This window comes from Lutibacter sp. (genome assembly GCF_021647475.1).
In the GTDB taxonomy this organism is placed as follows: Bacteria; Bacteroidota; Bacteroidia; order Flavobacteriales; family Flavobacteriaceae; genus Lutibacter.
In genome coordinates, this window is sequence record NZ_JAKIUR010000017.1 from 1 (window position 1) to 51678 (window position 51678).

Here is a 51678-nt window from a genome sequence, read left to right on the forward strand (position 1 = left end):
GAACGCATTTGACAAGGTTTTATTCACCAAGATACTAAAAACTGGTCTTTTTTGAGCCCTATTTTGGTAATAAAAACAACTGAAAACACTATTAAAACTATCTTCTTGTAATAAAATAGGTTCGACTAAATAAATTAGAAGGTCCAACTGCAACTACTATATTTTTAGTTTTATAAGAATTTTTATTGGTTATCACAGTAAAATTAGGATAAGCACCTTCAATTTTAAGTACTTTTTCTTTTTCAATTTGAATTATTTCAGGATAGTTTTCAGAAAGTTGCCCTAAACCAAATTTTAGAAGGTCTTCACCTTTAGTCCCTTTTTTAAATCCTAACACATTATTTAATTCAGCATTTTGTAAAGCTGCACTTTTTTGGTGAGTAATAATTCCAACTTTTTTCCCAATACCAAAAGGCTTGTCTAATGCAGAGCCTAAAATTAAAGCACTTGATAATCCAGCTGCGCTTCCTCCAATAATTAAAGTGTTGAATTCATTCATAATGATTTAATAATTAGTGAAATAATCCTTGTATGTTAGAGGTAAATAATTTTACGGCAATGGCTAATAATACTACCCCAAATATTTTTTGAATAATCTTAATTCCATTTTGTCCAATAAATTTTTCAATTTTTGAAGAGGTTTTCATCACAATATACATAAATATCACATTAATAATAATAGCAATAACTATGTTAATAGGTTGATATTCAGCACGTAATGCTAAAATAGAAGTCAAACTTCCTGGTCCGGCAATTAGTGGAAAAGCTAAAGGAAATACTGAGGCCGTAATGGCATTGGTATCTTCTTCTTTATATAAAGTAATCCCTAAAATCATTTCTAAAGCTAAAAAAAACAAAATAAAAGAACCTGCCACTGCAAATGATTGAACATCAATACCTATTACGGTTAAAATACTTTTTCCTAAAAATAAAAATGTAATTAATATTAATCCTGCAATAATGGATGCTTTTCCAGATTCTATGTTTCCCACTTTTTTACGCAATTCAATAATAATAGGAATATTACCCATTATATCAATCACCGCAAATAAAATCATGGTTGTACTAAAAATCTCTTTAAAATCTATTTTCATGATATATCAATTAAAAATAATAATTGGCGAAATTATACAATTCAAAGTTATATTAATACAAATGTAATGTAAAAAAATAGTTTATTTTTGCAACATGTTTCAATTAGGAAAAACCATAGTTTCAGAAGATATTATAGAAAAGGATTTTGTCTGTAATTTAAATGCTTGTAAAGGAAAATGTTGTATTGACGGTGAAGCAGGAGCACCACTAGAAGAGGACGAACTTCAAATATTATTAGATATTTATCCAAAAATTAAACCGTTTTTACGAAAAGAAGGCATTGAGGCGATCGAAAATCAAGGGCTTTTTATAACTAATGAAGGAGAATATGAAACTACTTTAATTGATGACAAAGATTGTGCTTATGTAATTTTTGACAAAAATAACATTGCAAAATGTGGTATTGAAGAAGCGTATAATGCTGGAAAAATTAAATGGAAAAAACCTGTTTCTTGTCATTTATACCCTATTCGAATTATGGATTACAGCGAGTTTTCTGCTGTAAATTATCACCATTGGCCAATTTGTGACGATGCTTGTGTTTTAGGAGCAGCATTACAAGTGCCAGTTTATAAATTTGTAAAGGAAGCACTGATTAGAAAATTTGGCAAAGATTGGTATGCTGAACTTGAAAAAGTGGCAGGAAATTATAAATAGGTTAATAAAACAGTATATGTATCAATTGTTACAATTATTATAATGAAAGCTATTTTTTGTTTTTTAACTTTAGCGAAGATTATTTATTAAGCTATGAATAAAAAAAACATTCTTATTTCAATATTATTTTTAGTGGTAACCATTGGCAGTTTTAGTCAAAATACCACATCAATAAACAAAGAAAACGAAAGTTTATTTGAAGCTTTAAAAGCACAGCCAAACAGCATTAAAAAAGTTGACAATTTAATTAGTTTATACAAAAAAACACTTAAAGAAAAACACGTTAATAATGCTATTATTAATGAAGCTTTAAAAATTTCTGAAAAAATATATTATTTAGATGGTTTAGCAGAATGTTATAATAGAAAAGGATTATATGCTAGAAGACATTTTGATTATAGTAACTCTTTAACTTTTCATAAAAGAGCATTAAACTATTTAAATAAGACTACAGATACTTTATTGAAAATCAAGTGTTTAAATAATTTAGGAGTTACTTTTCATAAACTTAATTTAGAAAAAGAGTCCTTTGAATATTATTTTAAGGCATTAAAATTAGCTGAAAAAATTAATCATAATAGAAGCATAACTATTGCACTTAGTGGAATAGGAAATGTATTTATTGACACTAAAGAATATGATAAAGCCTTGTATTATTTTAAGCGAGTTTACGCTTTAGATAAAAAAGGAAAAAGAATAAAAGGACAAGAATATAGTTTATCAAATTTAGGTGAAGTGTTTTTGTATAAAAAGGAATATGACTCAGCATATTATTACCTTAATAAAGCATTAATTTTAACAAAGGCCAATAATCATAAAAAAAGTGAAGCTATTAGAGATAATTTACTAGGATTACTTTTTCAAAAAAAAGGAGATTACAAACAATCTACAGTTTATTACAAAAAGGCAATACCGCTATTTACAGCATCTAATAATATTAGATATTTAAGTAATACATTAATAAATATTGGTAAAAATCAATTATATACAGGTAAACACAAGGAGTCTTTTGACAATATAATTTTAGGGTTAGAAAATGCAAAAGCAATAAAATCTAAAGAAAACATTGCCTTAGGTTACAACGCATTAGTAGATTATTATACTAAAGTAAATAATTATAAAAAAGCTTTAAATGCATATAAAAAAACTACTTTATTTCAAGATAGTATTGTAAATGAAGCCTCTCAAAAAAGTATTATAAGTACCCAAATTGAATACGATACCGCTAAAAAAGATAAGAAAATAGAAGAATTAGCAAAAAATATTGAAGTAAATCAAAAAAAGGCAAAAACCAATTTTAAAAGAATTATTTATATTTCTGCAGTTAGTATTTTGGTAATTTTAACCCTGTCAATTTTACTGTTTTTATACCGAAAAAATTCTGATTTAGAATTAGAAAATAAAAACTCAGAAATACAAAACTATATTCATCAAATTAAAAAATTAAAAGATACTGCAAATAATAATACAATTATTAAAAAAGAAAATTTAACTGAAAAGTTTGATGAATTTGGACTTTCCAAACGAGAAACAGAAGTCTTTAACTTTATTTCAAAAGGTTTTTCTAACGATGAAATTGCTGAGAAAATGTTTGTTTCTAAAAACACAGTAAAAACACATATCAAAAATATCTACGCCAAATTAGATGTTAAAAATAGAATTCAAGCTATTAAAAAAATAACCGACATTTAATAAATAAATACGCGTTATTCTACTTAAAGCCTAATTATCAACATTCTTTATCCTATAAATCACCCTTTTGGGTGAATAGAATCATACTTTTTTATGAAGTAATTTTTTGTTTTTGAACATAATTTAGCATAAAAATTAAACCACAATAAAAGCTAAAATTTTAAAAATAAAAATTATGAAAAAACATCAGTTTAAAACTACCATCCTTTTTAAATTATTGCTTGTCTTTAGCGTATTATTTATGCTGCCTCAACAAACAGAAGCACAATTTTTTAAAAAATTAGTAAAACATGCTAAAGAAAAAATTAATAAAGAAGCTGAACGAAGATCAGAAAATAGAGTAGATAAAACCATTGATAAAAAATTCGATAAAGCAGAAGACAAATTAGATGGGAAAAAAACACAAAAAGACAATAAAGGGGGAAATAGCAATACAAATGAAAAAGCTAACGGAAATTCTTCTTCAAGTGAGGAGAATAATTCAAAAGAAACCAAAGCAAAATCAAACAAGCCTACCGTAGTGTGGAGCAAGTTTGATTTTGTTCCCGGCGATACCGTTATTTTTGAAGATGGCCCAAGTGCCGATGAAGAGAATGGTGAATTCCCAAGCCGATGGGATTTATATGCTGGTTCTGCTGAAATAGCCAATGTTAACGGAAAAAATATTATTATGTTTATTGATAGAGGTGGCGAAATAGTGCCCTATTTAAAAAATTCAAACGAAGATTACTTGCCTGAAATATTTACCATAGAATTTGATGTATGGTTTGAAAAAGGACAAACCACTGCCAATAGGTTTTTTATAGCTTTCCGAGATAAAAAAAATCAAAGAGGCAAAGGTTTAGGAGGAAATTTCACGGTTTATCCAAATGGAATTGAATTTAAAGAAACAGACAAAAGGTATCCTGGAACTGAAAATCTAGGATGGAGTAATGAACCTGTTGGAAAATGGCGACATATTTCTATTGCTTATACTAAGGGTAAGTTTAAAGCTTATATGGATGACACTCGATTAATCAACATTCCCCATCTAGAAGGGAATCCTTGGGGATTTACTATAAAATCACAGAAAGGGAATCAATACTTAAGAAATTTTCGCATAGCCAAAGGTGGTGTAAAATACTACGATCGAGTTCTTACTGACGGTAAAATTATTGTGAATGGAATTAAATTCGATGTAAATAAAGCAACATTAAAACCTGAAAGTATGGGACCAATCAATAAAATTTATCAATTGATGGTCAAAAATCCTGAACTTAATTTTAGTGTAGAAGGGCATACCGATAGTGATGGTGGAGACGAAACTAATATGACTTTATCTAAAGCAAGAGGTAAAACAGTTATGGATAAATTAATAAATATGGGTATTGCTAGTAATAGATTAAAATCTAATGGTTTTGGAGAAAGCAAGCCTATAGATAACAATAGTACCCCAGAAGGAAAAGCGAATAACCGTAGAGTTGAATTTGTAAAATTTGAAGGAAGTTCTTCAACAAATAGTAATAATAGCGGTAACAATACAGGATTAACCTTTAATCAACTTGATAAAAAAACCATTGGAGCTAAGTTAGAATCGCTTCCTGAAAGTATAAATATTCCTATTTCAAATAATTCGGGTATTGTAAATGGAAAAGGAACCATTATTTTGTATGCAACTTCCGATGGAAATTTAGGAAAAATGAAAATTTTAGATGTTGATAAAAATGATAATCATAAACTAACTATTAAGTATGTAACCTACAATTATAACGGTTCTGTGCATAGTCAATCCAATCATTTAGAAATTCAAGGAACTTATACGTGCGATTTGGATAAAGGTAAATCTGAAAATGTAATTTATTCTGAAAGAGATTTTAATTTAGGAATTCAGGACAGTAAAACAGCAACCCTATATCCAGGGGAAACAGCAATTTTAAAAATTTTAAAATAAAAAAATATTATGAAAAAAATAATTTTTATGCTAATAACTATTTTTAGTGTTAGCCAAATTACGGGTCAAGAAGAAATTACAAGGAATTTAGATAAATTAAGGCAAAAGGTACATTATGCGAACCTTGAAGACAATCTTTTGGAGGTTTTGGATCTTAATATTAATGATTTTGAGGAAGATAATGATGTTACTTATGAGGAGGGGTTTGAACTAACGAATGAAGAAGACATATTAGACATGTTTAGTGACATTATTGAAGCTAGAGAAGAAAGAGAAATATCAAGTGACATTTGGGACAATTTAAATGTTGGTGTTCTTTTTAGAGGAAGTGTGAACGTTGATGGTAGTATTAATATTGAAGGATATATAGGTAATATTAATATGCCAGGTGGTGGTAGTGACTATGATTTGGATATTGGTTCAGGTTACGGGAGAAGGGGAAATAGTTCATATGCAGGAAGTGGTTATGGTCAAAATAAAGGAAGTGGTGTCGGTGATGTTGACCGTGATAACCCATTGGGTAATAATGGAAACGATGGTTTTAGAGGGGTGCCTGGGCAAGGGCATAGTTCTGCTGGTGGTAATTCATGGGATGTAGAATCTTCTCATTTTTCTCAGAAACATTCTGATAGTAATGGTACTACTTCATTTTATCATAATACATCATCTGTGAGTAGTGATAGTGGATACCATTCTGAAACTGATACACAACATGTCGGTAACTCAGATGGGAGTTCTGTAACTAGAACACATGTTTCTCAAACACAGCCAGATGGTAGTAACGCAACTTGTGATAAAACAACTACTAAAGATGCAGATGGTAATACAAAGACAACAATTACAGTGACTAAAACAGATGCTGATGGGAATGTAACTAGTGAAAAAACTATTGAAAAAGACAGCTATGAAAATCCTATGGATGAAGAAAATGGAGGGAATGCACCTCCAGGTCCAATAGAAATACAAATGGCTGTATATAGAGCTGTTACTTTAAATTCTTTGGCTGGAGGAAACATTGGAGATGCAAATGACCCAAGAAGTGAATTAAACCAAAATTCAGATGGTAATGTTAATATTAATGATGGGTCTAAACTAGGTAATTTTAAAGCAAAAACAACAGGTGGTAAATTGAAAACTACCAACCGAAAAACGAATCTGATCAATCCAGGTCTAATAAATAAGAAGGAAGTAAATAAAACTATAAAAAATTAGCTATTAAAAACAATAAAGAAACAAAAACAATGTCTCTTTAAGTGAACGTAATTAGTCAAGTGTTTTATGATACAATGTAGGGAGAGTACATAGACCATTAGTTGTAGCTTCAATTGTACTCTCTCTAGCCTTTTTAAAAAATTAAAAGTTAGAATCAATAATAATCTATTTAATTCTTTACAATGAAAAAAAAATATCTATTACTTATCGCACTTATCACCTGTGTTGGGTTTCTAAACGCCCAAAAAGCGGATTTAAATGGAGTTTGGAAATTGACTGAATCAATTCAGTATGGCGACCAAACAAGAACTTATGTTTCCTACTTAACTTTTAAAGATAGCGGAGTAATTGAATTTGCGGGACGGGATGTAGGAACCTGGTTAAAAAATGAATCGGAAAATACGCTCACTATTAAATGTGACCAATTTCAGGCAATTGATGGTGTCAATAAAATAGAAACTTTGGATGAAAAGGAATTAAAACTACTGAATTCTAAAGATGAAACTACTATTCTCCAAAGAATAGGCCTTCCTAAAGGCAAAGAACTCAACAACAAATTTACTGGAGAATGGTTGTTAGAAAAACAGGAAAAGGATGGGAAAACTGATTTTGTAGGTGTGATAATGGATTTAAATAGCAATGGAATTTTCTATACTCAGGGATTTATATTTGGAACATGGGACTATAATAATACCACCAAAGCAATATTTTTTGATACTAAAAAACTTAATGGGGAATATTCCATTCTAGAATCTAATAAAACAAGCTTCATTCTAGATGTTAAAAGCGCTAAAACGTATTTTTCAAAAATTGACCACGAAAAAATTGCAAAAGAAAATGGTGCATCTGGCCTCATTGGAACTTGGAGACTTAGCGATGAAGAAAATCCGGATGCAGTACATATATTAAAATTTAATGCTCCTGACAAGTTTGTTTATGTTGAAAAGACTGAATATTCTACAAGTACATCTAACGGAATGTGGCTATTCAATAAAAGTGAAAAAACAGTAATACTATTAGGTCGCTTAGAGAAATTAAGTGGTTTAAATAAAGTAATAGCGATTACCAACAATCAAATTTCATTAGAAAACAACGGTACTATTTATTCATTTAAAAAAGAAGCACAACAAGTAGTTAAAATTGAGCATCTCACTTTTACACAAGATGACTTCTATACCAAAGCTAAAGATGGAGAAGAAAGTGAATTTAAATACTCCGATGATGAACAAAAATTACCGTGGAAAGACCCAATGAAAATGATGATGACTTTAGTAAATGTAAAACATTTGGTTTATAACTATGCAACTTTAATTCAAGCAGTTGATGTTTTTGAAAACGAAACACTTACTGCCGATGTAAACTCAAATCCTCAGGAACAACAGCTTAGTATCGATTTTATTTTCAATGGATACGACCGTTACAACCTACCTGAAGATGCAGGGCTACCTCCAAATGAATTTGATGCATACAACAAGTTATATCCTGAAGAAGATAACTCTTTTAGAGTTGTTGGTTCAGAAAAAATCACCACTCCAGCTGGTACTTTTAATTGTACCGTTATTGAAGCGGTGGATGGTTTTGATCGTAGTAAAAAACTTTGGATGATAAATGACAAACCCGGGATTTACGCAAAAATTATTGACGAAAATAGAGCCAAAAATTACGGTTATTACCACATCTATGAACTACAAGAAATTAAAGAGTAAAAAACAATAAAAACATAAAAATAAATATCATGAAAAAAATAAACATATTACTTGTAGTGCTTGTAGTACTTGCAAGTTGCAGCGGAAACAGTCAAAATAAATTAAAACGATACAATGTAAAATCGGCCATAATACAATATAACATAACTACTTCAGGAAAAACTTTTGGAAGTACCATTAAAGGATCAGGTACAGAAAATTTATATTTTAAAGATTGGGGAGCTGTAGAACTGACTGAAGAAAAATCAACTCAAACAACTATCACAAAAATATTTGGTAGAGGCAAAACTAAAACAACAAATACACATACTGTTAAAAAGCTAGATAATGGAGAAAGTTACCTTGCTGATTTTGATAAAAAAACAATCTATCTAACTAGAGATTTAGCAATGGATATGATGAAACAAAGTAATACAGATGCAGGTGAAGCAGGCAAAAGTATGTTAGAGTCTATAGGTGGTAAAAAAGTTGGAAATGAAAATTTTATGGGGTACAAATGTGAGGTGTGGAGCGTACCAGGAGGGAAACAATGGATGCACAAAGGAGTTGTATTAAAATTACAAATGAAAATACTTGGTATTACAACTGTAAAAGAAGCAACAAGTGTAAAAATAAATGTTTCTGTACCAGACTCAAACTTTAAACTTCCTAATTTCCCTATCCAAAAAATGGAAGGATATAGAAGTAATGATGAGTACAATGATGATATGGAAGAAATGGATGCAAACATGGGTAAAATTCAAAATTTATCCTTTGAAGAATGGAAAAAAATGGCAACTAAAAATGATTCTGAAATGAAAAACATGAGCGATGAAGAATTGCATCAAACGTATGATATGATTCAGAAAATGATAAAAATGAGAAGAGGAAATTAAGAAGTTGCTATGAAAAAGATACTTCAATTATTTTTTTTAAGTATAGCTATTTCATCCTTTTCACAAGATTTTAAACCATACAAAGTAAAATCGGGTAAAATAGTGTATGAAAAAGTGCGATATTCAACGCATTCTGGGTTTTCATCTGTAAATGGTATTACAACAAGTTACAGTAAACAAGTGCCCTATGTTGTCGAACAAGTAATTTATTATTGGGATGAATTTGGAGATATTGCTTTTGAAGAGATTTACCAAGTTTCCAAATTTGGAGGGAAACCACTTCCTGAAAAAGTAATAATAGCAGAACGATTATGGGTTGATGAACATCGTTATTATTTCGATTTCAAAAAAAATAAAATAAGTGATGATCCATATCATTTACGTATAAAATGTAGAGAAAAATTTCAATATTATCAAATAATTGATTCTTGGATTGAAACACTTTATATGGGCACTGAAAAATCAGGAACCAAAGAAATACTTGGTAAAAATGCAGATTATTATAAAATTGATAAGTTTCAAGATTTATATGCTTGGAAAGGTTTAATACTAAAAGATGAAAGTTTTTCAACCACAATAAAAGGAAAACGATTATACCCAAATAGAACAAAAATAGCCATAGAAATAGATACACTTTTTAAAATTAATAAAAAACTATTCAAACCAATTTGGTTAAAAAGAGAAAAACTATACAATTCGTTAAATGGAAATAAAATTGGCGAATTACTAGATGCTCGCCAAGATTTACTCTATCAAGCAGATAATTTAAAAGGGTTTCAAATTCAAAAAAATGATATTTTAGTATTTGTAACCACAAAACTAAACTTAGGAAAATTACAAATTTTAAATATTGATAAAAATAACAAACTACAAATAAAATATCAGTTATATACTAACAATGGATTTGAGTCTGACACTAGAGATTCTTTCAAAATTAAAGATAGTTCTTTCGTAAATATGGATAATATTACTGATAAAAAAGCAGCAGCAACAGAACTCGATTTTAAATATGAAAACACACAATTAATTCCGCAAAATAATATTGGATTATACCTTTTAAAAGCGAGTAGAACAAAAACATTAGAAATCAAAAAATACCGTAGAAAACATTAAATAAAATAATCTAAAAGTTTAGTTGTCCCTTACTAACTTTTAATAAAAGTAAACTTATGAAAAAAATAATTTTCATTTTAATAGCATTGTTTATATTTAAGCTTAATGCTCAAAATATGGAACCTGAATTTGAATATACTCCACCAGAAATTTTTTTTAAACAAATGTTTAAAGATCCAAGCGATCAATATTTAGTTGCTTGGAGTGGAGCAGTTAAAATAGTTACTAAAAATAAATTAGGGGAAGAGGTTCAAATTAATGGAGCAATTGAACCTTTAGAAGACTATTTAAATTCCGAACTAACCAATTTAGCTCGCAGACAATTTAAGTATAACTTAAATACGCCTCCAAAAAGGATTTCAACACCAGATAAAATAACTTGGGTTGGACATTGCGGATATAACCCTTATACAGGGGTAACTTTTAACGATATAATGAATGGAGTTATAGCAGGTTGGCCACCTGAAATAACTTCAGAAGTTTGGGGATTGCACGTGTCAAAAAAAATCTCTGTAAAAGTAACCTATAAAAACGCTGAAACTGATAAAACTGAATTAATTTCAGTTTACTTTCACGCCAATTCTATTTTTTATTACCATAAAATTAAACCACAAAACTTAAAAGGAAAAATTACACGTGATGATAATTACAAAGCTTGTGGTAAAGTTAAAATGCATCGTTATGGACCTGGAAATAAAAAATTTAATGCTGATACAGAAGTTAAAGGTGGAGATTTTGAATTTAACAAAAAGTTGTTTTTGGGTGATTATCAAGTACAATACTTATGGGAAGATGGAACATTTCAAGTTTTAGAACAACATATTGTTTATGATCCTTTTGGTGTTATTCCTGACGAATTAGAATACGAACTTGAAACTTTTGAAGGCGAAATAAGTGGTACGCTTGTAGATAAAGAAACACACAAACCTATAAAAAATCAAAAAGTAAAGCTAAAACCTTTTTGTAGCGAATCTGAATTACCTGAAAAAGAAAAAAAAACTGATGGAGAAGGAAAATTTAAATTTACAGAAGTTCCTAATGGAGTTTATTATGTTGTAACAAAAGGAGCTCCAGATACAATGGCAGGTTTAACAAAAGATCCAACATTAAGATTAAGGGAAATTGAGGTTAAACAGAATTCTAAATACGATATCTACGCAACATACACCGCTTCAGGATTTGCCAAAGCAAAGCTTGTTTGGAGAGCAGCAACTATAAAGTTTCCTGAAGAAGATGAGACTCCTCAATTTTTTGATATGGTAGCTTTTAGAAATAGCGGAAATTACGATAATCCAACCGGAACCGATGGGGAACCTTTAGAAATACCCTACACAACAATTATTCCTGGCATTGGAAAACAAACGTTGTATGGTTGGCCTGAAAATGAAAGTGCAATTCCTGAAGTTATTTCAGTAAGCTCGTTAGGAGGTAAAGGTGTTTTTGCGGCGTTTAAAGTGTCTTTAGATGAAGATGCTCTAAACACTTGTAATATTTCACAAAATAACAACGGCCCTATTTATTTAGATTTAAATTTTGATTTAACAGGAAGATATGTTAGAAGTGATGTTTGGCAACAAGTAGATGTTGGATGTAAAGAAGATAAAGAATGGAATATTACAAAAGGCAACTCTTTAAATGGCTATCCATTAGCTTTTAAACAACTTAAATTTACGGAAGCAGAGATTGAAAAATTTAAAAGCTCCGAAGAGTTTGAAAGAATACTGTCAAACGGAAAAGCGACTTTAAAAATCGAATTTAAATTATCAGAGAAAGAATAACATTTAATAAAAACACATAATAACCATGAAAAACTTAACAAAACGAATTTTAGTGATCACACTAATTACTAGCTTATTTATTGCTTGCTCAGGCGAGAAAAAAAGAAACGACAACTTTTTACCACCTTTAAAAATTTCAATTGCTGATGAAATTAAAGGCGATACTGAACTAGTTGAAGTCATAAAATCTTCAGAAAAAGCACTGAATGAATTTTCAGATAATATTGAACAATTAGCGATTGAAGGAAAGGATGTTTTAAATAAAAAAGACGAAGATCAAACCTTAATGGATGGTTTAAAAGCAGGTAAATTAATGGTGCAATTTGTATCTAATAGTGCGAAAATGGCAAAATTAATGGAAGAATTTGATACTTATATGAATACAAGAAAAACACAAGGTTTAATAAATGATACCCAATTAAAAGCTTTAGAACAAGTAGGGACAGCTTTTCAAAAAAGAATAAATCAAATTAACGAAAAGTATAAAAATTACTTTAACTAATAATTTGAATTTAAAATTTTAATGCTAATGGCAAATCCAAATACTAAAGAAGTTTAAATAAAACAGTAATTTAAAAAAATGTAAAAAGCAAGTAGAAAAAATTTTTGAAAAAGGATAAAGTTTCCCCACAAATCAATTTTACTAACTAAATTAATAATAAGGAACTACAAAACCATTATTTATAATTTAATTTCACTTCAAATAGTTCCTTATTAAAAAAGAGCACAAAAATTGTGCTCTTTTGCTTTTAAAACTAACCTCAATAAAACCAATAGTTAAGCAATAATTGTTATTTTTAGTATGCTGATAATCAATATGATGCAATTATAGATAATTAAACCTAACTTGTTAAAATGTTAAAAACTTAGGTGTAAATGTGAATAAGTGCTCTTTTTTTTTGAGTATTTTTTTGCAATATTTGTTGCTCTCGATTTTTCCAAAATAATCGCAATTTATCAACTAAAAAAACCAAAAATAAATGTCATTTATTGAACCTATTTTACAACCAAATAAAAATCGCTTCGTAATTTTTCCAATTCAACACCAAGATATTTGGGAATGGTATAAAAAACAAGAAGCGAGTATTTGGACTGCTGAAGAAATAGATTTACATCAAGATGTTATTGATTGGGAAACAAAATTAAATGATGATGAACGTTACTTTATCAAACATATTTTAGCTTTTTTTGCGGCTTCTGACGGAATTGTAAATGAAAATTTAGCTGAAAATTTTGTAAGTGAAGTACAATATACTGAAGCAAAATTCTTTTACGGATTTCAGTTAATGATGGAAAATATTCATTCTGAAGTCTATTCTTTATTAATTGACACCTACATTAAAAATGAAATTGAAAAAGACGAATTATTTACTGCTATAGACCATTTTCCAGCTATTAAAGAAAAAGCCGATTGGGCTTTAAAATGGATTGAAAGTGATAGTTTTGCAGAACGTTTAATTGCTTTTTCAGCTGTTGAAGGTATCTTTTTTTCAGGAAGTTTTTGTTCTATTTTTTGGATGAAAAAAAGAGGACTTTTACCTGGTTTAACCTTTTCAAATGAATTGATAAACAGAGATGAAGGTTTACACGCAGATTTTGCCGTGCATTTACACCAAAACCATATTGTAAAAAAAGTTCCAAAAGAGCGTATTACAGAAATTTTGATTGATGCACTAGACATAGAACGTGTATTTATTACAGAATCTTTACCAGTTAGTTTAATAGGAATGAACGCTAAATTAATGACCCAATATTTAGAGTTTGTAACGGATAGATTGTTAGTGGAATACGGTTGTGAAAAAGTGTATAACGTTTCAAATCCGTTTGATTTTATGGAAATGATTTCCTTAGAAGGGAAAACAAATTTCTTTGAAAAACGAGTTTCTGAATATCAAAAAGCAGGTGTAAAAAGCGGAGGAACAGGAAGCATTAGTTTTGATGCCGACTTCTAGATAATTAGAAAGTTAAAATTACGAATTATACAATTACCCTAATATATATAAATATTCGAAACTAATTATAGTTTAATTTGAGTTATTTAACGCTGCCATTCCTGCGTACCAGCCTGTCGGCAGACAGAGGTAGGAATGACAAGATTCATAAAAAATTAATAAGAATTTACAATGCGAAATTATTCGTAATTCTAAATTCATAAATCATAAATCAAAATATGTTTGTACAAAAAAGAGACGGAAGAAAAGAACCTGTAATGTTTGATAAAATAACATCTAGAATACGAAAAATGTGTTATGGTTTGAATAAATTGGTAGATCCCGTAAAGGTTGCTATGCGGGTTATTGAAGGTTTGTATGATGGTGTAACTACTTCAGAATTAGATAATTTAGCTGCTGAAATAGCAGCAACTATGACTGTTCAACACCCTGATTACGCAAAACTTGCTGCTCGTATTTCTGTTTCAAACTTACACAGAAATACCAAAAAATCATTCTCAGAAGTAATGACAGATTTATATAAATATGTAAATCCACGTACTGGGAAAAAAGCACCACTATTATCTGATGAAACATATAAAGTTATCATGGATAATGCAGAAAAATTAGATTCTACTATTATCTACAATCGTGATTTTAGTTATGATTATTTTGGTTTTAAAACCTTAGAACGCTCTTACTTATTAAAACTAAATGGAGAAATAGCTGAACGTCCTCAACATATGTTAATGCGTGTTGCTATTGGTATTCATCAAGAAGATATTGATGAAGCAATTGAGACTTATGAGTTAATGTCTAAAAAAATATTTACACATGCTACACCAACATTATTTAATTCAGGAACACCAAAACCTCAAATGTCATCGTGTTTCTTATTGCAAATTCAAGATGATAGTATTGATGGAATTTACGACACGTTAAAACAGACTGCAAAAATATCCCAATCGGCTGGTGGTGTTGGCTTATCAATTCATAATGTTCGTGCAACAGGATCCTATATTAGAGGAACCAATGGTACTTCAAACGGAATAGTTCCGATGTTAAAAGTGTATAATGATACTGCGCGTTATGTAGATCAAGGTGGAGGTAAACGTAAAGGTTCTTTTGCAATTTATATGGAACCTTGGCATGCAGATGTTTTCGATTTTTTAGATTTAAGAAAAAATACTGGAAAAGAAGAAATGCGTGCACGCGATTTGTTTTATGCGATGTGGATTCCAGATTTATTTATGAAACGTGTGGAAGAAAATGGAGATTGGACGTTGATGTGCCCAAATGAATGTCCACATTTATTTGATACCTATGGAGATGAGTTTGAAAAATTATATACAGGGTACGAAAAAGTTGGAAAAGGAAGAAAAACAATTAAAGCACGTGATCTTTGGGAAAAAATATTAGAAGCGCAAATTGAAACTGGAAATCCGTATATGTTGTATAAAGATGCGGCAAACAGAAAATCAAACCAAAAGAATTTAGGCACCATTCGTTCTTCAAATTTATGTACTGAAATTATGGAATATACAGCAAAAGATGAAATTGCTGTTTGTAACTTAGCATCCATATCAATTCCTGTATTTGTTGAAGAAAATAAAGAAGGTGTAAAATTTTTCAACCATAAGAAACTCTTCAAAATAACTAAGAAAGTCACCAAAAATCTAGATACAGTTATTGATCGTAATTATTACCCAGTTAAAGAAGCAGAGAATTCAAATATTAGGCATAGACCAATTGGACTTGGGATTCAAGGTTTGGCAGATGTTTTTATTATGTTGCGATTTCCTTTTACAAGTGATGAAGCTAAAAAATTAAATCAAGAAATTTTCGAAACTATTTACTTTGCGGCTGTCACAGCTTCTATGGAAATGGCAAAAGTGAAAGAGCCCTATTCAAGTTTTAAAGGTTCTCCAATGTCTAAAGGAGAATTTCAGTTTAATATGTGGGGAGTATCAGAAGATGATTTAAGCGGACGATGGAATTGGAGTGCTTTGCGAAAAAAAGTAATGACACATGGAGTACGAAATTCATTATTAGTTGCACCAATGCCAACAGCTTCAACTTCACAAATATTAGGAAATAATGAAGCCTTTGAACCATATACTTCAAATATTTACACGCGTAGAGTTTTAAGTGGAGAATTTATTGTTGTAAATAAACATTTATTAGAAGATTTAGTTGAACTAGATTTATGGGATAACAAAATGAAAGAAGAGATTATGCGTGCAAATGGTTCTATCCAACATATTGATATAATACCACAAGAATTAAAGGAGTTGTATAAAACGGTTTGGGAAATGAGTATGAAAGATATTATTGATATGTCTCGTCAAAGAGGGTATTTTGTAGATCAATCACAATCACTAAACCTATTTATGCAAGACGCAAATTATGCCAAGTTAACCTCTATGCATTTTTATGCATGGAAAAGTGGTTTAAAAACAGGTATGTACTATCTACGTACTAAAAGTGCTGTAAATGCCATTCAGTTTACAGTATCAAAAGAAAAAAAGCAAAAAGAAAAACCGTTAACTCCTGAAGAATTAAAACAGCTTATTTTACAATCAAAAGAAAACCCAGATGATTGTTTAATGTGTGGATCATAATGGTAATTATACAAAAACTAAAAAGCCCTATTTGAAGATTCAAATAGGGCTTTTTAAATGATATTAAATCAATCATTTTATAGGTGTATATTGTTCAATTAAATTTGCAGTAGCTTTAATTAAATCTTCCATTTCTAATAAAATACTAAAATATAAAGTTGTATTTTTTGGACTTGATTCGGTAGTTCTGGTTCGTTCAACTTGTTTTTGAGCCGAAACAGCAACTTCATCTAATAGAACTTGTTTTTCTTGTGTTAAAGAAGGTATTTTATTAAAAGTTCTATTATCAAAAATCACTCTAACTTTTGATAATAAATCACTTAATTTATGATCAATATCTAATAATTCATTAGCTTGATTTTTCTTCAACTTTTTATGATTGTTATGAATATGCTTATGACTAGCTTTTGAAATAAACCCAACAGATTGTGCTATATCCTGTAAGTCGCCAATAATATTTATATAAAAAGTACTAGCACTTACAGAAGAATCATCTAAATTTTTAATAAAATAGAAAATATTATTTTGTAAAGCTTCAATTTCAGCTTCTAATTTAGCTACAGAGGTTTTTGTTTTTTTCAATAATGCTAAATCTTGATTTATAAGTCCTTCAATTGTGTTTGTGTTAATTCTACTTACTCTCTTTAATACCTTAGAAATATTATCAGCACTTTCTTCAATAACACCTTTTAACGATTTACTTTCTGTTTTATTTAAGAAATCTTCATCTTTAGCTAATTTAGATTTTTTTAGGTGAGTGATAGAATTTCGAAGTAGAATAAGAAATGCTACAAAGAGTAAAACGGCAATCATGGTTGGTCCTCCTAAGTTAATTAAATATGCAATAGTTCCAGCAGCTATAAAAGCAGCGATAGCAGTAAAAAACCATCCGCCAATTACATTTAATACACCAGCAACTCTATAAACTGCACTTTCACTTCCCCAGGCTCTATCGGTTAGTGAGCTACCCATAGCAACCATAAACGTAACGTATGTGGTTGAAAGTGGTAATTGGTATGAGGTAGCAATAGAAATTAAAATACTGGCTACTACTAAGTTTACAGCGGCACGTACAGAATCAAATGCAGGTAATTCATGAGTTTTGTTTGAAGCTAATTTAATTACGGGTTTTTCAAATTGTTTATCAATTTTATTTTGAATAAATTTTGGAACAATAGTACTGGTATATCTTCCAGTTAAAATAGCTCCTCTTACTAATACTCTTGATAAAAAGTTTGGTTGAAATTTTTCTGTAGTATCTCCTTGGTGTGCTAAATTAACGGAAGTAGCAACTACAGTTTTGGCTTTTTTAGAGAACCATAATGTACCAACCATAATTAAACCAGCAATTAATAGTAAAATGTTTGGAGTAGCAACTTTAGCACTTAAAATACTCATAGAAAACTCATTAGCAGGTACATGTACAGCGGCGTTAGACCAAGCTTCAAAAGATTGCCAAGCAGCAATAGGTACACCTATAAAGTTCACTAAATCATTTCCTGCAAAAGCTAAAGCTAACCCAAAAGTACCTATTACAATAATTATTTTATAAATATTTATTTTAAAGTATTTTATAAATGAGAAAGATAAAAAAGACCAAAAAATGAAGTTGAAAAATAGTATTATAAAAGCATGATTTTCTAGATAATCTTTTAGGTTTTCACCATTTAAAAAGCTTAATTTCTCATGAGCAAAGTTACTTCCTTTAATTCCTTTAAATAATATGAAATAGATAATAAAACTTAAAGCGATGCCTCCAAATATAGCACCTACCCAAGCTGGTTTTTTTTCATAATTAAAAGATAATAATAGTCTTGATATAAATTGAACAATTGCCCCAACGGTAAAAGCAACTATTACCGAAAGTAAAATACCAAAAATAATTTGTGTAGCCTTTTCGGTATTAATATAATTAACTAAAACAGAATAATCTTCACCTTTTGAGGCTATTTTAATTAATGAAATTGCAACGGCAGCACCCAACAATTCAAATACAATTGAAACTGTTGTTGAGGTTGGCATTCCTAAGGTATTAAAAAAGTCAAGTAGTAAAATATCAGTAATCATTACTGCCATAAAAATAATCATAATATCACTAAACATAAACATGCCTGGATTAAAAATACCTTTTCTGGCAACTTCCATCATTCCGCTTGAAAATAGAGCTCCAAATATAATACCAATACTTGCTACAATAACAATAGCTTTAAAGGAAACTACTTTTGAACCAATAGCAGAATTTAAGAAATTCACCGCGTCATTACTAACCCCAATAATTAAATCGGCAACCGCCAAAACAGCTAAAGCAATAACCATTAATAAATATGTATTATCCATAATTTTAATTTAAAATAATGTGCAAATGTATTAAGTTAAGTTTAAACCAATATTAAGAAATTGTTATGATTTAAAGGTTATTTTATTCAATTATTTTAATGTATTTGCTTATAATTTTAAGTATTAAATAAAAATGTCATTTTTTAAGTATATTTATAAAATTAAAAAACTACTTCTAATATGGAAAAAATATTTTTAATTTTATTGGCTTTTACATTTATACAATGTAATTCTCAAAATGTTGTTCCTAATAAAGAGGAGCAAATAAATGCAGCTTTACAAGCTGCTCCTAAAAATAAAAGAGCAGAGGCTACTGTTTTAGGATACGCTAAAAATGGAGAAGTAATCACCTTAAAAAAAGGCACTAATGAACTTATTTGCCTTGCAAATAACCCAAATAATAAAAGTTATAGTGTAGCTTGTTATCATAAAGATTTAGAGCCTTTTATGGCAAGAGGAAGAGCATTAAAAGCTATTGGGAAAAATAGAACGGAGATATTTAATATTAGAGAACAAGAAGCAAAAAACGGAAAATTAAAAATGCCAAACCACCCAAGTACATTATATATTTTATATGGAGGAAAAGCACATTATGATAAGCAATTAAAAAAAATTGTAGATGCAAATTATAGATATGTAGTGTACATACCTTGGGCAACATCTAAAAGTACAGGATTGCCAACACAGCCACAAGTTGAAGGAGGACCTTGGATTATGGATCCAGGAACGCATAAAGCACATATAATGGTTTCTCCACCACCTAAATATTAATAAAAAGCCTACTGAATAGACTTTTTTATTTAGTTTTTTTGTGCATTATTATTTCAGCATCTAAATAGAAGATTATTTTTTCGGAAATATTTTTAATAAGATCACCTACTCTTTCTAATTTATGAATTACTGAAAATAACACAAGTGAGTCCGCAATTAGTTTAGGATTTTTAGTAACTTCATTTGTAATTATAGAGTAAGAATTAGTATTTATTTCATCTACTATTTTATCTTTTTTAAATACTTTTCGTGCTGTTTTAGATTTTTTATCAATAAATCCTTCAGAAATATGTTGCATCATTTCCATGACTACTGAAAACATTTTTTCAACTTGTAAAAGCTCCATTAATTTGGAATCTACAGGATTTTCTCTAAGGGTTATATTTCTTGCAAGGGCATAGGCATGATCTCCAATTCGTTCTAAATCTGAATTAATTTTCCGAATAGCCATAATAAATCGTAAATCACGTGCTACAGGTTTGTATAAAGCTAAATACTGTTCACAATCTTCCTCTATTTTAATATCTAAAGCATTGATTCTATTTTCTTTACGCATTACTTCTTCAGCTAAATCCGTGTCAAAATCTGAGAATGCTTGATAAGCATTTATTAGCTGATTTTCACAAAGAGACAGCATTTTTAACCCTGATTTATTTAAGGCATCTTTATATTGTATCGATTTTTCCATAAGTGTGTATTATATTTTATCCGAATTTACCTGAGATATAATTTTCAGTTCGTTTTTTTTCTGGTTTTGTAAATAAAATTTCTGTTTTATTGTATTCCACTAAATTCCCCATATAGAAAAAAGCAGTATAGTCACTAATTCTACTTGCTTGTTGCATATTATGAGTAACAATAATAATAGTGTATTTTTCTTTTAATTTGAATATTAAATCCTCAATGGAAGCCGTTGAAATTGGATCCAATGCAGAAGTTGGTTCATCCATTAGAATAACTGAAGGCTCAACTGCCAATGTTCTGGCAATGCATAATCGTTGTTGTTGACCTCCAGATAATGCTAAAGCAGATTTTTTTAAGTCGTCTTTTACCTCATCCCAAAGTGCTACTTGTTTTAATGAATTTTCTACCCGTTCCAAAATTAATTTTTTATCTTTTATCCCTTGAATTCGTAAGCCATAAGCTACATTTTCAAAGATGGATTTTGGAAATGGATTTGGTTTTTGAAAAACCATTCCTACTTTTTTTCTTAATTCGTCAATATTTATTTTTTTACCATAAATATTTTTACCATCAATTTTAACTTTTCCATCAAAATGAAAACTTTCTATATAATCATTCATCCTATTAAATAAGCGTAAAAATGTTGATTTACCACAACCTGATGGTCCAATAAATGCAGTTATAGTGTTTGGCTTAATTTTTATAGTAACTTCTTTAATTGCATGAAAAGAACCATACCAAACATCCATTTCTTTTACGCTAATTTTAGAAGCATTATCTTCATCTACAACTTGTTGAATTTTTTCCAATTTTTTATTTTCTATAATTGTTGTCATTTTATTTTCCTAATTTATTTTGCCATCTGTTTCTAAAGTAAACAGCAATCCCGTTCATAGCAAATGTTAAAATTAATAATATGATGATGGCTGCTGAAGCAGCTATTGCAAACCCAGCTTGTGGGCGTGTAGTCCAAGTAAAAATTTGCATTGGTAATACTGAAAAACTGTCAAATAGAGAATGAGGAATAAAAGGTACATACGCCATAGCTCCAACAACAATTAAAGGTGCGGTTTCACCAATTGCTCGTGACATAGCTAAAATAATTCCTGTTAAAATACCTCCAAAAGATGATGGTAAAATAACTTTTTGAATGGTTTGCCATTTTGAAGCTCCTAATGCAAAAGAAGCTTCTTTTAAAGAACTTGGTACGGCTTTAATTGCTTCTCGAGTTGCCACAATAATAATTGGCAAAATCAATAATGATAATGTTAGTGCTCCTGATAAAATACTTTCGCCAAGATTAAAAAACCTTACAAAAATCCCTAGACCTAATAATCCATAAATTATTGAAGGTACACCCGCTAAATTTGCAATATTAATTTCTAAAAGTAAGGATAATTTTGTTTTTTTTGTATATTCTTCTAAATAAATGCCCGCTCCAACTCCAATAGGAATTGCAATTATAATAGTTAAAACCATTAAATCTAGCGTTCCAATAATTGCGGTATAAATTCCTGCCTTTTCTGGTTTTCTAGAAGGAAGACTTGTAAGAAATTCCCAATTAATTCTCGTATAGCCAGCATGTACTATTTTGTACAATAAAATTGCTAAAATTGCAATTCCAAAATAGGTAAATAATAATCCAATCGTTTTAAAAGAAGTATCTATTAATTTATTTTTTTGTGAGTTATTCATACTTTTCTTGGTATTTTTTTTTGATGTAAAAACTAAAACTATTTAATAAAAAAGTAAATACGAATAAGGTTAATCCTGCAGCAAATATGGTTTTATATTCAATAGATCCTTGAGGAGCATCTCCCATACTAACTTGTACGATATACGAAGTAATTGTTTGTATTGGAACCATTGGATTAAAAGTAAAAGTTGCTTGTTGACCTGCTGCAATGGCAACAATCATAGTTTCACCAATGGCTCGTGAAATTGCTAAAATTACCGAAACAGTTATCCCCGAGGATGCAGCAGGAACCATGACTCTAAAAGAAGTTTGAAATTTAGTAGAACCCATCCCAAAAGCTGCTTCTTTTAATGATTTTGGAACAGCAGATAAAGCATCTTCACTTAAAGAAGAAACAAAAGGAATAATCATAATTCCCATTACAATACCAGCCGATAGAGAATTAAATGTTTCTAAACCAGGGTATATTTTTTGTAAAAATGGAGTAACAACAGAAAGTGCAAAAAACCCATAAACAACTGTTGGAATGGCTGCTAAAATTTCTAAAAAAGGTTTTAAGGTTTTTCTAAAAGTTTTAGAAGCATACATATTTAAATAAATAGCGATAGTTAATCCAATAGGTAAAGCAATTGAAATAGCTATAGTTGAGGTTAAAACCGTACCAGAAACCAATGCTAAAATGCCAAAGTGTTGATTGCTGTATAAAGGGGTCCATTTTGTATCAGTAAAAAAATCAATTATGGAAACCGATTTAAAAAAAGTAATACTTTCAAATAAAAGTACGGCAATAATACCAACGGTGGTTAGTATAGTTATAGAAGCAAAAAATTGTAATACAATTTCTATTATTTTCTCTTTTAATTTCATTTGAGTAACTAAAAAGACCTATAAAAAGGAGCTCTCCTTTTTATAGGTTATTTTTATAAGATTTATTTTTATTTAGTGTTTAACAATCGCATTTTTAAATGCTATTTTTTGAGCTTCATATCCACTGGCTGGCATTGGCACATAACCAACTTCTTTTGATAAAGATGGAGCATTATTTAAATAAAATTCTATAAATTTTTGAACTTCAATACGCTGTGCAGATTTTTTACTAACAAATATGTACAATGATCTAGATAAAGGAGCATAACTATTGTTTGCAACCGTTTCTAAACTTGGAGCAACCAACCCGTTGCCATTATCAATGCTTAATGCATTTAATTTATCTTTATTTTCTTCATAATATGATAAACCAAAATAGCCTAAAGCATTTTTATCTTTTTCAATACCTTGTACAGCAACATTATAATCAGATACAGCATTATAATCTGAACGACTAGCACCAGATTTCCCCATAATTTCTTCTGTAAAAAAATCGTAAGTTCCGTGAGAAGTATTTGGTCCATATAAGTGAATTTCTTCATTTGGCCAACCTTCACGTATTTCACTCCATTTGTTGATTTTACTATTTGGTTCCCATAACTTTTTAAGTTCAGCAGTAGTAATATCTTTTGCCCAAGTATTGTTTTTATTTACAACAACTGTTATCCCGTCTAAAGCAATTGTTAATCTAACATAATCAATGTTATTTTGTTTGCATAACTCTTTTTCAGAACTTTTAATATCTCTTGAAGCATCATTTATATCAGTTGTTCCAATAGCAAATTTTTTGAAACCACCACCTGTACCACTTTCGCCTACGGTAACTTTAACTTTAGGTTGAACTTTTAAAAATTCTTCAGCAACTGCTTCAGAAACAGGAAATACAGTTCCTGAACCATCTATTTTTATCTTTCCAGAAATAACTTCTTCATTATTAGAAGTTTTGTTCTTAGTTTTTTTGTCTCCACATGCGGTTGCTACTATAGCAAGCATAATTAATAGTGTTATTTTTTTCATTTTTTGTTTATTAGTTTTTATTTTACAAATAAACACGTCTAATATTAGCAAAACGTTAAGTTATAATAAAGAAAGTGTTACTAATTTTGAGTGTTTAGATTTAAATAATGCGAATAAAAAAAGGAGAGCTCATTTTTTATAAGTTCTCCTCTTTTATTTTTATAGTTTTATGTAACCCGTTGTGCGTTATGAGAAAATTTCGTCAATTCGAGTGAATTTTAGCCTTTTTAGGCTTAAAATTAGTATCGAGAATAGGTTTTTTATTTAAAAACAGCCGTTCTCGATACAATTTTTGATAAAAAATTACCTGCCTTTCCGTCAGGCAGGCTCGAACGGACGTAACAGTAAGTTTAAAAAGTTATAATGCACAACGGGTTTTTATGTATTTTAAAAATCTATTTGAAATCTGATTTGAAAGATATTTGCATTTCCTGTATCTTTTATATTTGCCCAAACATTATTAAACATTACTCTTGTTGAAGGATTTAAATACCAGTTTAAACCCAAAGTTACGTCAGATTGTTCTCCTCCTAATATATTATTACTGTTTAAATCAGAATTTGAAAATCGTAAGGCAACTTCCCAAGCACCAGAACCATTTTTTTCTCCACCATAATTTTTTATTGGGTGAACACGACCAAGACCTGCATAGGAACTTTTATATTTTTTATGTTCACCAGTTAAAAAATAGCTTATTTGTCCATAATAACTTGAAAAGTTGTAATTGTTGGTTAATGGAGTATTTTGTGTATTAACTTTTGCAGTTAAATATTCACCTTGAAAAGAAAAGGATCCAGCTATAAAAATCGTTTCAAAATTTAAAAGGTTTATACTTTTAACATCGCTAATAGTTCCAGTTGAAATATATTTTACACTACTTAAATGAGCTTCAGGTTTTGAAGATATTCTAAATTTATTTGTATCAGGATTTCGGTGGCTATAGCCAACACCTAAATGTAATAATTGATTTTTTTCTTTATTCTGAAAAGCTAAAGTTGTTGCTCTTGTGGTAAAGGCATAACCGTTATTAGCTGCTAAATCTGATGAATTATTAGATTGATTTCTAAAATAACCTACCTGTAAAGAAAGTTTATTATCTAAAAAATTGTTAAAAGCAATAATACCGTTATCACGTTCCTGCATAAAATCAATAGGTAAAGCACGTTCCATAAAAGTAATATATTTACTACTAGTTAAAGCATCAAAGCGAAAAGGTTCTTTTACATGACCGACTCTAATATTACCAAAAACAGGAATTTTTTTAATACCCATATAGGCATCTTTTAATGTAGCTTTTCCACCTACAAAATCAATTTGTAATTTAAAATTTACATTTTTATAAATGGTTCCTGAAGTAAAAAAACGTGCACGTCTAAATTCAGTACCGTTTTTAGTTTCTAATTTCCCTAATGCTGTATTTAAATCGTTATTTTGAGAAAAAAATGCGTGATCAACCATAATTCTACCACCGAATTTAAGCTTAAAATTTTTATCGGCACTTTCAAGTTTAAAACCATTATCCCATTTAAATAAAAATGGATTTTTATTTTTTTCTTGTTCTTGGGCAAAAGTTATAACACTTGCTAAAAGTAACATAATCAGAATGTAATTTTTAAATTTTTTCATTTTTATATGTATAAAATTATTAGTGCAAATAAACAGTGTAAATGTAAATAATATGTTAAGACTAGGTTATTTTAAGTATAATTTATCTTCAAAATAATGTATCTTGCTCATCTTAAAATATAGCTTTATGAACTGGGAACAATTACTTTCCTTAAAACGATTTGGAGATACAGAAAAAAGAAATAGAAAAGACCAAGATGAAACTCGTTTAGGTTTTGAAGTAGATTATGATAGAATTATATTTTCTGACTCATTTAGAAGTTTACAAGATAAAACACAGGTTGTACCACTTTCTAAAACCGATTTTGTGCATACTCGATTAACCCACAGTTTAGAGGTAAGTGTTGTTGCACGTTCTTTGGGTAGAATTGTTGGAGAACAATTATTAAAAAAATATCCTAATTTGGTTGAAAAAGGATATAAAATGAATGATTTTGGAGCTATTGTTGCCAGTGCAGCTTTAGCCCATGATATTGGGAATCCGCCTTTTGGGCATAGTGGAGAAAAAGCTATTGGAGAATATTTTAAATTTGGAAACGGACAAAAATTTAAAAGTCAACTAACCAATAAACAATGGCAAGATTTAATAGATTTTGAAGGAAATGCTAACGGATTTAAAATTTTAACCGAAAATAGAGATGGCGTTTTAGGCGGATTGCGTTTGTCGTATGCTACCTTAGGAGCATTTATGAAGTATCCTAAAGAATCATTACCAAAAAAACCTACTAATGATATTGCAGATAAAAAATTTGGAATATTTCAATCTGAAATTCCTTTTTTTAATGATTTAGTTAAAGAGTTGGGATTAATTAAATCAGGGAAAAATGGTAATATTGCTTTTAAGCGTCATCCTTTAGCGTTTTTAGTTGAAGCTGCGGATGATATTTGTTACACTATTATCGATTTTGAAGATGGAATTAATTTAGGTTTAATAGATGAAGATTTTGCACTGGAATATTTAATTAAGTTAGTAAAAGACACTATTAATACCGAAAAATATTATCACCTTACTAATACAAAAGACCGATTAAGTTATTTAAGAGCATTGGCTATTGGAACTTTAATAAACGAAGCTTTAAATATTTTTTTAGAAAATGAAACAGATATTTTAAAAGGTAATTATCCGTACGCTTTATTGGATAAATGTAAATACGAAGCTCAAATAAATGATATAATTAAAATTAGTGTTGAAAAAATATATAAAAGTAGGCAGGTTGTTGAAAAAGAAATAGTTGGGTTTAGTGTTATTTCAAATTTATTAGATGTTTTTTTAACTGCAATTAATAATAAATTTTACGATAAAGAGTCTAATTATGATAAATTAATTTTATCTTTATTGCCAGATTTTTCGAATAAAAACCATAATCAATTGTATAACAGGGTTTTAACGACTTGTAATATTGTAGCAAGTTTATCAGATGGTTTTGCTTTACAGTTATATCATAAAATAAAAGGATAACATATAAATATTAACATAATCATGAAAAAAAAATTACTATACCTATTTTTAGGTTTATTTATAATTTCAGTAGGATTTGAAATTAGTACAACGTCATTATTTAAATCTAAGTTAAAAACAACATTATCAGAGAATGTTAGTTTAGCGAAGAAGTATAAACAATACTTATTAAATAGTCCATTTAAAAAAACACTACAATTAACAAAAGAACAACGCTTAGCGATTGGAATTCCTCCTAATAAATATTATGAGAGAGAATGGGAGTTAACAATGAATCCTGCAACAGGAAGACCAGAACCTAATAAGATTTTAGAACTACAAAAAAAATTGCATAATAAATCCTATGCAAATAGAGTTCCTGGTGATGGAGCAGCTGGAAATGATTGGATTGAAAGAGGTCCAAATAATGTTGGAGGCAGAACTAGAGTCGTTTTGTTTGACCCAAATGATGCAACAAATAAAAAAGTTTATGCAGGTGGAGTTAGCGGTGGTTTATGGGTAAATCAAGATATTACTAATGTAGCTTCAACTTGGACTTTAGTTTCAGGAGTACCAAGTAATATGAATATTTCCTGTATAACCGTAGATCCAAGAGATTCTAATACTTGGTATATTGGTACAGGTGAACAATATACTTTTGGTGCAGCTGTAGGCAACGGGGTTTATAAAACTACCGATGGTGGAGCAAATTGGACAAATATACCTGTACAATTGGTAGGAGGAGCTTCTTTTGACCTCAACGGTTCAAATAGTTTTTTATCAGGGCTTTATTATATTAACGGCATTCAAGCCTGGGATAATGGAACTTCAACAGAAATATTTATTGGTGTTGGAGCTCATCTTTATGGAGATTCTTCAAGTCCTTCAGATTGGCTAGGTCTACAAAACTCAGGTTTATATAGAAGTACAGATAATGGAGTAAATTGGAATAGAATTGAATCTACAAACATGCAGTTTACATTTAGTAGTAAAACCTACTATTTTATTCCTAATGATTTTGAAATAGGTTCTGATAATAAACTATGGATGGGAATGGTTGCTACTCCTGGTATCGGAGGAAGCGGTATTAGTGGTGGCGGTAGAGTCTTTAGTTCAACTGATGGTGCTACTTGGACAGAAGCTGCAGCATCACCTTTAGCTAATTCAAACAGAGTTGAATTAGCGGTTTCTTCAAATGTTTCTAATCCTGGTAAAATATATGCGTTAACACAAGGAACTACAACCGATGGGCCTCATATTTATAGTACTACAGATGGTTTTGCAACGGTAACAGAATTATCAAAGCCAAGTGATGCGGATACAGGTATCCCTGCGAATGATTTTACTCGAGGACAAGATTTTTACGATTTAGTAATTGAAGTTGACCCAAATAACGACCAAACAATTTATGTGGGTGGAATTGATTTATTTAGAAGCACTAGTGGAACCACTACAAATGTTGCAAGCAAATGGAAGCAAATTTCTAAATGGAATAGTTCTATAACTGGTACATTTTCTGTTGTTCATGCAGATCAACATGCGTTTACGTTTAGACCAGGAGCTAGTAATGAGGTAGCTATTGGTTGTGATGGAGGAGTTTATTATGCATCAAGTTTATCTTCTGCACCAACATCAAATGTGTTTACTGAAATGAACACAAACTATAATGTAACTCAATTTTATTATGGAGGCTACGGACAAAGTACTTCTAATGAGTTAATTGTTGCAGGAGCTCAAGATAACGGATCACAATTTATTAATGGGGCATCTCCAGGGATAAATTCTAGTATATTGGTAAATGGGGGTGATGGAGCGTACAGTACTATTGATAAAGATGGTAATTATATGATAGTTTCTTATGTGTATAGTAATCATACTTATTTAAGTTTACCTTATTCTGGGACAAGTTCAAGCTATGATATTGATACAAATGGTAATGAAGGCGATTTTATTTCACAAGCCGCATTAGATCATAATTTAAATATCATGTATTCTAACGGATCTACAACAGCAACAAAACAAATTAACCGTTATGCATTAGGAAGTACTAGTGCAATAAAAACACAGTTAAGTGATGCTTTGTTAAATGGCTCACCTACCGCATTTAAGGTTTCGCCATTTACTACTGCCTCAACTACATTATTAGTTGGAACAGATAATGGAAAACTTTTAAAACTAACCAATGCAAACGCTACACCTGCTTGGGAAAATATTTCAGGAAGTTCATTTATTGGAAGTATTTCAGCTATTGAATATGGAGTTTCAGAAGATGAAATTATAGTTACTTTTCATAATTATGGAGTAACTAGTGTTTGGTTTACTTCAAATGGAGGAACTACTTGGAAAAATAAAGAAGGAGATTTACCAGATATGCCAGTGAAATGTGTTTTACAAAATCCGTTAGCACCAAACGAAGTTATTTTAGGAACAGAGTTAGGTATTTGGTCTACCAAAAATTTTAATGAAGATACTCCAAACTGGGTAAGTTCTAATAACGGAATGAGAGATGTTAAAGTTTTGGATTTAGACTTGCGAACTGCAGATAATAGTATTTTAGCAACAACTCATGGTAGAGGAACTTTTACAGGGCAGTTTACAAATGCAACAGATCCTACTTTTACAATTGTTCCAACTAATAGTATAGTTGAAAATTGTAAACCAGCAGATGCGGTATATACTTTTAATTTTACAACTTTAGGAGGTTATGCTTCTTCAACATTATTCTCAGTTTCAGGTTTACCAACAGGTGCAACTTCATCTTTTAGTGCAAATAATATAAGTACAACTAGTTCAATTACGCTAACTATAAGTAATTTAGGAAGTGTTACAGCAGGAAATTACACATTAACACTTACAGGTACTGGTGGAGGAAAAACAATATCAAAAGATATTGTTTTAAAAGTAAATGAAGCTACAGTTGCTAATACAGTTCCTTCTTTACCAGTAAATAATTCAACAAATATACCTATAAGTGGAGTTGTTTTTAGTTGGAATACATCATTAGGAGCTACATCGTATGATATAGATATAGCTACAGATCCAGCATTTAACACTATTGTTGAGTCTGGTACTAGTGCTACTAATTCATACTCTAATAAAACGAATTTTACTGAAGCAACAGTATATTACTGGAGAGTTAGAGGAACAAATTTTTGTATTACAGGAAGCTATTCTTCTACACAAAATTTTCATACAGTACCATTAAATGATTGTACCTCAGCTTCTAAAAATATAGCAGTAGCCATTCCTGATGGAGTTGGAGCAAATAGTCCTGGAGCAGCAGCAAAATCTATTATAAATTTAACTAATAATATTACCATTAGTGATGTTAATGTTACTATTGATATAAGTCATACTTACATTCAGGATTTAGTAATCTCATTAATTGCACCAGACAATACTGAAGTTGTGTTATTTAATAGAGAATGTGCGGGCGAAGACGATATTTCTGTAACATTTGATGATGCTGGTTCTACCATTACTTGTGGTACACAGCCCGTAGTTGGTATTATAAAACCATCAAGTCCATTGTCTACATTTAATGGTAAAAATTCTAATGGGAGTTGGACTTTAAAAGTGGTAGATTATTATAATGGAGATTTTGGGAGCATTAATAGTTGGTCTTTGGAAACATGTAAAGCTCAAGCTATAACCGATTCTTCATTAATAAATAATTTGATGCATGTGGGGGTAAATACTACTTATACAATTCTTCAAACCGATGTTGAAGCAAGTAGTGTAGGTTCAACAGCTACTGATCAACAATTTATGATTACTGAATTACCTCAACATGGTGATGTTTTTAAATCAGCTCCTCATGGATCTCCAGTTAAGCAAGTTTTAGGATCTACTTTTACTCAAAACGACATTAATAATGGTAAAATATCTTATACAAATACGAGTAGTGTTTCAGTTACTGACTTTTTTGAAGTAGATATCACTAATGCAACAAGTGGATTTTTGCCTGCAAAACAAATTAAATTTAGTGTAGAAACTAATTTGGCTGTAGATGATGAATTTTTTAATAAAACAGGAATTTCAGTATTCCCAACAGTCTCGGATGGAAACTTTAATGTGAAATCTCAATCTTATATTGGAAAAACAACAATAGAGTTGTATAATATAAGTGGACAAAGAGTTTATAAAACTAATTTAGATTTTAATTCATTAGGTTTAAAACAGGTAAATGCAAATCATTTATCTTCAGGAGTTTATATTTTAAGAATAAGTTCTAATAATATGCAGGGAAGTAAAAAAATTATCATAAAATAATAAGTTTTTTAAAGAGATAAAAAAGAGGGATTTTCCCTCTTTTTTGTTTTTTAAAAAGGTAGTTAAAGCCTGTTATTAATAGTTATAAAATAGCATATAAAAAAGAAAAGTAATTCTAAATTTTATTTTGTTTAAACAATAAATAGACCGATTTATTTTAAAGAGTTTAAATAATTTAAAATATCGTTTTCGGATAAATTAATAGACTCAAATAATTTAGAAGTTTTGCCATGTTCTATAAATTTATCAGGTATTCCCAATATTTTTATGGTAGTATTATGGTAATTATTTAAAGCAGAAAATTCTAATATTGCACTTCCAAACCCGCCAGTTATTACGCCATCTTCTATAGTAATAACGGTTTTGAAAGTTTTAAAAATAATATGTAATAAAGTTTCGTCTAAAGGCTTTACAAATCGCATATTATAGTGAGCAATTTTATTTTTAGGGAGCTTATTTTGAATTTTAATTATTTTATTGCCAATACTTCCAATGCTTAAAATAGCAATGTCAGTTCCTTCGGTGATACACTCTCCCTTAAAAAAAGGTATTTTAGTAAATGGTTTTTTCCAATCTATTGATGTAGCTCTCCCACGTGGGTAGCGAATAGCAATAGGGAAATCCAGCCCTAATTGAACAGTGTATAACATATTCCGTAATTCAAACTCATTTAAAGGAGCAAAAATCACCAAATTTGGGATACATCGTAAATAAGCAATATCAAAAACGCCATGGTGTGTAGCTCCATCTTCACCAACTAAACCAGCTCTATCAATACAAAAAATTACGGGCAGATTTTGTAAAGCCACATCGTGAATTACCTGATCGTAAGCACGTTGTAAAAAAGTAGAATAGATGGTACAAAAAGGTATTAGTCCTTGTGTCGCCATTCCGGCAGCTAAAGTTACTGCGTGTTGTTCTGCAATTCCTACATCAAAAGCTCTGTCAGGAATTTCGTATAACATTAACTTTAAGGAACTACCGGTTGGCATTGCAGGTGTTATTCCAACTATTTTAGGATTTTTTTTTGCCAATTCTAAAATAGTTTCGCCAAAAACATCTTGATATTTTGGTGATTGAGGTACTTTTTTTTGGATAATTAATTCTCCTGTATTTTTATTAAATTTCCCGGGAGCATGGTATTTTACCTGATTTTCTTCTGCTTTTTGTAAACCTTTACCTTTAGTTGTTATAATGTGCAAAAATTTTGGACCTTTTATAGTTTTTAGCCGTTCTAGTTCTGTTACTAAACTATCTAAATTATGCCCGTCAATTGGACCAGAATAATTAAAATTTAAAGCTTCAATAATATTATTTTTCCTAACTTTTTTTCCAGCTTTTATAGTAGTAAAATAGTTTTTTAAAGCACCAACACTTGGGTCAATTCCCATGCTATTATCATTTAAAATAATTAAAATATTAGCATCGGTTACACCTGCATGATTTAAACCTTCAAAAGCTATCCCGCTTGCTATTGAAGCATCGCCAATAACTGCAACATGTTGTTTTTTAAAATCACCCTTTATTTTTGAAGCAATTGCCATTCCTAAAGCTGCTGAAATGGAAGTTGAGGAATGCCCTGTTCCAAATGCATCATAAATACTTTCATCACGTTTTGGAAAACCTGAAATTCCACCAAATTGTCTATTAGTATCAAAGATTTTGCTTCTACCAGTTAAAATTTTATGTCCGTAAGCTTGATGGCCAACATCCCAAATTAATAAATCATTTGGCGTGTTAAATACATAATGCAAAGCAATGGTTAATTCTACCACACCTAAACTGGCTCCTAAATGCCCTTCTTTGGTTGCCACAATATCAATAATAAATTTCCGTAATTCTTGAGCAACTTTAGGTAATTGATTTTTAGATAACTTTCTTAAATCAGCTGGATTATTAATATGAGACAATAAATTTATTTCCACAGAGGCAAAACTACAATATTTTAGTGTTGGATGTTGTAAAAAATTTTACTTTTGAAAAATGATAGTACCTTATAATGATGAATATTTTATGAAACGAGCTTTGCAAGAAGCAAACTTGGCACTTAGTAAAAATGAAGTTCCTATTGGAGCTATTATTGTTATGAATAACCAAATAATTGCTAGAGCTCATAATTTAGTGGAAACCCTAAATGATGTAACGGCCCATGCAGAAATGCAAGCTTTTACTGCGGCATCTGATTATTTGGGCGGAAAATATTTAACAAAATGCACGTTATATGTAACCTTAGAACCTTGCCAAATGTGTGCAGGTGCAAGTTATTGGGCACAACTTGGTAAAATTGTGTACGGAGCTAAGGATAAAGCACGTGGATTTAGGTCATCTAATATAAAATTACATCCAAAAACAAAAGTAGTTGGAGGAGTTTTAGAAGAAGAATGTAGTTTATTGCTAAAACAGTTTTTTATTGAAAAGCGAAATTTGAATTAAAACTTTTTCCCTTCTTCTTTTTCATGAAATTTTTCAAGTTCCTCCCTAAAGTTTTTGAATTGAAAGTTTTTCATATCTTTATCTTTATATCGGTGATAAATAAATAAAGGCATTAAAATAAAGGCAGTTAATACCACTCCAATTCCAATGATTAATTCCGAATTATCTCCTCCATAATTTTTAAGATAAAATCCATATCCTAAAATACTTAGGATAATTATAAAAAGAATGATTAATAGTTTTTTCATCTCATAAATTTCTAAAATTTTACTATGCAGTAACCTGAATTAATTTTCTACGATAGGCAGTCATTAATCTTGACCTAGAAATATAACCATAATACTTACCATTTTTAATAACAGGCAAATTCCAGGCACTGGTGGTTTTAAATTTTTCCATAATTATTTCCATAGAATCAGTATCAAAATCAATTATTTCTGGTTCTCCATGAGCTAAATCTTCTACTTTTACTTTATCATAAAGTGCTGTATTGAACATAATACTTCTAATGTCATCTAATCTAATCACTCCTAAAAATTCACCATCTTCACTTACAACAGGAAAATGGTTGCGTTTAGAATTTATAATAGCATTATGTACAATTTCACCTAAATACATACTTGGATTTACAGGTATAAAATCAGTTTCTATAACTTTATTTATATCCAACATCATCAATACATTTTTGTCTTTGTTATGCGTAATTAACTGACCCTTTTTAGCCAATTCCGCGGCATAAATATTATAAGGTGTATAAATACGAGAAATTAAAAAAGAAATTGAAGCAACAATCATTAAAGGTACAAAAAGTTCATAACCTCCTGTAATTTCAGCGATTAAAAAAATGGCAGTTAAAGGAGCTTGTAAAACACCAGACATTAAGCCAGCCATACCAACCATTGCGAAATTTGTGAGTGATAATTGGTGGCTAACTAAATTAGTTTGGTTAATAATCATAGCAAAAACAAAGCCTGAAATACTTCCGGTAAACAGTGTTGGTGCAAAAACACCTCCAATTCCTCCTGCACTAAAAGTGAGTGACATTGCAATAACTTTTAATAACATTAATCCAACAAGAAGTGCTATTATGGTCCAAATATTACTTAATTGAACATTTAAAATGTTATTTACAAGAATATTTCCAACATTTCCCTTTAAAATGTTATTAACAGTTTCATAACCTTCCCCAAATAATGGGGGAATAAAATAAACGATAATTCCTAAGGATAAACCTCCTATTAATAATTTTTGATAAGGACTTTTAAATCGTTTAAAAAAATCTCCGATTTTAAAATAAGCTTTGCTAAAATATATAGATAAACCCGCGGTGCAAACTCCTAATAAAATATAAAAAATAACATCGTTTAGTTGAAATTTATCTTGTAATTGAAAGTGAAGCAAAACATCATCACCTAAAAAGAAATAGGAGGTTAAAATTGCAGTAATAGAAGCTAATAATAGAGGAATCATAGAAGCTAGAGTCAATTCTAAGCTAAAAATCTCTACAGCAAAAACAATTCCAGCAATAGGAGCTTTAAATATTGAAGACATTGCTCCTGCAGCAGCAGCACCAACTAATAAAGTTCGTGTAGTTTGGTTTAGATGAAACATTCTGGCAAAGTTTGAACCCAAAGCAGCACCTGTTGCAACTGTAGGGCCTTCTAATCCAACAGAACCACCAAAACCAACAGTTAAAGGAGCGGTTAAAATTGAGCCCCACATTTGGTGGCTTGGCATAATTCCTTTTAATTTAGAAATAGCATAGAGTGTTGATGGAATACCATGTCCTATTTTTTTCTTGACAATGTATTTAATTATTAAAACTACCATTAATAAACCTATGGTAGGAAAAATAAAATAAAAAGCCTGATGGATATCTTTTATAAATTTTCCCTCTAATAAATTTTGTATAAAGTGTGTTGCATTTTTTATTAATACAGCACCTAATCCAGCCATAAAACCAATTATTGCACTAGCTAAGGTTATAAACTGCTTGTTAGAAATATGTGCATATCTCCATTTTAAAAATTTTATAAAAAACGATTTTGATTGTACTCTTTTCATTATATAATTAATCTAACACCACCTAATTCTTCTACTTTATATGGAAATTTATCACTTGGAGAACCTATAAACATAAAGTTTATTGGAATATTCCATTTTTTTGAAAGTTCTTTAATTAATTTAGGATTAAATTTCCCAGGAACACTTAAAAACTCAATATCTATTTCAGGATATTCTCTATCTAAAAACTCAATTTCTTGAGGCAAATTTTCAGGCATTTCTTGTCCTTTATCTAAAACAATAACAATTTTAAGTTTTTTAGTATGCTCATTTTTTAAAATGTATAACATTACTTTATTTAAAGTAGAAAGTTTATCTCCTTTTGTGAAAAACACAAACTCTTGGTCATTAATTTTATCAATAGTTTGAAGAATTTTTTTATCGATTTTTAATACAAAATTTCGAACAGGGTCAAAAATAGTATGCATTGCATTCAATAAAAAGTTCAATAAAACAGTTCTATTTAGCATAATTATGATAAACAAAATAGTTGGGATAAAATAATCTAGAAAAATTATTAAATTACTTGGTAAACCATCTTTTGGTTTCATTACTAAATTACCAATTAAAGCAATGCCTACAGCTAATATAGCAATAAGTACAGAGAACCAAGAAGCCTTTTCAGGACGAGGCAATTTATTCCGTTTAACTTTTAATAAAATATTACCAATTCCAAATAAAATCATTACCGATAAAAAAGAAATAGTATAAACGCCTGCTAATAATTTTACATTTCCATTGGTTATTAATAATACTGAAATTGATAAAAAGAAAAACATTAAAATAATGCGATATGAGCTTCCTTTTTTGTTCTTTTTTAAGAAAAATTGAGGCATAATTCTATCTAAAGTCATACGTTCTAATAATCCAGAAACGCCAACGAAACTAGTTAAAACTGCACCACTTAGTACTAAAAAAGCATCAATTGAAATTAAAACAGCTACCCATTTTCCACCAACGTGAGATGCCATTTCTATTAATAATGTATTTTGGTAAGCGTCACTTTGCAAAACAGAGACAGAAAAAATAGTCAATGCAAAAATTGCCATTAATGGGTTAATTATACTAACCACAGCCCACATATTACGTAAGGTTTTAGGAAAAACACCTTTTTCTTGTTCTTCTACAAAATTTGCAGAACTTTCAAACCCAGAAACACCTAACATAGATGCGGCAAATCCTAAAAATATAGCATTAGTAATACCACCTTCTGAAGTAGGTAAATGCCAGTTCTGAAAAAATGTTTCAATACCATTATAGGAAAAATAATAAATAATAAATCCACTTAAAATTATTAATGAAAATAAATGGAATAAAAATATTCCAATGGCCACTTTAGCAGATTCTGTTATTCCTCCAATAGTTAAAACAGCAAAAATACCCAATAAAACAGTTGTTCCAATAATTATAGGTAATGAAGGAATTAAGTGATGTAAATAATGAATTGCTTCATTTGCTGATATTACGGCAGTTGCCATATAAGACAACAACGTTAAAGCAGCGGCAAAAGAAGCCATGCTTTTACTAGTTGTATTTAATAATGCATTATAAGCACCTCCATTTAAAGGTAATGCACCAACCACTTCCCCATATATTTTTCTAAATAAAAATAATACGAAAGAAACTATTAAAAGTGTTATCCAAGCATATTGACCCGCAAAGGCAATTGCTAATGCAGAAACATATAAAACGGAAGAGCTTATATCATTCCCACAAATGGCGGTAGCAGCTAACTCATTTAGTTTTTTATGGACTTTAACTTTCATAGCTTTTTTGTTATGTTATAAATTTATTTTCAAATTTAATTCTTTTAATTGCTCTTCATCAATAGCAGAAGGTGCGTCAATCATAACATCTCTACCTTTATTATTTTTAGGAAAAGCTATAAAATCTCTAATAGTTTCTTGTCCGCCTAAAATAGCAACCAATCTATCTAATCCAAAGGCAAGTCCGCCATGTGGTGGTGCACCATATTCAAAGGCATTCATTAAAAATCCAAATTGTTCCGTTGCTTTTTCAGGAGTAAATCCTAGATGTTTAAACATTAGTGCTTGCATTTTTTTATCATGAATACGAATGGAACCTCCTCCAATTTCATTTCCGTTTAACACTAAATCATAAGCATTTGCTCTTACTTTCCCAGGATTAGTATCTAATAGTTCAATATCTTCAATTTTTGGAGAAGTAAATGGGTGGTGCATTGCATGGTATCGCTCAGTTTCTTCATCCCATTCTAGTAAAGGGAAATCGGTTATCCATAACGGAGCAAATTCTTTGGGATTTCTTAATCCTAATCGTGTTGCCATTTCCATTCGTAACGCACTTAATTGAGGTCTAACTTTAGTTGCAGTACCCGATAATACGCAAATTAAATCACCAGCTTTAGCATTAGTCACTTTTGCCCAATTAGCTAAATCATTTTGATTATAAAATTTATCAACCGATGATTTAAAACTGCCATCTTCATTACAACGAACATAAACCATCCCTAAAGCACCAACTTGAGGTCGTTTTACCCATTCAATTAATTTATCAATATCTTTTCTGCTATATGAGTTTCCACCAGGAACAGCAATACCAACTACCAGTTCAGCATTATTAAAAACACCAAAATCTTTATGTTTTGCCACTTCATTTAATTCACCAAACTCCATTCCAAATCTAATATCTGGCTTGTCATTTCCATAGCGTTTCATTGCTTCATTGTAGGTCATTCTAGGGAATTTATCAATATCAATTCCTTTTATCTCTTTTAATAAATGTTTTGTTAAGCCTTCAAAAGTATTTAGGATATCTTCTTGTTCAACAAAAGCCATTTCACAGTCAATTTGTGTAAATTCAGGTTGCCTGTCAGCTCTTAAATCTTCATCTCTAAAACATTTTACAATTTGGAAATACTTATCCATTCCGCCAACCATTAATAATTGTTTAAAAGTTTGAGGCGATTGTGGCAATGCGTAAAATTGACCTTTATTCATTCTACTTGGCACTACAAAATCACGTGCACCTTCTGGTGTAGATTTTATTAAAACAGGAGTTTCTACTTCAATAAATCCTTCGTCAGAAAGATATTTTCGAACTTCCATAGCAACTTTATGTCTAAAAATTAAGTTGTTTTTTACAGGATTTCTTCTAATATCTAAATACCTGTATTTCATTCTTAATTCATCGCCACCATCTGTTTTATCTTCAATGGTAAATGGAGGAACTTCAGATTTATTTAATATTTTTAGTTCTTTAACTAAAATTTCAATTTCACCTGTTGGAATGTTTTTATTTTTTGAAACACGCTCTATTACTTCCCCTTTCACCTGTATTACAAACTCCCTTCCTAAAGCTTTTGCCTGTTCTATAAGTACTTTTGAAGTACGATCTTCATCAAAAATAAGCTGAGTAATTCCGTATCTATCACGCAAATCTACCCAAACCATAAATCCTTTATCCCTAATTTTTTGAACCCAACCAGCTAAAATCACTTGCTCGCCAAGGTTTTCCAAACGTAATTCTCCGTTAGAATGTGTTCTGTACATTTTTATTTTTTATTAAAAAGAAAGTGCAAATTTAATAATTTCAAATGGAGTTTGTTAAGATATGTTTCTTTTTTTGGGCGTTTCATTTACTTTCGTAAATGTCTGGCTTTCAGTACTCGCTTTTTTTTGCAGAAAAAAGCAAAAAAAGAGCTCAAACAATTACTTCAATCCTTAACGCAGTATTAAAATTAAAATTCTAAAAATATTTCTTTTTAACAATTATAATAATTAGTTTGTATGTCCGTAATTAGTAATAACCTGAGTTCGATGTAAGAAAATAAATACCGGGTTGAAAATCAACAAGCTACGTCATTGCGATGAATGAAGCAAAGCGAAATGAGGAAGCAATCTCATTTTTATGAAAAGATTACTTCAAATTATGGCACTACATTTATAATTTTCGCAATGACATTTTGATTTTTAGTTATTTAAAGTAAATCCTTAGGTCGAACTCAGGTTAATAGTATGTTTAAAGAATCAAAATGCACAACGAGTTATAAATAGTTGATTAATAGCAACTTTTTAGAAAGTTAGAAATTAGTTTAATTACTTCAATTTTATTTTCAATATAACTCATATGCCCATCCGGTAATTCGCTTGTAGTTACTTTGGTGTTTTTAGTTTGACTAATTAGAGCATTATAATCTAATGCAGGATCTTGTTTGCTAATAATCATATGAATTGGAAAATTTGAAGAAGTATATAACTTTGTCAAGTTTTTACGAATTTTCATTCCTTCTAATGAAGCAATTATTCCTTGAGAATTCATCCGTAACGCATCTAATATTCCTTCTTGTATTTCTTTCTTGTAAATAGTTTTATTTTTATCGGAAAATAGCATCGGAACAGCAATTCTGACAAAAGATTTATAATTTTCTTTAACCGCTTTAATTGCTCTATTTCTGTTTATTTTTTTCTCTTTAGTATCGGGTAATGCCGTTGAATTTAACAAGAAAATTCCTTTTACATTTTTAGAGTATGATTGGGCGAAAGCTAAAGCAACATAACCGCCCATACTATGACCAATTAAAATATATCTTCTTAATCCTAAATGATTTAGTACAGTCTTAACAACTTCAGCCTGATCATTCATTGTGTGAATATATCCATGATTTTCAGTAGCACCGTGACCTAATAAATCAATAGTAATCACCTTGTATTTTTTAGATAAAATAGAAATAATATCTTTCCACATTAAACTAGATTCCAAAAAACCATGCAGTAATACTACTGCACTTCCTTTTCCAATTACCTCAAAGCTTATGTGAGTATTTTTAACAAGAATATTCATAGATAAAAGCTAATTTTTCAAACTTTTTACGGCTGAAAAAGCTTTGTTAACTACATCATCTTCGACCAAAATGGTGAATTCATTGGTGGTAGAAACTACTTCATATAAGGCGATGCCTTCCCAAGCTAATCGCTTAAAAAACTGATAATATAATCCGGCGATTTTAGTGTTTTCATCTGGTAAACCTATGGTAATTCCTGATAAATCATCTTTAACACTTGTCCATAATTCATTTTTATAACTTTCTTCTATTTGTTTTTTTAATGATGTAGAAATTAATACGTTACTTTCATGTACTCCACGAGTAAAAGTAAAAAAAGCATTAGATTTGTTTTTTATTACTTCTAGCATTTTTAAATGACTTTGAATTAAAGTAGGAGAGTTTTTGAAGGTGTAGTCAGACAAATCAGAACGAACCGTAATATCTCCCAAATTTTGAAGCACTTTATTTAATTTAATTTTATTCGCCATTTCTTTAGGTGGACTATAGCGTCGTAATGCCATCATAATGGCTCCAGATTTTACATGTTTTCGTAACATTTTAGAAATAGGCTCCCGTAATTCTTCTGCTAAAGCACTAAAATTTAAAATATTACGAGATAAAGCATCTTCTAAAAAAGGTTGAGAAATTAAAATTTCTTCAACACAAGTAGCAATAGTTTTCATTTGTTAAATAGTTAACGATTTGTGTAAAATTAGAACATTATTTTTAAATATTTACACAAAGTTTAAAATCGTTCTAATTTTGCTATTAAATTATTAGAAATGAAAGTATTAAAATTTGGTGGTACCTCCGTTGGAAACATTCAAAATATAAAAAGTGTTACTAAAATTATTGTAGATGGAGAGAAAAAAATTGTGGTTCTTTCTGCCATGTCAGGTACTACAAATACTTTGGTTGAAATAGCTGATGCTATTAAAAATAAAGATGTTGAAATTGCCAATAAAACAATACTATTACTTTCAAAAAAATACAGACAAGTAGTAGAAAGTTTATTTGAAAATAGTACTATAAAACAACAAGTTACTATTTATGTAGATAGCATTTTTAGTAAGCTTCTTCAAATCACTTCTAAAGTTTATAATGAATTGTTATATAGTACTATAGTGGCTCAAGGAGAACTACTTTCTACTTTTATTTTTACAAAATATTTAGTTCAACAAGGTGTAAAAGCACAGTTATTACCAGCTTTGGAATTTATGAGAATTGATCGTTTAAATGAACCTGATAATTTTTACATTCAACAAAATTTAAATAGAATTATTAGTGAAAATTTACCAGCCGATATTTATATAACTCAAGGGTTTATTTGCTTAGATGCTGATGGAAATATCGCAAATTTACAACGAGGAGGAAGTGATTATTCTGCCACAATTATTGGTGCAGCCATTAATGCTGATGAAGTTCAAATTTGGACAGATATTGATGGCATGCATAACAATGATCCAAGGTTTGTAGAAAACACTCAGGCAATTTCTAATTTATCATACGAAGAAGCAGCCGAGCTAGCTTATTTTGGAGCTAGAATTTTACATCCGCAGACGGTAATGCCAGCCAGAACGGCTAATATTCCTGTTAGATTAAAACATACGATGAGACCAGAACGACAAGGTACTTTAATTAATAATAAAGTTACCGATGAAGGCATAAAAGCTATTGCTGCTAAAGATGGTATTACAGCTATAAAAATTAAATCTGCAAGAATGTTATTAGCTTATGGGTTTTTAAAAAAGGTGTTTGAAATTTTTGAAAAATATGAAACCCCTATTGATATGATTACAACTTCTGAAATAGCGGTTTCATTAACTATTGATAATATTACGTTTTTAAATGCGATTACTGAAGAGTTGGAAAAGTTTGCTTCAGTTGAAGTTGATCAAAATCAAAGTATTATTTGTTTGGTTGGGCATTCCATTGTAAATCATAGTAAAACACATTGTTTATTTAATGTATTGCAAGACTTTTCAATTAGGATGATTTCTTATGGTGGAAGTGAAAATAATATTTCGTTATTGGTAAATACTAAAGATAAAATAAAAGTGCTTAAAAATTTAAATAGTTATGTTTTTGAAAATAGTGTAATTGCGTAATTATTAGGTTTGTTAACTAAAAAAGCCCGTTTATAGTGGGCTTTTTACTTAATATATAATTATTGGTTATGAATTCATTAAATCTTCAATTTCTTCAACTTCAATAGGAATATTTCTCATTAAGTTAAAAGGTTCTCCATTTTTTTGAACAACTACATCATCTTCAATTCTAATTCCCATATTTTCTTCAGGTATATAAATTCCTGGCTCTACTGTAAATACCATATTAGCTTTCATTGGTGTTTTTAAAGCTCCATAATCGTGTGTATCTAATCCCATATGATGTGAGGTTCCGTGCATAAAATATTTTTTGTAAGCAGGCCAATTAGGATCTTCATTTTGAATATCTGCTTTATCTAATAAACCTAATCCTAGTAATTCAGATTGCATTAATTTACCAACTTCAGCTTGATATTCAGCCCATAAAACTCCTGGAGCTAACATTTTTGTTGCTGCTTTTTTTACACGTAAAACAGCGTTGTAAACCGCTTTTTGTCTGTCTGAAAACCGTCCGTTTACAGGAATTGTTCTTGTCATATCACTAGAATAATTAGCGTATTTTGAGCCTACATCCATTAACAGCATATCACCATCTTTACATTCTTTGTTATTTTCAATATAATGTAAAACACAAGCACTGTACCCTGAAGCAATAATTGGTGTGTAAGCCATACCATCGGAACGATTTCTTAAAAATTCATGCATGTATTCGGCTTCAATTTCATATTCCATAATGCCAGGCTTTACAAAAGGTAAAATTCGTCTTAATCCTTTTTCAGTAATATCACATGCGTGTTGAATAATTTCAAGTTCTTCAGGTTCTTTAACTCCACGTAATCCTTGTAAAATTTGATTGCTTTTTTCCCATTTATGAGCAGGATATTTTGCTTTACACATTTTTATAAAACGATCTTCACGAGATTCTAACTCTTCAGCTTGGCGATAATGCTCGTTTGTATTAAAGTATATTGTATCAGCCTCAGTCATTAAATCATAAAAAACTTTATCAAATTCTTGTAACCAATACACTGTTTTTATTCCTGAAACTTTAGAAGCTTCTTCTTTAGAATATTTTGCTCCGTACCAAATGGCAATATGTTTATTTGTTTCAGTTACAAATAAAATTTCTCTGTGTTTTGGATCAATGGCATCAGGGAATAAAAGTAAAATACTTTCTTCTTGGTCAATACCACTTAAATAAAAAATATCTCGGTGTTGTTCAAATGGCAAGGTGCTATCTGCACCAGTAGTAAAAATATCATTTGAGTTAAAAACAGCAATAGATTTTGGTTTCATTTGAGCTGTAAACTTTGCTCTGTTTTTAATAAAAAGTTGATTGTTAATTGGATCGTATTTCATGATAGTTAGGTTTATATTATTGATTTCTAAAATTATAAGAAATTAAATATCAGTTAAAAGTTATACTTTAAAACAAATACATTTTATTAAAAACAAACAAAATGGTAATTATTTGTAACAAAGTTATAAATTTGTGAACTACCAATCTAATAAACCAATAGTATTTATGAGAAAAATTAACACTTTAATATTCGTTTTTTTAATAACCTTTAATTTTTTCGGTCAAAACAAACCTGCATATAAGTTATACAATGCTAAAGGGCGTAAAGTTTCTTATAAAAGTATGATAAAAAAAATGGAGAAAGCAGATGTTATTTTATTTGGAGAATATCATGATAACCCAATTGTACATTGGTTACAATTAGATGCAACAATAGATTTAAATAAAACAAGGAAACTTACACTAGGAGCAGAAATGTTTGAAGCAGATAATCAAATAGCTTTAAATGATTACCTTCTAGATAGCATTAGTCAAAAAGGATTAGATACCTTAGCGAGGTTATGGAGAAATTATAAAACGGATTATAAACCATTAGTTGATTTTGCTAAAAAAAATAAACTAGCGTTTATAGCTACAAATACACCACGTAGATATGCAAGAAAGGTGTATAAAAATGGATTTGAAGTGCTAGATAGTATTACCGATGGAGAAAAATTATGGATTGCTCCTTTACCTATTAAATATGATTCAACTTTACCTGGTTATGTAAAATTTAAAGAAATGTTAGGAGATCATGCTACTGAAAATTCTCCAAAAGCACAAGCTTTAAAAGATGCAACAATGGCCTATTTTATTCTTAAAAATAAAAAGGATAATGAATTATTTTTACATTATAATGGCTCATACCATTCCGATGATTATGAAGGTATTAATTGGTATTTAAAAGAAGCAAATGCTAATTTAAAAATTATTACAGTAAGTGTTGTAGAACAGAATAATGTTAAAAAGTTAGATGATGAAAATAAATTAAAAGCAGATTTCATTATTGCTGTTCCTTTAACAATGACAAAAACGTATTAATAATTATTTTAATAACACCCTTAAAATGTTTATAATTTAGTATTTTCGGAATTACTATTAACTAAAATACATAAGATTGTTTAATTTGTTTTATGAAAACGAATATGTTTTCAATGTTTTATTTGAAGCGGTTACGGAAGGTGTTGTAGTAGTTGATGAAAATCAAACTATTGTAATCACAAATTCTGCTACCGAGAAAATGTTTGGTTATGAAAAAGATAAACTTCGCAATCAGCCGTTAAGTATTTTAATTCCAGTAAATTATCACAAAAAACATAATTCTTATTTTGATAAGTATTATAAAAATTCCTCTCAAAGAAAAATGGGGCAAAGTAGCGATTTGCTTGGAACTCACAAAAACGGAAAAATGATTCCAGTTGAAATTGGTTTAAACCCTTTTGAATTTGGAACTAAAAAATATGTAATGGCAATGGTTGTTGATATTACAATTAGAAAGGATGCAGAGCTAAAAATAAAAAAATTAAATACTGAGTTAGAGCAAAAAATTGATCTTAGAACTCAAGAGTTAAATAAAACTGTTAACCATTTAAAAGAAGAGATTGTAAAAAGAAATAAAGCCGAAAAAAAATTAAAGAAAGCATTAAAAAAAGAAAAGGATTTAAACGAGTTAAAAACTAAATTTTTATCACTTGTTTCTCATGAATTTAAAACGCCATTAAGTGGTATTTTAAACGCAGCTATTTTGGTAGGTAAGTATGCTAAAACCGAAATGCAACCTAACCGAGAAAAACATTTAGGAACTATAAAAAATAAGGTAGAATACTTAAACCGAATTTTATCCGAATTTTTATCTATGGAAAGGTTAGAATCAGGAAAGGAAAATTATAAGTTAAATCATTTTAAATTAAGCAAAGTTGTAAATGAAGTTATTTATAACGCTAATTTATTATTAAAAGTAGGACAACGAATTATTTATCCTACAAATATTGATGAAATAGACTTATATCATGACGAAAAAATAATTGAACTAATCATGTCTAATTTATTGCATAATGCAATAAAATATTCAAAAGAAAATAGCACCATTGAAATTGAAATTAAGTTGAAAAACAATTGGTTAATTCTACAAATTAAAGATGAAGGAATAGGAATACCAGTAGAAGAACAAAATCATATTTTTGAACGTTATTTTAGAGCAGAAAATGTACTAACATTACAAGGTACAGGGATAGGATTAAATATTGTAAAAGGTCACGTTGATAAATTTGGAGGAGATATTTCTTTTAAAAGTGCAAAAAATTTAGGGACTACTTTTACTGTTAAACTACCATTAATTAAAGAATAATGAAAAGAATATTATTAATTGAAGATGATACCACATTACGTGAAACTACAGCTGAAATTCTTGAATTAGAAAATTATGAAGTGGTTACAGCTGCAAATGGGAAAAAAGGCGTTGAATTAGCAAAATTAGTACAGCCAAATTTAATTATTTGTGATATAATGATGCCAGAAATGGATGGTTATAAAGTACTAGAAATTTTAAGTTCTAATAAAACCACACAACGTATTCCTTTTATTTTTATGTCTGCAAAAACTGAACTTTCCGAAGTTCGTAAAGGAATGGATTTAGGTGCTGATGATTATTTAACCAAACCAGTGAGTGAAGAATTATTGATAAGTGCTATTGAAAGCCGATTGGCAAAAGCAGCATTATTAAATGAAAATGAATATAAAAAGGTAGATGAAGATAAAGATAAAAATAATTACGACCACATAAACTCTATTGAAGAACTTAAAAATTATTTTTGTGATTTTGGAACTACCAAAATTTTTGAAAAAGGAGCACTCATTTATAGAGAAGGACAATTTTGTAACGATGTTTATCTAATTTATAAAGGCAATGTAAAAAGTTTTAAAATAGATGAATTTGGAAAAGAACTCATTCTAAATATATATAGTGATGATGATTTTTTCGGTTTTTCAATAGCTTCAGATAATATGCCTAATTATGAAGCAACAATGGCTATGGAAAAAACAGAGGTTGTCTATATTTCTAAAGCTACTTTAGTGAAAATTTTAGACGCAAACCATATACTATACCTTCAAATATTAAAATTTATAAATGAAAACCTAACAGAAATTAAGGAGCAACTTATGGAAATGGCATATGGTTCTATTAGACGAAAAACGGCAAAAACTATTATAAAATTCGCTAATAAAATGGCTTATAAACCAACAGATAAAATTAATATTTCTAGACGAGATTTGGCAAGCGTAGCAGGTGTAGCCACCGAAAGTTTAATTAGAACACTTACCAATTTTAAAAAAGAAGGAATTTTGGAAATTGAAGGAAGAAATATTAGAATTCTAAATCTTGATAAGTTAGCATCCATATATTAAAATTATTTTAATAAAGTTAAGTTGTTGTAATACTGATTTCTGTCATAAAAATTTAGGAGGTCTTTATCTATGTTTGCATGTTACTTATGCAGATGAAAAATATATTAATTTTAACAGATTTTTCTTATAACTCTTGGAATTCAATTGTTTATACACTTAATCTTTTTAAAGATAAAACCATTCATTTTTTTATCTTAAAAAATATAAGTAGTACAAATGAATATTTAAATTTTAAAAACAAGGCGAATTCTGATGAAGAATTAGATTTGTTATTGAATAAGATTAAAAACGCTGATATTAATAAAAAACATACTTTTAATATTATTAAAGATAATAGAAATATAGTTTTAGCTACTAAGGAACAGTTAAAAGCAAATAACATTGATTTAATAATAATTGGCACTAATGATTTAACTTCAAAAAAAATAAAAAATAGCAATCATATTTCAGAAGAGTTAATTACAAAAGTACCTTGTGATATTATGGTAATTCCTAATACCGCAAATTATTCAGAATATGATAATGTAGTATTTGCCACTGAATTTACCAACTTTTTAGAAGCAAAATTAACCTTTGATTTAAGAAAAAATAAACCATTTAAAAAATCAAAATTCCACTTTTTATATCTTTCTAAAACAAAAAAAACTATAAATAAAGATCAACAATGGAATAAAGAAACACTTCATGATTATTTTAAAAATGTTCCTCATAATTTTAGCACAAAAATCAACACTAATTTAGCAGTAGCTTTAGATGAATTTATTGAAGAAAATAATGCTGATTTAATTGTAACTGCCGCAAAAAACCTAAATTTAATTGAACAATTACTATTTAGGCCAAACAATGCTAATTTAAAATATACTAATAAAACGCCTTTTTTGGTGCTTACCTAAAATACAATTTAACCTAAATCTTATTAAAACTAGTTGATTATTTTTAAATTTGAAGAATAAGCAAATTAATAACCGTTTTATGTTGCAAAAAATGAAAAAAATATTCCCTTTAGTTTTTACTTTCTTTCTTATTTTTATTGGTAATGCACAAACTAATCGTATTCAAAATGTTCCGTTTACCAATATTGGACCATCAATAATGAGTGGTAGAATTGTAGCCGTTGCTGTAAATCCAAACAAAACTACCGAATTTTATGCAGCGTATGCCTCTGGTGGATTATGGTACACCAATAATAACGGCACAACATTTACTTGTGTTACCAACAACGCTCCAACTCAAAATATGGGAGCAATAGCAGTAGATTGGCAAAAAGGAACCATTTGGATTGGAACTGGCGAAAGCAATTCTTCACGTTCATCGTATGCAGGAATTGGAGTTTTAAAAAGTAACGACAAAGGTAAAACTTGGGAAAATGTCGGCTTAAATAATTCGCATCATATTGGTAAAATTATTATCAATAAAAATAATCCAAATGAAGTTGTAGTTGCTGTAATTGGGCATTTATACTCACCAAATAAAGAACGCGGAATTTTTAAAACTTTTGATGGAGGAAAAACTTGGAAAAACGTATTGTTTATTGATGAAAATACAGGTGTAATTGATATTAGTGAATCTCCAATTAATCCAAATATTATGTATGCAGCTTCTTGGGAACGCGAACGAAAAGCATGGAATTTTAAAGGAAGTGGAATACATTCAGCAATATACAAAAGTATAGATGCAGGAAACACTTGGAAAAAAATGAGCACCAAAGAAAGTGGTTTTCCAACAGGAAAAGGAGTTGGAAGAATTGGCTTAGCAACTTTTAATAATAACATTGTGTATGCTTTGTTAGATAACCAAAACTTACGACCTGAAACTAAAAAGAAGAAAAAAATAGGTTTACAAAAAGATGATTTTAAAAAAATGTCTAAAGAAGAATTTTTGAAATTGAATGATAAAAAACTTAATAATTACTTAAAGGATAACGATTTTGATAAAAAATACACCGCAACTTTTGTTAAGGAACAAATCAAAAAAGATAAAATTGTAGCGAGTGATTTGGCTAGTTATTTAGAAGATGCAAATTATGTTTTGTTAAATTCTGAAGTTATTGGTGCTGAATTGTATAAATCAATGGATGGAGGTAAAACTTGGACAAAAACGCATAAAGATTTTTTAGACGGAGTTTATAGCTCGTATGGTTATTATTTTGGAACTATTGCAGTTAATACAGCCAATCAAAATAACGTTTACATTGCAGGTGTTCCATTGTTAAAATCGGATGATGGCGGTAAAACTTTTAAATCATTAAATAAAGAAAATGTACATGCCGATCATCATGTAATTTGGGTAGATTCTAATTTAAAAGGTCATTTAATTGATGGAAATGATGGAGGAATTAACATTAGTTATGATAATGGTGAAAGCTGGGCTAAAAATAATGCTCCTTCCGTTGGACAATTTTATTCCGTAAATGTGGATACTAAAAAACCATACAATGTGTATGGTGGTTTACAAGATAACGGCGTTTGGTTTGGACCAAGTAATTATAAAGCATCAAAACGTTGGGAAAGTACAGGGAATTACCCATATAAAATGATTGGTGGAGGTGATGGTATGCAAGTACAAATTGATACTAGAAATAATAATTTGGTTTATGCAGGTTCTCAATTTGGATATTATTATCGAAAAAATTTAAAAACCAATAAACGAATTGAAATTCATCCAAAGCATGAATTAGGTGATACACCATATCGTTATAATTGGCAAACACCAATTTTATTATCACCACATAATCAAGATATTTTATATATGGGAAGCAATAAATTATTGCGTTCTATGGATAAAGGAGCAACTTTTAAAGTAATTTCTCCCGATTTAACCACTGGTGGTAAAAAAGGAAATGTTCCTTTCGGAACGTTAACTACAATTTCTGAGAGTCCTTTTCAATTCGGGTTAATTTATGTGGGTAGTGATGATGGTTATGTGAATATAACCAAAGATGGCGGTGTAAATTGGACTAGAATTTCTGATAGTTTACCTCAAAATTTATGGGTAAGTCGTGTTATTGCTTCACAACATCAAAAAGAACGTGTTTACGTAACTTTAAATGGTTATAGAAATGATGATTTTAAACCGTATGTTTTTGTAAGTGAAAATTATGGAAAAATATGGAAAAGCATTAAAAGTAACTTGCCAAATGCTGCTGTAAATGTAATTAAAGAAGATCCAACCGATGAAAATTTATTGTATGTTGGCACAGATAATGGAGTTTTTGTTTCTTTTAATAAAGGTGAAAATTGGCAACAATTTACCGATGGAATACCAGTAGTTCCAGTGCACGATTTAGTAATTCAAAAAGAAGCAAAAGATTTGATTATAGGAACTCACGGACGGTCTATTTACAAAACTAATATTGCACCATTGCAAAAATTTAAAACCTTAAAAAATAAAGGAATAGTATTTTTTGATATACCTTCTATCAAACATTCTTTAAGTTGGGGAAGTGCTTGGAATAAGTGGTTAAAGCCAAATACTCCAAAAATAACGATCCCTTTTTATGTTGATAAAGAAGGAATTTATAAGGTTGAAATTTTATCGAATAACAAAACAGTTTTTAAAAAATATTCTACAGTTGCAACTAAAGGATTTAATTATACGAATTATGATTTAAGTATTTCTGAAAAAATAGTAGATACTTATTTTTCAAAAAATGATATTGAAATTAAAAAAGCTAAAAATGGCAATTATTATTTACCAAAAGGAAGTTATATAATTAAAATTTTTGATAACATAAAAAGCGTTGAAAAACCTTTTGAAGTAAAATAAAAGTTTAGAGGTCAGTAGTTAAATGCATACTGCGTAAGTTTTAATTTCAATAATAGTGTTAGGTCGATTGGAGTTGAGACCTAATTAGTGTAACAACAGTTCTCGACTCCGTTCGAACAGGCTTTTTTGCATTTTGTAATCTAATTGATAATGAGAGATATTTTTTTCTGATTGTCCGTAATCTTACATAACGTCCGTCACCCTGAACTTGTTTCAAGGTCGTATTCAATAAAACACTGGTTATCAAACGGAAATGAGATGCTGAAACGAGCCTGCCTTGCCGACAGGCAGGTTCAGCATGACGTTGTTCTTTATTATTAACCTCGCACAAATAGGTATTTAATTTAAGCGGCATATTTTATACTTGGATGTTTAAAGTATTTTGCTACTCTTTCATTATTATTTTGCAACATATTCATATGATTTTCCAAATTTTCTTTTA

General features: G+C 29.5%; 38 protein-coding genes. 21 read left to right on the forward strand and 17 right to left on the reverse strand.

The features are described 5' to 3' along the window. Window positions 1–97: 97 nt before the first annotated feature. Together L3J60_RS05800 and L3J60_RS05805 are read right to left on the reverse strand one after the other, a co-directional pair. Window positions 98–499, reverse strand: coding sequence for a hypothetical protein (locus L3J60_RS05800; protein WP_291974549.1), 402 nt, complete (start codon window positions 497–499; stop codon window positions 98–100). 13 nt (window positions 500–512) lie between these two features. After that, window positions 513–1094, reverse strand: coding sequence for a MarC family protein (locus L3J60_RS05805; RefSeq protein WP_291974550.1), 582 nt, complete (start codon window positions 1092–1094; stop codon window positions 513–515). A gap of 94 nt (window positions 1095–1188) precedes the next feature. On the opposite strand from L3J60_RS05805, the gene L3J60_RS05810 reads away from it, so the two are divergent. The 11 genes from L3J60_RS05810 (at window position 1189) to L3J60_RS05860 (ending at window position 16610) form a co-directional block, all read left to right on the forward strand. Further along, on the forward strand, window positions 1189–1752 hold the full coding sequence (locus tag L3J60_RS05810; protein WP_291974551.1) for a DUF3109 family protein: 564 nt from the start codon (window positions 1189–1191) through the stop codon (window positions 1750–1752). A gap of 93 nt (window positions 1753–1845) precedes the next feature. Further along, window positions 1846–3444 (forward strand): LuxR C-terminal-related transcriptional regulator, encoded by a 1599-nt coding sequence (locus tag L3J60_RS05815; RefSeq protein WP_291974552.1) that lies wholly within the window; start codon window positions 1846–1848, stop codon window positions 3442–3444. A gap of 175 nt (window positions 3445–3619) precedes the next feature. After that, window positions 3620–5374 (forward strand): OmpA family protein, encoded by a 1755-nt coding sequence (locus L3J60_RS05820; protein WP_291974553.1) that lies wholly within the window; start codon window positions 3620–3622, stop codon window positions 5372–5374. Window positions 5375–5611: 237 nt separating this feature from the next. Further along, window positions 5612–6586, forward strand: a complete 975-nt coding sequence (locus tag L3J60_RS05825; protein ID WP_291974554.1) for a hypothetical protein — start codon at window positions 5612–5614, stop codon at window positions 6584–6586. A 182-nt stretch (window positions 6587–6768) separates the two neighbouring features. Next, window positions 6769–8292 carry a hypothetical protein gene (locus tag L3J60_RS05830; protein WP_291974555.1) on the forward strand — a complete coding sequence of 508 codons (1524 nt, stop codon included), beginning with the start codon at window positions 6769–6771 and terminating at the stop codon, window positions 8290–8292. A gap of 29 nt (window positions 8293–8321) precedes the next feature. Then, on the forward strand, window positions 8322–9167 hold the full coding sequence (locus L3J60_RS05835) for a hypothetical protein (protein WP_291974556.1): 846 nt from the start codon (window positions 8322–8324) through the stop codon (window positions 9165–9167). Between the two features lie 9 nt (window positions 9168–9176). Continuing rightward, entirely contained in the window at window positions 9177–10280 is a 1104-nt protein-coding gene (locus L3J60_RS05840) for a hypothetical protein (RefSeq protein WP_291974557.1), read from the forward strand. Window positions 10281–10336: 56 nt separating this feature from the next. Further along, window positions 10337–12058 carry a hypothetical protein gene (locus L3J60_RS05845; protein ID WP_291974558.1) on the forward strand — a complete coding sequence of 574 codons (1722 nt, stop codon included), beginning with the start codon at window positions 10337–10339 and terminating at the stop codon, window positions 12056–12058. Window positions 12059–12083: 25 nt separating this feature from the next. After that, window positions 12084–12560, forward strand: coding sequence for a hypothetical protein (locus L3J60_RS05850; RefSeq protein WP_291974559.1), 477 nt, complete (start codon window positions 12084–12086; stop codon window positions 12558–12560). A 478-nt stretch (window positions 12561–13038) separates the two neighbouring features. Further along, window positions 13039–14010 carry a ribonucleotide-diphosphate reductase subunit beta gene (locus L3J60_RS05855; protein WP_291974560.1) on the forward strand — a complete coding sequence of 324 codons (972 nt, stop codon included), beginning with the start codon at window positions 13039–13041 and terminating at the stop codon, window positions 14008–14010. Window positions 14011–14228: 218 nt separating this feature from the next. Next, on the forward strand, window positions 14229–16610 hold the full coding sequence (locus L3J60_RS05860) for a ribonucleoside-diphosphate reductase subunit alpha (RefSeq protein ID WP_291974561.1): 2382 nt from the start codon (window positions 14229–14231) through the stop codon (window positions 16608–16610). A 72-nt stretch (window positions 16611–16682) separates the two neighbouring features. On the opposite strand, the gene L3J60_RS05865 is transcribed toward L3J60_RS05860, so the two are convergent. Further along, on the reverse strand, window positions 16683–18947 hold the full coding sequence (locus L3J60_RS05865) for an inorganic phosphate transporter (protein ID WP_291974562.1): 2265 nt from the start codon (window positions 18945–18947) through the stop codon (window positions 16683–16685). Between the two features lie 180 nt (window positions 18948–19127). Between L3J60_RS05865 and L3J60_RS05870 the strand changes: the two genes are divergently transcribed. Beyond that, window positions 19128–19718, forward strand: coding sequence for a hypothetical protein (locus tag L3J60_RS05870; RefSeq protein ID WP_291974563.1), 591 nt, complete (start codon window positions 19128–19130; stop codon window positions 19716–19718). Between the two features lie 25 nt (window positions 19719–19743). Here the strand turns inward: L3J60_RS05870 and phoU are convergent, their stop codons facing one another. The 6 genes from phoU to L3J60_RS05900 form a co-directional block, all read right to left on the reverse strand. Further along, window positions 19744–20406: a phosphate signaling complex protein PhoU gene (phoU, locus tag L3J60_RS05875; protein WP_291974564.1), complete on the reverse strand. Its 663-nt coding sequence runs from the start codon at window positions 20404–20406 to the stop codon at window positions 19744–19746. A 16-nt stretch (window positions 20407–20422) separates the two neighbouring features. Beyond that, complete coding sequence (pstB, locus tag L3J60_RS05880; RefSeq protein WP_291974565.1) at window positions 20423–21238, reverse strand: phosphate ABC transporter ATP-binding protein PstB; 816 nt, start codon at window positions 21236–21238, stop codon at window positions 20423–20425. Between the two features lies 1 nt (window position 21239). After that, entirely contained in the window at window positions 21240–22097 is an 858-nt protein-coding gene (gene pstA, locus L3J60_RS05885) for a phosphate ABC transporter permease PstA (protein ID WP_291974566.1), read from the reverse strand. Then, entirely contained in the window at window positions 22090–22965 is an 876-nt protein-coding gene (pstC, locus tag L3J60_RS05890; RefSeq protein WP_291974567.1) for a phosphate ABC transporter permease subunit PstC, read from the reverse strand. Before pstC ends, pstA begins: the two co-directional genes overlap by 8 nt. A 72-nt stretch (window positions 22966–23037) precedes the next feature. Further along, on the reverse strand, window positions 23038–23982 hold the full coding sequence (locus L3J60_RS05895) for a PstS family phosphate ABC transporter substrate-binding protein (RefSeq protein ID WP_291974568.1): 945 nt from the start codon (window positions 23980–23982) through the stop codon (window positions 23038–23040). Between the two features lie 387 nt (window positions 23983–24369). Next, window positions 24370–25608 (reverse strand): porin, encoded by a 1239-nt coding sequence (locus L3J60_RS05900; RefSeq protein ID WP_291974569.1) that lies wholly within the window; start codon window positions 25606–25608, stop codon window positions 24370–24372. Window positions 25609–25735: 127 nt separating this feature from the next. On the opposite strand from L3J60_RS05900, the gene L3J60_RS05905 reads away from it, so the two are divergent. Both L3J60_RS05905 and L3J60_RS05910 read left to right on the forward strand, forming a co-directional pair. Then, window positions 25736–27067: a deoxyguanosinetriphosphate triphosphohydrolase gene (locus tag L3J60_RS05905; RefSeq protein ID WP_291974570.1), complete on the forward strand. Its 1332-nt coding sequence runs from the start codon at window positions 25736–25738 to the stop codon at window positions 27065–27067. 21 nt (window positions 27068–27088) lie between these two features. Continuing rightward, complete coding sequence (locus L3J60_RS05910) at window positions 27089–31318, forward strand: proprotein convertase P-domain-containing protein (protein ID WP_291974571.1); 4230 nt, start codon at window positions 27089–27091, stop codon at window positions 31316–31318. Between the two features lie 152 nt (window positions 31319–31470). On the opposite strand, the gene L3J60_RS05915 is transcribed toward L3J60_RS05910, so the two are convergent. Next, window positions 31471–33243: a 1-deoxy-D-xylulose-5-phosphate synthase gene (locus L3J60_RS05915; RefSeq protein ID WP_291974572.1), complete on the reverse strand. Its 1773-nt coding sequence runs from the start codon at window positions 33241–33243 to the stop codon at window positions 31471–31473. Between the two features lie 58 nt (window positions 33244–33301). Here L3J60_RS05915 and L3J60_RS05920 point away from each other — a divergent pair, with 58 nt between their 5' ends. Beyond that, on the forward strand, window positions 33302–33751 hold the full coding sequence (locus L3J60_RS05920; RefSeq protein WP_291974573.1) for a nucleoside deaminase: 450 nt from the start codon (window positions 33302–33304) through the stop codon (window positions 33749–33751). On the opposite strand, the gene L3J60_RS05925 is transcribed toward L3J60_RS05920, so the two are convergent. The 6 genes from L3J60_RS05925 to L3J60_RS05950 form a co-directional block, all read right to left on the reverse strand. Next, a complete protein-coding gene (locus L3J60_RS05925; protein ID WP_291974574.1) occupies window positions 33748–33999 on the reverse strand; it encodes a hypothetical protein in 252 nt (83 codons plus the stop codon). The genes L3J60_RS05920 and L3J60_RS05925 overlap by 4 nt on opposite strands. A 22-nt stretch (window positions 34000–34021) precedes the next feature. Continuing rightward, window positions 34022–35815: a chloride channel protein gene (locus tag L3J60_RS05930; RefSeq protein ID WP_291974575.1), complete on the reverse strand. Its 1794-nt coding sequence runs from the start codon at window positions 35813–35815 to the stop codon at window positions 34022–34024. Beyond that, window positions 35815–37581, reverse strand: coding sequence for an APC family permease (locus L3J60_RS05935; protein WP_291974576.1), 1767 nt, complete (start codon window positions 37579–37581; stop codon window positions 35815–35817). Before L3J60_RS05935 ends, L3J60_RS05930 begins: the two co-directional genes overlap by 1 nt. 15 nt (window positions 37582–37596) lie before the next feature. Further along, entirely contained in the window at window positions 37597–39345 is a 1749-nt protein-coding gene (gene aspS / locus L3J60_RS05940) for an aspartate--tRNA ligase (RefSeq protein WP_291974577.1), read from the reverse strand. Between the two features lie 508 nt (window positions 39346–39853). Then, window positions 39854–40636: an alpha/beta fold hydrolase gene (locus tag L3J60_RS05945; protein ID WP_291974578.1), complete on the reverse strand. Its 783-nt coding sequence runs from the start codon at window positions 40634–40636 to the stop codon at window positions 39854–39856. A gap of 9 nt (window positions 40637–40645) precedes the next feature. Then, window positions 40646–41302, reverse strand: coding sequence for a hypothetical protein (locus L3J60_RS05950; RefSeq protein WP_291974579.1), 657 nt, complete (start codon window positions 41300–41302; stop codon window positions 40646–40648). Window positions 41303–41401: 99 nt separating this feature from the next. Between L3J60_RS05950 and L3J60_RS05955 the strand changes: the two genes are divergently transcribed. Then, window positions 41402–42727, forward strand: a complete 1326-nt coding sequence (locus L3J60_RS05955; protein ID WP_291974580.1) for an aspartate kinase — start codon at window positions 41402–41404, stop codon at window positions 42725–42727. Between the two features lie 66 nt (window positions 42728–42793). Here L3J60_RS05955 and L3J60_RS05960 read toward each other — a convergent pair whose 3' ends face one another. Further along, window positions 42794–44086, reverse strand: coding sequence for an aminopeptidase P family protein (locus L3J60_RS05960; protein WP_291974581.1), 1293 nt, complete (start codon window positions 44084–44086; stop codon window positions 42794–42796). A gap of 166 nt (window positions 44087–44252) precedes the next feature. On the opposite strand from L3J60_RS05960, the gene L3J60_RS05965 reads away from it, so the two are divergent. The 5 genes from L3J60_RS05965 to L3J60_RS05985 all read left to right on the forward strand — a co-directional run bounded on the left by L3J60_RS05965 (window position 44253) and on the right by L3J60_RS05985 (window position 51236). Then, window positions 44253–45107: a ChaN family lipoprotein gene (locus tag L3J60_RS05965; RefSeq protein ID WP_291974582.1), complete on the forward strand. Its 855-nt coding sequence runs from the start codon at window positions 44253–44255 to the stop codon at window positions 45105–45107. Between the two features lie 76 nt (window positions 45108–45183). Further along, complete coding sequence (locus L3J60_RS05970; protein ID WP_291974583.1) at window positions 45184–46413, forward strand: PAS domain-containing sensor histidine kinase; 1230 nt, start codon at window positions 45184–45186, stop codon at window positions 46411–46413. After that, window positions 46413–47471 carry a response regulator gene (locus L3J60_RS05975; protein WP_291974584.1) on the forward strand — a complete coding sequence of 353 codons (1059 nt, stop codon included), beginning with the start codon at window positions 46413–46415 and terminating at the stop codon, window positions 47469–47471. The genes L3J60_RS05970 and L3J60_RS05975 overlap by 1 nt, the downstream gene beginning before the upstream one ends. Window positions 47472–47563: 92 nt before the next feature. Next, window positions 47564–48364 carry a hypothetical protein gene (locus L3J60_RS05980; RefSeq protein ID WP_291974585.1) on the forward strand — a complete coding sequence of 267 codons (801 nt, stop codon included), beginning with the start codon at window positions 47564–47566 and terminating at the stop codon, window positions 48362–48364. 91 nt (window positions 48365–48455) lie between these two features. Next, window positions 48456–51236 carry a glycosyl hydrolase gene (locus L3J60_RS05985; protein ID WP_291974586.1) on the forward strand — a complete coding sequence of 927 codons (2781 nt, stop codon included), beginning with the start codon at window positions 48456–48458 and terminating at the stop codon, window positions 51234–51236. Window positions 51237–51678 lie beyond the last annotated feature (442 nt).

What these genes read in the sequence shown, in the direction of transcription:
- L3J60_RS05910 (WP_291974571.1), top strand. Translation starts at nt 27,089, where the DNA reads ATGAAAAAAAAATTACTATACCTATTTTTAGGTTTATTTATAATTTCA.
- L3J60_RS05900 (WP_291974569.1), bottom strand. Translation starts at nt 25,608, where the DNA reads ATGAAAAAATTTAAAAATTACATTCTGATTATGTTACTTTTAGCAAGT.
- L3J60_RS05820 (WP_291974553.1), top strand. Translation starts at nt 3,620, where the DNA reads ATGAAAAAACATCAGTTTAAAACTACCATCCTTTTTAAATTATTGCTT.
- L3J60_RS05950 (WP_291974579.1), bottom strand. Translation starts at nt 41,302, where the DNA reads ATGAAAACTATTGCTACTTGTGTTGAAGAAATTTTAATTTCTCAACCT.
- L3J60_RS05830 (WP_291974555.1), top strand. Translation starts at nt 6,769, where the DNA reads ATGAAAAAAAAATATCTATTACTTATCGCACTTATCACCTGTGTTGGG.
- L3J60_RS05850 (WP_291974559.1), top strand. Translation starts at nt 12,084, where the DNA reads ATGAAAAACTTAACAAAACGAATTTTAGTGATCACACTAATTACTAGC.
- L3J60_RS05840 (WP_291974557.1), top strand. Translation starts at nt 9,177, where the DNA reads ATGAAAAAGATACTTCAATTATTTTTTTTAAGTATAGCTATTTCATCC.
- L3J60_RS05905 (WP_291974570.1), top strand. Translation starts at nt 25,736, where the DNA reads ATGAACTGGGAACAATTACTTTCCTTAAAACGATTTGGAGATACAGAA.
- L3J60_RS05860 (WP_291974561.1), top strand. Translation starts at nt 14,229, where the DNA reads ATGTTTGTACAAAAAAGAGACGGAAGAAAAGAACCTGTAATGTTTGAT.
- L3J60_RS05920 (WP_291974573.1), top strand. Translation starts at nt 33,302, where the DNA reads ATGATAGTACCTTATAATGATGAATATTTTATGAAACGAGCTTTGCAA.
- aspS (WP_291974577.1), bottom strand. Translation starts at nt 39,345, where the DNA reads ATGTACAGAACACATTCTAACGGAGAATTACGTTTGGAAAACCTTGGC.
- pstC (WP_291974567.1), bottom strand. Translation starts at nt 22,965, where the DNA reads ATGAAATTAAAAGAGAAAATAATAGAAATTGTATTACAATTTTTTGCT.
- L3J60_RS05865 (WP_291974562.1), bottom strand. Translation starts at nt 18,947, where the DNA reads ATGGATAATACATATTTATTAATGGTTATTGCTTTAGCTGTTTTGGCG.
- L3J60_RS05980 (WP_291974585.1), top strand. Translation starts at nt 47,564, where the DNA reads ATGAAAAATATATTAATTTTAACAGATTTTTCTTATAACTCTTGGAAT.
- L3J60_RS05800 (WP_291974549.1), bottom strand. Translation starts at nt 499, where the DNA reads ATGAATGAATTCAACACTTTAATTATTGGAGGAAGCGCAGCTGGATTA.
- L3J60_RS05805 (WP_291974550.1), bottom strand. Translation starts at nt 1,094, where the DNA reads ATGAAAATAGATTTTAAAGAGATTTTTAGTACAACCATGATTTTATTT.
- L3J60_RS05975 (WP_291974584.1), top strand. Translation starts at nt 46,413, where the DNA reads ATGAAAAGAATATTATTAATTGAAGATGATACCACATTACGTGAAACT.
- L3J60_RS05930 (WP_291974575.1), bottom strand. Translation starts at nt 35,815, where the DNA reads ATGAAAAGAGTACAATCAAAATCGTTTTTTATAAAATTTTTAAAATGG.
- L3J60_RS05955 (WP_291974580.1), top strand. Translation starts at nt 41,402, where the DNA reads ATGAAAGTATTAAAATTTGGTGGTACCTCCGTTGGAAACATTCAAAAT.
- L3J60_RS05835 (WP_291974556.1), top strand. Translation starts at nt 8,322, where the DNA reads ATGAAAAAAATAAACATATTACTTGTAGTGCTTGTAGTACTTGCAAGT.
- L3J60_RS05825 (WP_291974554.1), top strand. Translation starts at nt 5,612, where the DNA reads ATGTTTAGTGACATTATTGAAGCTAGAGAAGAAAGAGAAATATCAAGT.
- L3J60_RS05925 (WP_291974574.1), bottom strand. Translation starts at nt 33,999, where the DNA reads ATGAAAAAACTATTAATCATTCTTTTTATAATTATCCTAAGTATTTTA.
- L3J60_RS05985 (WP_291974586.1), top strand. Translation starts at nt 48,456, where the DNA reads ATGAAAAAAATATTCCCTTTAGTTTTTACTTTCTTTCTTATTTTTATT.
- phoU (WP_291974564.1), bottom strand. Translation starts at nt 20,406, where the DNA reads ATGGAAAAATCGATACAATATAAAGATGCCTTAAATAAATCAGGGTTA.
- L3J60_RS05935 (WP_291974576.1), bottom strand. Translation starts at nt 37,581, where the DNA reads ATGAAAGTTAAAGTCCATAAAAAACTAAATGAGTTAGCTGCTACCGCC.
- L3J60_RS05945 (WP_291974578.1), bottom strand. Translation starts at nt 40,636, where the DNA reads ATGAATATTCTTGTTAAAAATACTCACATAAGCTTTGAGGTAATTGGA.
- L3J60_RS05810 (WP_291974551.1), top strand. Translation starts at nt 1,189, where the DNA reads ATGTTTCAATTAGGAAAAACCATAGTTTCAGAAGATATTATAGAAAAG.
- L3J60_RS05845 (WP_291974558.1), top strand. Translation starts at nt 10,337, where the DNA reads ATGAAAAAAATAATTTTCATTTTAATAGCATTGTTTATATTTAAGCTT.
- L3J60_RS05895 (WP_291974568.1), bottom strand. Translation starts at nt 23,982, where the DNA reads ATGAAAAAAATAACACTATTAATTATGCTTGCTATAGTAGCAACCGCA.
- L3J60_RS05815 (WP_291974552.1), top strand. Translation starts at nt 1,846, where the DNA reads ATGAATAAAAAAAACATTCTTATTTCAATATTATTTTTAGTGGTAACC.
- pstA (WP_291974566.1), bottom strand. Translation starts at nt 22,097, where the DNA reads ATGAATAACTCACAAAAAAATAAATTAATAGATACTTCTTTTAAAACG.
- L3J60_RS05855 (WP_291974560.1), top strand. Translation starts at nt 13,039, where the DNA reads ATGTCATTTATTGAACCTATTTTACAACCAAATAAAAATCGCTTCGTA.
- L3J60_RS05965 (WP_291974582.1), top strand. Translation starts at nt 44,253, where the DNA reads ATGAGAAAAATTAACACTTTAATATTCGTTTTTTTAATAACCTTTAAT.
- L3J60_RS05960 (WP_291974581.1), bottom strand. Translation starts at nt 44,086, where the DNA reads ATGAAATACGATCCAATTAACAATCAACTTTTTATTAAAAACAGAGCA.
- L3J60_RS05870 (WP_291974563.1), top strand. Translation starts at nt 19,128, where the DNA reads ATGGAAAAAATATTTTTAATTTTATTGGCTTTTACATTTATACAATGT.
- pstB (WP_291974565.1), bottom strand. Translation starts at nt 21,238, where the DNA reads ATGACAACAATTATAGAAAATAAAAAATTGGAAAAAATTCAACAAGTT.